This window comes from Flavobacterium erciyesense (assembly GCF_018069925.1).
GTDB classification, from domain to species: domain Bacteria; phylum Bacteroidota; class Bacteroidia; order Flavobacteriales; family Flavobacteriaceae; genus Flavobacterium; species Flavobacterium erciyesense.
On sequence record NZ_JAGPXB010000003.1, the window covers coordinates 57,672 to 115,342 of the forward strand.

47 protein-coding genes and 3 tRNA genes (2 of these 50 cut by a window edge) are annotated in these 57,671 nt (G+C 34.8%); 23 read left to right on the forward strand and 27 right to left on the reverse strand.

The annotated features are described in order from the left end of the window. Together KBJ98_RS04680 and KBJ98_RS04685 are read left to right on the forward strand one after the other, a co-directional pair. Positions 1-1,515, forward strand: the 3' portion of a protein-coding gene (locus tag KBJ98_RS04680) for a KUP/HAK/KT family potassium transporter (protein ID WP_210788492.1). It extends 447 nt beyond the left edge of the window; 1,515 of the gene's 1,962 nt are visible here — the last part of the coding sequence; its start codon lies beyond the left edge, outside the window; its stop codon occupies positions 1,513-1,515. A gap of 139 nt (positions 1,516-1,654) precedes the next feature. After that, positions 1,655-2,869, forward strand: coding sequence for an RsmB/NOP family class I SAM-dependent RNA methyltransferase (locus KBJ98_RS04685; protein WP_210788493.1), 1,215 nt, complete (start codon positions 1,655-1,657; stop codon positions 2,867-2,869). A 90-nt stretch (positions 2,870-2,959) separates the two neighbouring features. On the opposite strand, the gene KBJ98_RS04690 is transcribed toward KBJ98_RS04685, so the two are convergent. Next, positions 2,960-4,240 carry a dicarboxylate/amino acid:cation symporter gene (locus KBJ98_RS04690; protein ID WP_210788494.1) on the reverse strand — a complete coding sequence of 427 codons (1,281 nt, stop codon included), beginning with the start codon at positions 4,238-4,240 and terminating at the stop codon, positions 2,960-2,962. A gap of 98 nt (positions 4,241-4,338) precedes the next feature. Then, positions 4,339-5,397: a chorismate synthase gene (gene aroC / locus KBJ98_RS04695; protein WP_210788495.1), complete on the reverse strand. Its 1,059-nt coding sequence runs from the start codon at positions 5,395-5,397 to the stop codon at positions 4,339-4,341. A 319-nt stretch (positions 5,398-5,716) separates the two neighbouring features. Between aroC and KBJ98_RS04700 the strand changes: the two genes are divergently transcribed. Then, entirely contained in the window at positions 5,717-6,223 is a 507-nt protein-coding gene (locus tag KBJ98_RS04700; protein WP_210788496.1) for a hypothetical protein, read from the forward strand. Positions 6,224-6,277: 54 nt separating this feature from the next. Here KBJ98_RS04700 and KBJ98_RS04705 read toward each other — a convergent pair whose 3' ends face one another. The 9 genes from KBJ98_RS04705 to KBJ98_RS04745 all read right to left on the reverse strand — a co-directional run bounded on the left by KBJ98_RS04705 (position 6,278) and on the right by KBJ98_RS04745 (position 14,850). Beyond that, complete coding sequence (locus KBJ98_RS04705) at positions 6,278-6,706, reverse strand: protease complex subunit PrcB family protein (RefSeq protein WP_210788497.1); 429 nt, start codon at positions 6,704-6,706, stop codon at positions 6,278-6,280. Between the two features lie 16 nt (positions 6,707-6,722). Then, positions 6,723-7,856, reverse strand: a complete 1,134-nt coding sequence (gene bshA, locus KBJ98_RS04710; protein WP_210788498.1) for an N-acetyl-alpha-D-glucosaminyl L-malate synthase BshA — start codon at positions 7,854-7,856, stop codon at positions 6,723-6,725. Between the two features lie 254 nt (positions 7,857-8,110). Then, positions 8,111-8,593 carry an ABC transporter ATPase gene (locus KBJ98_RS04715; protein WP_210788499.1) on the reverse strand — a complete coding sequence of 161 codons (483 nt, stop codon included), beginning with the start codon at positions 8,591-8,593 and terminating at the stop codon, positions 8,111-8,113. Positions 8,594-8,624: 31 nt separating this feature from the next. Continuing rightward, positions 8,625-9,188 carry a hypothetical protein gene (locus tag KBJ98_RS04720; protein ID WP_210788500.1) on the reverse strand — a complete coding sequence of 188 codons (564 nt, stop codon included), beginning with the start codon at positions 9,186-9,188 and terminating at the stop codon, positions 8,625-8,627. Positions 9,189-9,234: 46 nt separating this feature from the next. Then, positions 9,235-10,026, reverse strand: coding sequence for a (Fe-S)-binding protein (locus KBJ98_RS04725; RefSeq protein ID WP_210788501.1), 792 nt, complete (start codon positions 10,024-10,026; stop codon positions 9,235-9,237). 66 nt (positions 10,027-10,092) lie between these two features. Next, on the reverse strand, positions 10,093-11,424 hold the full coding sequence (locus KBJ98_RS04730) for a (Fe-S)-binding protein (protein ID WP_210788502.1): 1,332 nt from the start codon (positions 11,422-11,424) through the stop codon (positions 10,093-10,095). A 1-nt stretch (position 11,425) separates the two neighbouring features. After that, on the reverse strand, positions 11,426-12,397 hold the full coding sequence (locus KBJ98_RS04735) for an MlaD family protein (RefSeq protein ID WP_210788503.1): 972 nt from the start codon (positions 12,395-12,397) through the stop codon (positions 11,426-11,428). 50 nt (positions 12,398-12,447) lie between these two features. Then, a complete protein-coding gene (locus KBJ98_RS04740; RefSeq protein ID WP_210788504.1) occupies positions 12,448-13,590 on the reverse strand; it encodes an N-acetylmuramoyl-L-alanine amidase family protein in 1,143 nt (380 codons plus the stop codon). A gap of 33 nt (positions 13,591-13,623) precedes the next feature. After that, positions 13,624-14,850 (reverse strand): N-acetylmuramoyl-L-alanine amidase family protein, encoded by a 1,227-nt coding sequence (locus KBJ98_RS04745; protein WP_210788505.1) that lies wholly within the window; start codon positions 14,848-14,850, stop codon positions 13,624-13,626. 83 nt (positions 14,851-14,933) lie between these two features. Between KBJ98_RS04745 and KBJ98_RS04750 the strand changes: the two genes are divergently transcribed. Next, entirely contained in the window at positions 14,934-17,684 is a 2,751-nt protein-coding gene (locus tag KBJ98_RS04750; protein WP_210788506.1) for a putative LPS assembly protein LptD, read from the forward strand. Positions 17,685-17,741: 57 nt separating this feature from the next. Continuing rightward, a complete protein-coding gene (locus KBJ98_RS04755) occupies positions 17,742-18,122 on the forward strand; it encodes a RidA family protein (RefSeq protein WP_210788507.1) in 381 nt (126 codons plus the stop codon). 84 nt (positions 18,123-18,206) lie between these two features. Here KBJ98_RS04755 and KBJ98_RS04760 read toward each other — a convergent pair whose 3' ends face one another. The 4 genes from KBJ98_RS04760 to KBJ98_RS04775 all read right to left on the reverse strand — a co-directional run bounded on the left by KBJ98_RS04760 (position 18,207) and on the right by KBJ98_RS04775 (position 26,047). Continuing rightward, positions 18,207-19,058, reverse strand: a complete 852-nt coding sequence (locus KBJ98_RS04760) for an N-acetylglucosamine kinase (protein ID WP_166135333.1) — start codon at positions 19,056-19,058, stop codon at positions 18,207-18,209. Between the two features lie 128 nt (positions 19,059-19,186). Next, on the reverse strand, positions 19,187-20,191 hold the full coding sequence (gene gap, locus KBJ98_RS04765) for a type I glyceraldehyde-3-phosphate dehydrogenase (protein WP_166135330.1): 1,005 nt from the start codon (positions 20,189-20,191) through the stop codon (positions 19,187-19,189). Positions 20,192-20,263: 72 nt separating this feature from the next. After that, on the reverse strand, positions 20,264-21,250 hold the full coding sequence (pfkA, locus tag KBJ98_RS04770) for a 6-phosphofructokinase (protein WP_166135327.1): 987 nt from the start codon (positions 21,248-21,250) through the stop codon (positions 20,264-20,266). Between the two features lie 318 nt (positions 21,251-21,568). Beyond that, positions 21,569-26,047, reverse strand: a complete 4,479-nt coding sequence (locus KBJ98_RS04775) for a translocation/assembly module TamB domain-containing protein (RefSeq protein ID WP_317192476.1) — start codon at positions 26,045-26,047, stop codon at positions 21,569-21,571. Positions 26,048-26,221: 174 nt separating this feature from the next. Here KBJ98_RS04775 and tsaD point away from each other — a divergent pair, with 174 nt between their 5' ends. The 8 genes from tsaD to KBJ98_RS04815 all read left to right on the forward strand — a co-directional run bounded on the left by tsaD (position 26,222) and on the right by KBJ98_RS04815 (position 34,189). Then, positions 26,222-27,244 carry a tRNA (adenosine(37)-N6)-threonylcarbamoyltransferase complex transferase subunit TsaD gene (gene tsaD / locus KBJ98_RS04780; protein ID WP_210788508.1) on the forward strand — a complete coding sequence of 341 codons (1,023 nt, stop codon included), beginning with the start codon at positions 26,222-26,224 and terminating at the stop codon, positions 27,242-27,244. 3 nt (positions 27,245-27,247) lie between these two features. Continuing rightward, positions 27,248-27,955 carry a 16S rRNA (uracil(1498)-N(3))-methyltransferase gene (locus KBJ98_RS04785; RefSeq protein ID WP_210788509.1) on the forward strand — a complete coding sequence of 236 codons (708 nt, stop codon included), beginning with the start codon at positions 27,248-27,250 and terminating at the stop codon, positions 27,953-27,955. 16 nt (positions 27,956-27,971) lie between these two features. Further along, positions 27,972-28,610, forward strand: a complete 639-nt coding sequence (locus KBJ98_RS04790) for a DUF4159 domain-containing protein (protein ID WP_210788510.1) — start codon at positions 27,972-27,974, stop codon at positions 28,608-28,610. Between the two features lie 575 nt (positions 28,611-29,185). Beyond that, the gene (locus KBJ98_RS04795) at positions 29,186-30,133 is read left to right on the forward strand and encodes a zinc metalloprotease (RefSeq protein WP_210788511.1); all 948 of its coding nucleotides are present in this window, start codon (positions 29,186-29,188) and stop codon (positions 30,131-30,133) included. A gap of 186 nt (positions 30,134-30,319) precedes the next feature. Beyond that, on the forward strand, positions 30,320-31,270 hold the full coding sequence (locus KBJ98_RS04800; RefSeq protein WP_210788512.1) for a zinc metalloprotease: 951 nt from the start codon (positions 30,320-30,322) through the stop codon (positions 31,268-31,270). Positions 31,271-31,345: 75 nt separating this feature from the next. Beyond that, positions 31,346-32,437, forward strand: a complete 1,092-nt coding sequence (locus KBJ98_RS04805; protein ID WP_210788513.1) for an AI-2E family transporter — start codon at positions 31,346-31,348, stop codon at positions 32,435-32,437. Between the two features lies 1 nt (position 32,438). Beyond that, on the forward strand, positions 32,439-33,626 hold the full coding sequence (locus tag KBJ98_RS04810) for a THUMP-like domain-containing protein (protein WP_210788514.1): 1,188 nt from the start codon (positions 32,439-32,441) through the stop codon (positions 33,624-33,626). Further along, positions 33,623-34,189, forward strand: a complete 567-nt coding sequence (locus tag KBJ98_RS04815) for a hypothetical protein (RefSeq protein ID WP_210788515.1) — start codon at positions 33,623-33,625, stop codon at positions 34,187-34,189. Before KBJ98_RS04810 ends, KBJ98_RS04815 begins: the two co-directional genes overlap by 4 nt. Before the next feature lies 1 nt (position 34,190). On the opposite strand, the gene KBJ98_RS04820 is transcribed toward KBJ98_RS04815, so the two are convergent. The 4 genes from KBJ98_RS04820 to KBJ98_RS04835 form a co-directional block, all read right to left on the reverse strand. Next, a complete protein-coding gene (locus KBJ98_RS04820) occupies positions 34,191-34,838 on the reverse strand; it encodes a M15 family metallopeptidase (protein WP_210788516.1) in 648 nt (215 codons plus the stop codon). A gap of 101 nt (positions 34,839-34,939) precedes the next feature. Further along, positions 34,940-35,013, reverse strand: a tRNA-Arg gene (locus tag KBJ98_RS04825). 30 nt (positions 35,014-35,043) lie between these two features. After that, a tRNA-Pro gene (locus tag KBJ98_RS04830) sits at positions 35,044-35,118 on the reverse strand. An 18-nt stretch (positions 35,119-35,136) separates the two neighbouring features. Continuing rightward, positions 35,137-35,220 (reverse strand) — tRNA-Ser (locus tag KBJ98_RS04835). 228 nt (positions 35,221-35,448) lie between these two features. Here KBJ98_RS04835 and KBJ98_RS04840 point away from each other — a divergent pair. Continuing rightward, on the forward strand, positions 35,449-36,627 hold the full coding sequence (locus KBJ98_RS04840; protein ID WP_210788517.1) for an acetyl-CoA C-acyltransferase: 1,179 nt from the start codon (positions 35,449-35,451) through the stop codon (positions 36,625-36,627). Between the two features lie 71 nt (positions 36,628-36,698). After that, positions 36,699-37,460 carry a C40 family peptidase gene (locus KBJ98_RS04845; RefSeq protein ID WP_210788518.1) on the forward strand — a complete coding sequence of 254 codons (762 nt, stop codon included), beginning with the start codon at positions 36,699-36,701 and terminating at the stop codon, positions 37,458-37,460. Positions 37,461-37,464: 4 nt separating this feature from the next. On the opposite strand, the gene KBJ98_RS04850 is transcribed toward KBJ98_RS04845, so the two are convergent. From KBJ98_RS04850 to corA, 5 genes are all read right to left on the reverse strand, one after another. After that, the gene (locus KBJ98_RS04850) at positions 37,465-38,847 is read right to left on the reverse strand and encodes a M28 family peptidase (protein WP_210788519.1); all 1,383 of its coding nucleotides are present in this window, start codon (positions 38,845-38,847) and stop codon (positions 37,465-37,467) included. 130 nt (positions 38,848-38,977) lie between these two features. Then, positions 38,978-41,074: a glycoside hydrolase family 97 protein gene (locus tag KBJ98_RS04855; RefSeq protein WP_210788520.1), complete on the reverse strand. Its 2,097-nt coding sequence runs from the start codon at positions 41,072-41,074 to the stop codon at positions 38,978-38,980. A gap of 12 nt (positions 41,075-41,086) precedes the next feature. Continuing rightward, complete coding sequence (locus tag KBJ98_RS04860; RefSeq protein WP_210788521.1) at positions 41,087-42,286, reverse strand: acetate/propionate family kinase; 1,200 nt, start codon at positions 42,284-42,286, stop codon at positions 41,087-41,089. A gap of 75 nt (positions 42,287-42,361) precedes the next feature. Further along, positions 42,362-44,455, reverse strand: coding sequence for a phosphate acetyltransferase (gene pta / locus KBJ98_RS04865; protein WP_210788522.1), 2,094 nt, complete (start codon positions 44,453-44,455; stop codon positions 42,362-42,364). 47 nt (positions 44,456-44,502) lie between these two features. Beyond that, positions 44,503-45,573: a magnesium/cobalt transporter CorA gene (corA, locus tag KBJ98_RS04870; protein ID WP_210788523.1), complete on the reverse strand. Its 1,071-nt coding sequence runs from the start codon at positions 45,571-45,573 to the stop codon at positions 44,503-44,505. A 310-nt stretch (positions 45,574-45,883) separates the two neighbouring features. On the opposite strand from corA, the gene KBJ98_RS04875 reads away from it, so the two are divergent. After that, entirely contained in the window at positions 45,884-48,445 is a 2,562-nt protein-coding gene (locus KBJ98_RS04875; RefSeq protein WP_225899065.1) for a zinc-dependent metalloprotease, read from the forward strand. A gap of 350 nt (positions 48,446-48,795) precedes the next feature. Here KBJ98_RS04875 and KBJ98_RS04880 read toward each other — a convergent pair whose 3' ends face one another. After that, the gene (locus tag KBJ98_RS04880) at positions 48,796-49,521 is read right to left on the reverse strand and encodes a bacteriorhodopsin-like (protein ID WP_210788524.1); all 726 of its coding nucleotides are present in this window, start codon (positions 49,519-49,521) and stop codon (positions 48,796-48,798) included. A 110-nt stretch (positions 49,522-49,631) separates the two neighbouring features. Between KBJ98_RS04880 and KBJ98_RS04885 the strand changes: the two genes are divergently transcribed. Beyond that, complete coding sequence (locus tag KBJ98_RS04885) at positions 49,632-50,537, forward strand: Brp/Blh family beta-carotene 15,15'-dioxygenase (RefSeq protein ID WP_210788525.1); 906 nt, start codon at positions 49,632-49,634, stop codon at positions 50,535-50,537. Positions 50,538-50,621: 84 nt separating this feature from the next. Here KBJ98_RS04885 and dnaK read toward each other — a convergent pair whose 3' ends face one another. Then, positions 50,622-52,508 (reverse strand): molecular chaperone DnaK, encoded by a 1,887-nt coding sequence (gene dnaK / locus KBJ98_RS04890; protein ID WP_166135265.1) that lies wholly within the window; start codon positions 52,506-52,508, stop codon positions 50,622-50,624. A gap of 389 nt (positions 52,509-52,897) precedes the next feature. Here dnaK and KBJ98_RS04895 point away from each other — a divergent pair, with 389 nt between their 5' ends. The 3 genes from KBJ98_RS04895 (at position 52,898) to KBJ98_RS04905 (ending at position 54,388) form a co-directional block, all read left to right on the forward strand. After that, positions 52,898-53,284 (forward strand): hypothetical protein, encoded by a 387-nt coding sequence (locus KBJ98_RS04895; protein ID WP_210788526.1) that lies wholly within the window; start codon positions 52,898-52,900, stop codon positions 53,282-53,284. A gap of 15 nt (positions 53,285-53,299) precedes the next feature. Further along, positions 53,300-53,767 (forward strand): PEGA domain-containing protein, encoded by a 468-nt coding sequence (locus KBJ98_RS04900; protein WP_210788527.1) that lies wholly within the window; start codon positions 53,300-53,302, stop codon positions 53,765-53,767. A 105-nt stretch (positions 53,768-53,872) separates the two neighbouring features. After that, positions 53,873-54,388, forward strand: a complete 516-nt coding sequence (locus tag KBJ98_RS04905) for a GNAT family N-acetyltransferase (RefSeq protein ID WP_210788528.1) — start codon at positions 53,873-53,875, stop codon at positions 54,386-54,388. 101 nt (positions 54,389-54,489) lie between these two features. Here KBJ98_RS04905 and KBJ98_RS04910 read toward each other — a convergent pair whose 3' ends face one another. Further along, positions 54,490-55,035 (reverse strand): DUF4494 domain-containing protein, encoded by a 546-nt coding sequence (locus tag KBJ98_RS04910; RefSeq protein ID WP_210788529.1) that lies wholly within the window; start codon positions 55,033-55,035, stop codon positions 54,490-54,492. A gap of 302 nt (positions 55,036-55,337) precedes the next feature. Between KBJ98_RS04910 and KBJ98_RS04915 the strand changes: the two genes are divergently transcribed. The 3 genes in view from KBJ98_RS04915 to KBJ98_RS04925 are tightly spaced (at most 10 nt apart) and all read left to right on the forward strand, a layout consistent with a single transcriptional unit that may run on beyond the window. Next, positions 55,338-55,964 carry a TetR/AcrR family transcriptional regulator gene (locus KBJ98_RS04915; protein WP_210788530.1) on the forward strand — a complete coding sequence of 209 codons (627 nt, stop codon included), beginning with the start codon at positions 55,338-55,340 and terminating at the stop codon, positions 55,962-55,964. Then, positions 55,954-57,276, forward strand: a complete 1,323-nt coding sequence (locus tag KBJ98_RS04920) for a TolC family protein (protein WP_210788531.1) — start codon at positions 55,954-55,956, stop codon at positions 57,274-57,276. The genes KBJ98_RS04915 and KBJ98_RS04920 overlap by 11 nt, the downstream gene beginning before the upstream one ends. Positions 57,277-57,286: 10 nt before the next feature. Then, positions 57,287-57,671, forward strand: partial view of an HlyD family secretion protein gene (locus KBJ98_RS04925; protein ID WP_210788532.1) — the 5' end (the start) only. It continues 695 nt past the right edge of the window; only the first 385 of its 1,080 coding nucleotides appear in the window; the start codon lies at positions 57,287-57,289; the stop codon falls past the right edge of the window.

Below are 57,671 nucleotides of genomic sequence, written 5' to 3' on the forward strand. Positions count from 1 at the left end.
TTTGCAATCCAACAATTCGGCACTAAGCTTGTGGGCAAATTTTTTGCACCAATGATGTTCGTGTGGTTTGCCATGCTTGCAACCTTAGGAGTATCTCAAATAATGCATAACACTAGTGTTTTAAACGCAATAAATCCGTACTATGCGTACCACTTGCTAAGCATTCACCCAGAAGGATTTTTCGTGCTTGGATTCGTTTTTTTATGTACTACGGGTGCTGAAGCATTGTACTCTGATATGGGGCATTGCGGACGAAAAAATATACGCATCAGTTGGATATTTGTAAAAATTGCTTTAGTACTTAACTATTTCGGACAAGGAGCATATTTAATGCAACATGAAGGGGAAACACTTCAAAGTATTGGTGGAAAAAACGGGAATCCATTTTACCTCATAATGCCAGATTGGTTTCAACCTATTGGAATTGTTGTAGCTACACTTGCGGCGGTAATTGCATCTCAGGCATTAATAAGTGGCTCATTTACATTGATAAATGAAGCTATGAGACTAAATTTCTGGCCAAAAGTAAAAATCAAATACCCAACAGAGTTAAAAGGACAATTGTATATACCATCAATAAACTGGTTGTTATTTATTGGTTGCGTTGGTATCGTATTGCATTTTGAAGAGTCTAGCAACATGGAACATGCCTACGGATTAGCAATCATCTTATGTATGATCATGACTACAATTTTATTAAATTACTACCTGATAATGAAGCGCGTACCGTTATACTTTATCGTACCGCTAATTACTGTGTACTTAATGATCGAATTTAGTTTCCTAGCAGCAAACATCACAAAATTTGCAGAAGGTGGCTACGTAACATTATTAATTGCAATCGCACTAATATCTGTGATGACCATTTGGTATGTGGCTAAAAAAATCAACAAGAGTTATACAAAGATTGTTAAGATTGAAGATTACAAAAAAGTACTTGTTGAGTTGAGTGCTGATCTTTCTATTCCAAAATACGCAACCCATTTAGTATACATGACTAATGCCGGAAGAGTTGATGAAATTGAAGAAAAAGTAATGTACTCTATTTTACAAAAACGTCCAAAAAGAGCTGACATCTATTGGTTTGTACATGTAAATATTTTAACGGAACCCTACAAAACAGAATATAAAGTAACCGAAATTGTCAAAGACGATTTGTATCGCGTAGACTTTAATTTAGGTTTTAGAGAGCCTACAAAAATCAATTTGATGTTTAGAGAAGTGATTCGCGACATGGTAAAAAAAGGAGAAGTAGATATTACTAGTCGTTACGAGTCATTGAATAAAAACAATATTATTGGAGATTTCAAATTTGTATTATCTGAAAAATTCCTATCTAATGACAGCGATTTAAGATGGCACGAAAAAATAGTAATGAACTCATACTTCTTTATAAAAAAGTTAAGTTTGTCAGAAGAAAGAGCATTTGGATTAGATAGTAGTTCTGTTAAAATAGAAAAATTTCCAATGGTGTTACATGCACCTGAAAACATAGGATTAACGCGAGTGAAATAATTTTTTCTCACTTATCTAATAAAAAACATTGTATTTATACGGTGTTTTTTTTTGGAAAAAAATTAAAATACAATAATCAGTATTTAAAAACAATACATTAAAGTCAATAAATAGTACCTTTGCACCTCAATTATTTAAAATGAGATTACACAGAAATTTAGTTTACACTACAATAGACGCCTTAAATGCTATTTTTAACGAAGGCGAATATGCTGATAAAGTAGTAGCCCGATCCCTAAAAAAAGACAAAAGATGGGGCAGTTCAGACAGAAAGTTTGTCGCCGAAACAATATACGAAATCGTTCGTTGGAAACGATTATACTCTGAAATTGCAGAGGTTAAAGAGCCTTTTGACAGAGACAACTTATGGAGAATGTTCTCAGTATGGGCTGTTTTAAGAGGTTACCCTATTCCTGATTGGCGCCAATTAGAAGGAACACCAGAAAGAAAAATTAAAGGTCGTTTTGATGAATTATCAAAAGTTCGTGCAATTAAGGAATCTATTCCAGATTGGATGGACGAATTGGGCGTACAAGAACTTGGTGAAAAAGTTTGGGCTACTGAAATTGCAGCACAAAACCAACCTGCTCGTGTTATTTTACGTGTAAACACACTAAAAACCACTCGTGAAGCATTACGTGCTATTTTGATGGATTTGAACATTGAAACTGAAACCTTAAAAGCACAACCTGACGCCTTAGTTTTAAAAGAAAGAGCAAATGTGTTTTTAACAGATGCTTTCAAACAAGGTTTATTTGAGGTACAAGATGCCAATTCGCAACTTGTAGCAGCATTTTTAGATGTTAAACCAGGTATGCGTGTTGTTGATACTTGTGCGGGTGCAGGCGGAAAAACATTACACATTGCCTCTTTGATGGAAAATAAAGGGCAATTAATTGCTATGGACTTATACGAAAGTAAATTAAAGCAATTGAAAATCAGAGCGAAAAGAGACGGCGCGTTCAATATTGAATACCGCATTATCGACTCGACAAAAGTGATTAAAAAACTTCATGAGAGAGCAGATCGTGTATTAATTGATGCACCTTGTAGTGGTTTAGGCGTTTTAAAAAGAAACCCTGATGCCAAGTGGAAACTAAAACCTGAATTTATTGATAACATTCGTAAAGTACAATCAGAAGTTTTAGAAAGCTATTCAAAAATTGTAAAACCAGGTGGAAAACTTGTTTATGCCACTTGCTCTATTTTACCATCAGAAAATCAAGAGCAAGTAAAACGTTTTTTAACTACCGAAATTGGAAAGCAATTTACCTTTGTGAAAGAACACAAAATTTTAGCCTCTGAATCAGGCTTTGATGGCTTTTACATGGCCTTGATGGAAAGAAAAGCGTAATTAAATTTTTGTCCCCAACAAAAAAAGCTCCGACTAAAATCGGAGCTTTTTTATTGCTTTAAATTGAACGTTATAAAAACTTATATTTTTTTATGCTTCCAACACTTCTTCGACTTCTCCATCGGCTTCCCATTTACCCACCACAGAAGTTGCAAGTGCATTCCCTAAAACATTGGTTGCGCTTCTGAACATATCACAAAAATGATCAATTGGCAAAATCAAAGCTATCCCTTCAATAGGAATATCAAACATCCCACAAGTAGCAGCTACCACCACCAAACTAGCTCTTGGAACCCCTGCAATACCTTTACTGGTAAGCATTAGCACCAATAACATGGTCATTTGTGTACCTAAATCTAAATCGATTCCGTAAGCTTGCGCAATAAAAACACTTGCAAAAGTCATATACATCATACTTCCATCTAGGTTGAATGAATACCCCAATGGCAACATAAAAGATACAATTCTATCCTTAACTCCAAAACGCTCCAATTCCTCAGTTAATTTAGGAAAAACGGCTTCACTACTTGTTGTACCAAAAGCAATAATTAAAGGACTAACAATTCGTTTAAGCAAAACTGGCATTCTACTTTTTAGAAAGATAAAACCAACTGCAATTAAAACTACCCATAGAGAAGAAATCCCGATCAGAAACGACCCAAAAAACTTAAAATAAGTAATCGCCAATTCCTGAAAATCACGTACTGCAAACACACCTGCTATAGCACCAAAAACACCGATTGGAGCAAATTTCATCACATAATTAACCATTTTTAGTACAATATGTGAGGTTTTATCAAGCGCGTTAATTACTGGCTTTACATAATCACCTAATGAAGCTGCAGCTAAACCAAAAAAGATTGAAAAGATCACAATTTGTAAAATTTCATTAGTTGCCATTGCTTCAAAAATACTTTTGGGAACAATATGCTCAATAAAATTTTCAAATGAAATGTTTTGTGTTTTTGCTGTAACCTCTGCAACAGAGCCTAATTCAACATTAGATAAATTTAAACCAACACCAGGCTCAAGAATGTTTACAAAAAACATCCCTAGCAATAAAGATATGAATGAAGCCGTAAAAAACCATCCCATAGCTTTACCACCAATGCGACCAACTGCTTTGATATCGCCCAATTTAGCAATTCCAACAACTAGCGTTGTGAAAACTAATGGCGAGATAATCATTTGCACCAAGCGAATAAAAACAGTCGCTAAAATTTTAATTTTAGTACTAAAAGCTTGAGCTGATTCTGCATCAATGTTATTATGAATAACAATTCCTAAAATAGCCCCAAGTATCATGGCTACCAAAATTTGTCCTGTTAATCCTGAAAAAAAAGATGCTTTTTTTGTGGTAATATTATCCATTAAAAAGTTTTAAAATTTATAAAAATGACATTTTTCTGAGCTCGACTATTTAAAAATCAAGTAAAACAACCTTGCTTAAATTGGATGTAAAAATAGCTTTAATATATTTTATTTATCAAATAAAAATCAGCAATTACTATGGCAGCCATCGCCTCCACAATTGGTACTGCACGAGGTACCACACAAGGGTCATGACGGCCTTTACCTGTCATCTCTGTTATTGCTCCTTTGTTATCCAAAGATTCTTGTTTTTGCATGATAGTTGCTACAGGCTTAAATGCTACATTGAAGTAAATATCCATTCCGTTACTAATTCCGCCCTGAATACCTCCTGAACGATTGGTTTTGGTAGTACCATCAGCGTGATATAAATCGTTGTGCTCACTGCCCTTCATTTTAGCACCTTCAAAACCACTCCCATATTCAAAACCTTTTACGGCATTGATTGATAACATTGCTTTACCTAATTCAGCATGTAGTTTATCAAAAACTGGTTCTCCTAAACCTACTGGAACGTTTTTAATAACACAAGTAACCACACCTCCTACGGTATCACCTTGCTTGCGTATGTCCTTGATGTAAGCTTCCATATCGGCAGCAGTCGACGCATCTGGGCATCGAACCGGATTATCTTCAATCGAATTAAAATCTAATTCTTGATACGGAATATCTAACGTTATTGGTCCAACTGCAGAAACATAAGCGTGGATTTTAATTTCAGGAAGCATTTGTTTTGCAATAGCTCCTGCAACTACTCTACTAGCCGTTTCACGAGCTGAACTTCTGCCTCCACCGCGATAATCACGAAAACCATATTTTTGATCGTAAACATAATCCGCATGACTCGGGCGGTAATTATCCTTAATATGTGAATAATCATCTGATTTTTGATTGGTATTGGGAATAATAAAACCAATTGGTGTACCCGTAGTTTTACCTTCAAAAAGACCAGATAAAAACTGTACATCATCTGGCTCTTTTCGCTGAGTGACAATTGCTGATTGCCCTGGTTTTCTGCGCGCCATTTCAGCTTGAATTGCTTCAAGATCAATGGTAATTCCTGGGGGGCATCCATCGATAATACCTCCTAACGCTTCACCATGAGATTCTCCAAAAGTTGTTAATTTAAATAAGGTTCCGTAGCTATTACCTGCCATTGTAGTTAGTTTTTAACAAAAGTACCATTTTACTTTAAAGTTCAAAAGTTTAGTGTTTAAAGTTTTAGACTAAAGAGGACATTTATTGTTTTAAAAATTCATGAAAAGGGACTGTACAAGATCAAAAAGAGTAATAAGAAGTCCCTAATTATATTGTAACCTGTATCCGACACAAAGAGAAGAATAATAAAAAATAGTTGTCAACTTTAGATCTGAGATTTTATAACGAATACATTAGATTATATAAGAAATGTCAAAAATGATATAAAGCATCCGCTAACTTATGACCTATCTTTGTAAAAACAAAAAGAAACAATTTATGAAAAAGATTATTTTATCAGCGATTATGCTAATGGGGTTAGCATTTACTGCACAAGCACAAGACATATCTAAAAATGCTTTAGGTTTGCGTTTTGGAGGAAGTAACGGATTTGGAACTGAAGTTTCTTACCAAAGAGGTTTATCTGACAACAATCGTTTGGAGTTGGATTTAGGATGGAGAAACAGAAGAGATTACAAAGGGTATGATGATGATGCAGTTAAATTAACAGGTATCTATCAATGGGTATGGAACATTGATGGTGGTTTTAACTGGTACGCAGGTGTTGGTGGAGGTGTTGGAACCTATGATAGAAACGACCCGAACGATGTAAATTATAATGATGGTTTATTTGCATTTGCTGCTGGAAATATCGGAATTGAATACGATTTTGATATTCCTTTGTTAATCTCTCTAGACTTTAGACCAGAGTTTGGTGGTAACGGTGGATACTACAACAATAATTACGGAAGTGATGTTGCTGTATCATTAAGATACCAATTCTAAAACACAATCGCTATATAGTAAAAAGGCCATTCTTAATAAAGAATGGCCTTTTTGTTATTTAAAAATGATAGGTTTTTTTGAATTAATTTTCAAAACACAAAACGGATTTGAGATTGATTGTGTTACCATACTTCCAGACTCAGGTGCTTGCTCCTTTACAGTTACAATGATATTGGTATCTGTCTCAACTACCGTCTCAATTCCTATTGCATATCCTCCACTGGATTTTTCACCCATGTTTAAAATTACAAAATTCGATTTTTGAACATCTTCAGGAGTTATTTTATTTTTTAAGTTTTCATCGTTTTGTAACATAGCAATTTCATTTGGAGCAGATAAAATTTCAAAAAAACGAATTGAAGCACCACCGTTACTTTGTTGTGTTAACACTTTGAAAAGTGCATTAGAGCTTTGATTTTTTGTATTTGTCATACCACAAGAAAAAAGTACTACTGCAATAAATGAGCCTACTAATCTTTTCATAAATCTTGGTTTTGTATTACTTGTATTTTTGAATTGCTTTTTCATAAAGCGCCTCATACAAAGGTAAAATATTCTTAATATCGAACTGTTGTGCCACTTGAAATGCATTCTCCTTAAAACTAGCTAAAGTAGCATCATCTTTAAGAATTTTCAAGGCGTTTTGAGCCATTTCTTCAGTATTACCAACATCACTTAAGAATCCAGAAATACCTTCAAAGTTCACTTCTGGTAATCCTCCAGAATTACTTGAAATAACAGGCACACTACAAGCCATTGCTTCTAAAGCAGCCAATCCAAAACTTTCAGTTTGTGAGGGCAACAAAAACAAATCAGTAAAACAAAGGATTTTATCAATTTCGTTACTATTTCCAAAAAAGATAACCTTATCAGAGATACCTAATTCTTGGCACAATTGCTCAGCTTTTTCTTTTTCAGGCCCATCACCTACCATCATCAATTTGGCAGGGATCTCTTTTTGAATATTATAAAAAACCTGAACTACATCAGGAATTCGTTTTACTTTTCTAAAATTACTAATATGTGTTATGATGCGTTCATTTGTATTTGCCATCACCGATCGCTGACAAGGCAAACTTCCCTCTTTAGCCGTTTTTTCAAGCTCAATAAAGTTAGGAATAACTTCAATTTCATTTTTAATATTAAAGAGTTTCAAAGTATCCTCTTTTAAACTTTGAGAAACAGAAGTAACTACATCTGATTTATTGATGCTAAAAGTAACAGCTGGCTTGTAAAAAGGATGGTTTCCCACCAACGTAATATCTGTACCGTGTAAAGTAGTTACCATCGGAATATTAATACCTTCATCTTTCAGCATTTGCTTGGCCATGTAGCCTGCATAGGCATGAGGAATGGCATAATGCACGTGCAATAGTTCAATATTGTACAATTTTACCATATCTACCAATTTGCTCGAAAGCGCTAATTCGTAAGGCTGGTAATGAAACAAAGGATATTCAGGAACATTTACTTCGTGATAATGCACATTTGGACTTAAAAGCGCCAAACGAACCGGTTGCCTGTATGTAATAAAATGAATTTCATGGCCACGACGTGCCAATTCTAAACCAAGCTCTGTTGCGACAACGCCACTACCTCCAAAAGTAGGATAACAAACAATTGCAATTTTCATGTATGTAATTTAATAGCACGAATGTACTAAAATTTGAAATGGCAATATTCATTTAAAGTCTTAAATAGCTCTTAAAAAAGTAATCTTCACAATTCGATAACGTTTTGAGTTACTCGTAGAAAAAAAAATTTTTTTATTAAAGAAAAAAGCAGCAACTTACATTTTTATAAAAGTAAGTTGCTGCTTGTTACTTAGTCCATCACTTTGGATAAAACCAAGTTTAGCTATTAACAAATAGTTTTTTTATTCGAACATTAAAAAAAACGGCTATGCCAGCTGTCAACTGCTGCAACTTCCCAAGATTCATTGAATTCTTGAACGTTGTTAACCAAATTATTAAACACAATTGTATTTTCGGTAACAGCTTTATCTTTAACCATTTTTTTAAAATCAAGCAATGGTTTGTGAGCAATGTGTTCGCCAAGTTTAAAAGTTACGTTCATTTTGTCTAACAAATCAACTGAATATTTTTTTTCAAGACTTTGAATAAATTCAACTGATGCATCGATAGAACAGCCTGTAGCCATTTGAACGTCTTGATTTACTGCAAGAATGATAAATCTATTGTACTTTAGTTGGTACGAAGCTTCAAGACTTGTACCGTGTGCAGCCCATTCGTTTAAGAAAGACTGAACTGCTGTTTCAATTTCAGCAAATTCCGCATCTGAAAACTTTCTATTGGATTGGTAAATCCAAATTCGAGATTCTTCAGGTAAATTTTCAAAAGGAACGTACATAGTTATTGTTTTATGATAGATACAGAATGATTTACTGTTTTTCTATATTGTTTATAATTTTAAAATAGCGAAATTCATTTGCTTTGACATCTAAAAGTTCTATTTCGCTGTAACCAATTTTTACTTCATTTTTAACTTTTAGTTCATTATCTGTCAACAATGATGCAGTATCAAAATAATCTAGTACTAAAAAGCTATAGCTTCTTCCGTTTTTATCTTTCAGTTGAATCGTCAAAAATTGCTCTTTTGAAATAGCAGTTATTTGACCCTCTACAAAAAGGTTTGATTTCTCAGTAGCCTGTTCTTGATCAGTACGAGTTGAAGCTTTGCCCATCTCTAATATAATTTCAGGACAACTATCTAGCATTTTTAACGCTACTTTTTCTCCCAACCGCTCCATTGCAGCCTCATCGTCTAAGCTTATTTTTTCTCCTTCGCTAAATTCTGAAATGTGTTCAGAATAACTTTGAATCATGCAAAGACCAACTTGCAATTGTAACTCATTTTTGGATATTGTACTGAAATCAATTTTTTTCTTGGTGATACATTCACAAGTTTCTTTTCCCATCGTGTCATAAACATCTTGAGAAAACATAGTAGTTGAGAATATAAAAAAAGCTAAAAGAACTAGTTTCTTCATTTTACAGATCTTGTGCATTAGCAATAAGCTCCGCAATGTCCATGACTTTTACCTCACCTTCTTTTTCTTTATTCTTAATTCCGTCAGTCATCATCGTATTACAAAACGGACAACCTGCAGCAATAATTTCTGGTTGTGTCTCAAGCGCATCTTCAGTACGCTCAATATTGACTTCTTTATTTCCGTTTTCGGCATCTTTGAACATTTGCGCTCCACCTGCACCACAACACAATCCGTTTGCTTTGGAACGTTTCATTTCAACCAATGCAGCATCTAATTTAGAAATTAATTCTCTTGGCGCTTCATAAATATTATTGGCACGACCTAAATAACAAGGATCATGAAAAGTAATACGCTTACCTTTGAACTGACCACCTTCAATAGTCAACCTTCCATCGTCAAGCAATGATTTTAAAAATTCAGTATGATGAATTACTTCATATTGACCACCTAATTCAGGATACTCATTTTTAAGGGTATTAAAACAATGCGGGCAAGCTGTCACAATTTTTTTTGCTTCATAGGCATTCAAAACCTCGATATTCATCATGGCCTGCATTTGAAACAAAAACTCATTACCTGCTCTTTTTGCTGGATCACCAGTACAGCTTTCTTCAGTACCAAGCACAGCAAATTCTACTTTAGCACGATTTAAAATACGTACGAAAGCTTTAGTTATTTTTTTAGCTCTATCATCAAAACTTCCTGCACAACCTACCCAAAACAAAACCTCTGGTTGTTTTCCTTGGGCTAACATTTCGGCCATTGTAGGCACTATTAAATTTTCTGACATACTCTATATATTGATAGGGTTATAGTATAATTTGAACTCAATTCATTTTTGTTTTCGCCAAAAAAACTACTCGTTTTTCCAGTTCAAACGGTCTTGTTGATTGTACTGCCATGGTGCACCATTGTTTTCGATATTGGTCATCATAGCGTTTAAAGGCATCGGTGCAGCACTTTGCTCCATTACTAGGTAACGACGCATATCTAAAATAATAGATAAAGGACTAATATTTACTGGACATTCTTCAACACACGCATTACATGAAGTACATGCCCACAATTCCTCAGGGGTGATGTAATCGTTTAATAATGTTTTGTTATCTGGAATAAAAATTCCTTTGTTTGCATCAATGTTGCGACCTACTTCTTCTAATCGGTCTCTGGTATCCATCATGATTTTACGTGGAGACAATTTCTTTCCAGTAATATTTGCAGGACATGATGACGTACAACGCCCACATTCAGTACACGTGTAAGCATTTAAAAGTTGAACCCAATTTAAGTCTTGAACATCACTTGCTCCAAATTTACTCGGAACCGCATTCTCATCAACTGGTGCAGCTGCAAATGGATCAGCATTTGGATCCATCATTAACTTCACTTCTTTTGTAACCGAAGCTAAATTATCAAACTCGCCTTGCGGATTCAAATTAGCAAAATAGGTATTAGGAAACGCTAGCAAAATGTGTAAATGCTTAGAGTAATACAAGTAATTCATAAAAATCAAAATACCCACAATGTGCAACCACCAGAATAACTCGGAAAGCAACATCACTAACTCGTTCGAAACACCATCAAATAGTGGCGCAATAAACTGACTTATTGGGAATGAACCTGCTTGGATAAAATGAGAGTAGCCACCAGGAACATTTTGCAAATGTAAATCGGTTGCATTCATTAGCAAAAATAGTGTCATCAATACCACCTCAAAATACAAGATGTAATTGGCATCATTTTTTGGCCAACCTTTAAGATCACTGCTAACAAAGCGTTTCAACTTAATCACGTTTCTTCTTGTCCAGAATGCAAAAACCGCAAAAAGAACCAAACCTGCTAAAATTTCAAAAGATGCTATCAAAACATCATAAGTAACTCCAATAAATGCAAATACTCTGTGCGTACCAAAAAGTCCATCAATTATAATTTCGAGTAACTCAATATTGATAACAACAAAACCTACATAAACAATGATATGCAAAATTCCAGCAATAGGACGCTTTACCATTTTTGATTGCCCAAGAGCAATCATGGCCATATTAGTCCATCTTGCTTTTGGATTGTCGGTACGATCAACGTTTGTACCCAGATTGATGTTTCTTCTTAATTTTTTTACGTTATTAAAAAAATAACCAAAACCAACTGCCAATAAAATGGCAAATAAAATGTTGTCTAGATAACTCATATTATTTATTTATTTTGTCTTGCGGGATAGAATCATTTTGCGGACCTGTATAAGGCTTGTTTTTTTTACCAAACAAAGAAATATTTACATATCGTGTAGGATACAAGCGTACGTCTTGCAATAACAATTCTAATTCTTTCGTCGAAGCTTTAATGTTGTTGTAAAAAGCTTCATCTTGCAACAACTTGCCCATTGAGCCTTTACCTTCTTCTAACTTTTTCATTATACCATCTACACGAGCCAAGGTAGCATTTAGATTTTTAGCGGATTTACCTAAATCAGCTTTTACCAAGGAATCCGAAATTTTAGAGAAATTACTAGAAATTTTACCAAAATTTGACACCACTCCGTTTAGCTGTGTTTTGTTGGTGCTTAGTAACTCATTCACACTAACAGAAAGTTTATGGAACTCCGCTACTGTTTGGCTCATTTCAGAAAGGGTGAGCTTTAAATCTTGCTGTCCTTTTTGATCCAATACGTTGTTAAGACCTGAAATAAGTTTATCACTGCTACCAAGCAATTTTTCTAATTTTTCTTGTAATGGAGCCAATTGATCGCCTACTTTGTCTGCTAATCCCATTTTAGTAGTTGCTAACAATCGTTGTCCGTCTTCGGCTAAAGTCTTATCATTAAAATTAGGAACAATGGCAATTTGTTTTCCACCAATAAAACCCGGCTCATAAATCATCGCAGCACTTGATTTAGAAATAGGAAAATCTGTTTGTAATTGCAATTCTACAAGCAAAGCGCCTGTATTTTCATCAATTGCTATTTCATTCACTTTACCAATTACCAGACCGTTAAGTGTAACAGGAGCAGATTTTGCTAAACCTTCAACACTTTTATATTCAACATAAAAGGTTTTATAGTTACCAAAAAGGTCTTTGCCTTTTAAAAAACTATATCCCCAAATAAACAATAATATCGATGCAATTACGAGAACTGCTGCTTTTATTTCTCTAGTTATTTTCAAAATTTCTGTATTTTCTACAAATTTAATATAAAAAAATCGACTTGTAATAATTATTTCAATGCTTCTTTAAGACTAATAGTTTGCCCGTTTTTCACTGCAATTATGTATGCCGAAGTATAGCCTTTCTCTTGTACGACCTTTAAGTTTTGCTTGGCAATTTCATAACTAGTTGTGCTACCGTACCTATAATTAAACAATTTACCGTTAGTTGCTAATACAGATACGTCTTTTAATCCTTTAAAGTTTGATGGAACTAATTTTAATTCTCTTGTTCCCGCAGCAAATTGCACTAAAAACGAAACTTTATCATTTTCATTTGTGCTTTTACTCGAGGGTGTTCCTTTACCATTGCGTTCATTTTTCGTAACTTCTTTATCAGCGCTTTTGTTATCATCATTTGTTACAGACGTACTTCTATCGTCAAAATATTCTCTTTTGTAATCCACAATAGCAGTTGCAATTGCTTCAGCCATTTGACTTTGACCCGCATCTGAATTCAGATACAAACCCTCGTTTTTGTTACTCAAAAAACCCAACTCAATTAAAACACTTGGCATAAATACCGCATCTAAAACCCATAAAGGAGTTTGCTTAATACCTCTTGACTTTCGATTTAATTGCTTAACAAAATTATTCTGGATTTTTGATGCCAAGGCAATACTTCTATTCATGTAATCTTCTTGAAGCATTTGCAAACCTACCATTCCCAGCGGGTTTTTTGGATCAAAACCTTTGTAGGCACTCTTATAATCTTTTTCTAGTAATATTACCGAATTCTCTTGTTTCGCAATTTCTAAATTTCCTTTACTTCGAGATAGTCCCATTACAAAAGTCTCTGTCCCATATGGTTCAGGATTAGTTACCGAATTGCAATGCACGGACACAAACAAATTGGCATGAAGTGAATTAGCTTTACGAGGACGATCCTTAAGTGGGATAAAAACATCACTTTCTCTAGTGTAGACAATTTGAATATCTTTGTGTTTTTTTAAAAATTGCTCTAATTTTAAAGATGTTTTGAGCGCGATTTCTTTCTCTACAAAACCATGGTAAGAGTTCCCAGGGTCTTTTCCACCGTGTCCGGCATCTAAAATTATGACGAACTTATTTTTTGATTGGGCCAGAATTGGCACAGTAACAATGAGAGCTAGAACAACTAAAAAAATACGACAAGGGTGTAATGTAATTTTCAAAATAAAGGTGGGAATAGAAATTGTGTTGCAATATTATTGAATTGCTTCTTGAATGTTTATCTTTTTTCCTTGTTTAAATGCAATTAAAAACGAAGAGCTGTAACCTTTCTCTTTGGCTTGCTTCAAGTCTTTTTTTGCAGCCTCAAAGTTATTTGCATTACCATATAAATATTTGTACACTCGATCTTCGTATAATACAGATACATCAGGCAAGCCGTTGAAGTTTTGTGCGGATAAGTCAATTTTTTTGGAACTCGCCATCAATTGTACTTTGAAAACTACGCCTGGATTGGTAGTTGTTACTGCCACAACAGGTGAAACAGCTGGTTCAACAACTTTTGGAACAGCAGCAACTGGAGTAACAAGAGCCACAGTTTGTGATGCGGCTAATGCATCGTTGTTAACTGGAGTCACTGATTGCATTTCGTTTTTACTATTTTCAATCATTTTTTCAGAAGGAGTCTCAGCAGGTGCTTCAACTTCACCTTCTCCAAAATACTCTTTCTTATAACTTACAATAGCGCCAGCAATTGCTTTTGCAATTTCATCTTGACCTTCTTCAGAGTTTAATCGATTACCTTCAACAGTATTTGATATGAATCCCATTTCAATAAGAACTCTAGGCATGTATGCTTTGTGCAACACCATAAATGGCGCTTGTTTTACTCCTTCGCCACGAATTTTTTTTCCTAAATCACCAAAAGCTTCTTCAACTTTACTGGCCAATGCAATACTATTTTCTAAATATTCTTCTTGCATCAAGGTCATACCAATCATCGTTTCTGGAGAGTTCGGATCAAAACCTTCGTATTTTTGTTTATAATCTTTTTCTAAGGTTACTACCGAGTTTTCCTTTTTTGCAGCTTCTAAATTGGAAGCTACTTTACTCAAACCCATTACGTAAGTTTCTGTACCATCTGCAGCAGTATTTCTATTTGCATTACAATGTATTGAAACAAAAATATTAGCATTGACACGATTGGCTATATTTGCTCTTTCTATCAAATCAATAAAAACATCTGTCTTACGAGTATAATTGACCTGCATTTGCGGCGTAGCTTCTAGAATTTTACCAACCTTGAGAACCACTGCTAAGGCTATATTTTTTTCAATTCGACCTTCGTAAACAGCACCAAAATCATGTGCTCCATGCCCTGCATCAAGCGTGACTTTAAAAGCATTAGTTTGACCATATCCTACCACGGAAAATAAGGCAAGACAAATTGGCAAAAAGAATTTGATTTTACTAGAAATGTGCATAAAGCTATTCGTTAATTTTATTAAAAGACTACGGTTATAAAATTATTTAATTGACTATTTTTGACAAAAAATAATATGTAAGTTTGACATGTCAAAAAACAGGCCATAATTTTACAAAAATAGCATTTATACCGTTGCATACAAACTTATTTAATATCGTTTTATTATCATTATTCCTTTCTCTGGGTTCTGGTAAAGTATATTCACAAGATATCGTCAAAAAGAAAGCTTCTATACCAGCTCCTACTAAAAATAATACAGCAACTAGTCCAAAGTTGCCCGTTCCTACATCAAAACCAATGGTCATAGTAGCTATAGACAGTACTAAAAAAGACAGTGTAAAACCTAAAAAAGCTTTTTTGGACGGAAAAGTGCGCTACAAAGCCGAACAGTACGTTAAAATAGATCAAAAGAAAAAACAAATCACTTTATACGATCAAGCCGAATTGTATTATGAAGACGTTGAGCTAAAGTCCGGAAAAATTATCATGGACTACGAAAAAAACGAAGTCTATGCCGGTAGATTAAAAGATTCGACTGGAGCTTATACGCAATACCCGAATTTTAAACAAGGTGCCAATGTTGTGGAACCCGACTCGATTCGATTCAATTTTAAAACAAAAAAAGCACTGATTTGGAATTCAAGATCAGATCAAGGAGAGTTTAAAATCAAAGCTGCCGTAACCAAAAAAGAAAATGATTCAGTATACTTTTTAAAAGGAGCGCGTTTTACCACATCAAAAGATGTTGATAATCCTGAGTACTACTTTCAAACCAATAAAGTAAAATTTATACCTGGCAAAAAAGTAGTCACAGGCTTAACAAATATGGTTATTGCCAATGTACCCACTCCTATTGCATTGCCATTCGCTTTTTTTCCGATGAGTAAAGAAAATAGCGTTTCGGGTTTGATTTTACCGAGCTATAACGACTCTAATACGAGAGGATTCTCATTACAAAACTTAGGCTATTATTTTGCCTTGAGCGATAATTACGATTTGACCGTTCTAGGTGATTATTACACTAATGGCAGTTACGGTATGCGTTTTGAATCGGCTTACGCCAAAAGATACAGCTACAGAGGAAACATCAATGTTCGTTTTGAAAACTTAATTACGAGCGAAAGAGGTTATCCAGATTACTCAAAACAGAATATATATAACATTCAGTGGTCACATTCTAAAGATACTAAGGCCAGCCCAAATTCTACCTTTTCGGCATCTGTAAACTTAGGAAGTAGTCGCTATTTTCAACAATCGATTAATCAAGTAAATATTGGTTCTAACTTAAATAATACCTTAAGTTCTTCGGTATCTTACTCAAAAACATTCAATACGGTTCCGCAATTGCGCATGTCATTAACAGCTACGCATTCGCAAAACACACAAACGCAAGAAATCAACATGACGCTGCCTACTTTGCAAGTGAGTGTTGATCGTATTTATCCTTTTTCTAGTAAAGATGGACCTCGTAAGGGATTTATTAAAAACATCAATTTACAATACAACTTAAACGGTCGTAACAGTATTGTGACTAATGACTCGCTATTTTTTAAGCCGCAAATGTTCCGCGATGCCAGAGTAGGTTTTCAACACAGTATTCCGTTGAGCACCAACTTTAAATTGTTCAAATATTTTAGTGCAACTAGCTCTGTAAATTATGAAGAAATCTGGACTACAAAAACTATTAAAAGAAGTTTTGATGTTGACCAAAGTCAAGTAGTAGACAAAACGGTTAACGAATTCGATGCGTTTAGGACCTATAATTTTTCAACTAGCATTGGTACTACAATTTACGGAACCTTTAATTTTGGAGAAAATAAAAAAATTAAATCGATACGTCACGTCATGCGTCCTTCTGTATCTTACGGGTATACTCCGAGCTTTGAAAAATACTACGACACTTATGCTACCGATGCCTCAGGAACAATGCGTCAACAATACACTCGTTTTGAGAATGGTCTTTACGGGGCTCCTGGACTGAATAATGCAAACACACTTGGATTTGATTTGAGCAATACATTTGAGGCTAAAGTAACTGATAAAGACAGCACCAAGGTAGAGCCTAAAAAAATCATGTTATTGAATAATTTAAACCTATCAACATCGTACAATTTAGATGCTGATGGAGTGACCTCTCTTGCCTTTGCTCCTATTCGCGTAAGTGGTGGAACTAATTTATTAGACAACAAAATGAACGTCAATTTTGGAGCTACACTAGATCCATATGCAGTCGATAATTCTGGAAACAGAATTAATGTCTTTAACCTTAAGAATGGCGGAAGTTTGTTTAGAATGACTAGTTCAAATATGACCATTAATTATTCCCTATCAAGCCAAGGAAAAGACAAAAAGAAGAAAGACAAGAATTCATTAAGTCAACGTAATGGAGGTCGAGAAGATGACTTGTTTGGTACCAACACCGACTTGGGAGACAGCCGCAGAAGTCAATTTGATGATGAGGAAGAAGACGAAGGCGAAGATAAAATTGCGGAGTTTTTTAATGCAAAATTACCTTGGGATATGACTTTTGCTTACTCCCTTACTTACGGAAATAACAATCGAGAAAATCAAATTATTGGCAATTCCATTATGATTTCTGCTAATGCAGATTTGACACCAAAATGGAAAGCAGGAATATCAACAGGATACGATTTTGTTCAAAAAGGTGTCACTTTTACGCAACTTCGTTTTGAAAGAGATTTGCTAAGCTGGAGAATGGACTTTAATTGGTCTCCGTTTGGAGAAAATGCCAACTGGGGATTTTTTATCGGTATTAAATCAGGAATCCTTAGTGATATTAAATGGGATAAAAGAAGTGTAATAAATCGTTAAGACCTTCTTTTAAATTTTCTTAGCTTTAATTCTATATTCAAAAACAAAACTATTTTTATGAAAAAAGTAATATTTACAACGGCTGCACCGGCTCCTATAGGACCCTATAGTCAAGCTGTATTATCTGGAAACACCTTATATACATCAGGACAAATTGCATTACACCCTGAAACTGGCGAACTAGTAACTGCCAGCATTAAAGAAGAAACAGAGCAAGTTATGCAAAATATGAAAGCAGTTTTAGCTGCTGCAGGAATGACTTTTGATCACGTTGTTAAAACAACCATCTTCATTATGGATATGAATGATTTTGGAGCAATCAATAGCGTTTATGGTGCTTATTTTAACGAAGAAACCGCTCCAGCTAGAGAAACTGTGCAAGTTGCTTGCTTACCCAAAAATGTGAATGTTGAAATTTCGATGATTGCTGTTTTGTAAAACACTAGAGATGCTAAAATAAAAAAACACTATTTGCTCAAATGAGGAAATAGTGTTTTTTTATGCGAATTATTTTGAAAGGGCCTATTTGTTCAGGTTATGATAAGCAATCAAACCATCGATAGGTCTGCGCAATACGTTTCCTAATTGCAATTCGTATTTATCAAAAGTTTCTTGCAATTCCTCTTTTAAGTAAAAAGCAATTGATCCAACAAAATGAACTGGAACTTCTTTATGGTTCTCGTATTGCTTAATGTAGTTCTTTACAAAAGATTTCATTCCTTTAAAAATGATTTTTCTACAAAACTCAGAATCTTTATGTTGAATTAAAAATTTAGCAAAAGTCGCTAAATAAGCATTAGGATTAGGCTCTTTGTACAATTTACTTTTAATTGCATCTGGGTCTAAATCATATTCTTTCTCGAACGCCTCAGCCAATTCTTTTGGCATTTTGTTGAAATAATACTTTCTGATCAATTCTTTCCCAAATACGTTTCCGCTACAATCATCCATAGCAATGTAGCCTAATGATTGTACTTTTTGAAACAACTCTTTGCCATCAAAATAACTACAATTAGATCCTGTTCCCAAAATAGAAACTATAGCTTTTTCGCCAACAGGAGTTGTAGCGTATACAGCAGCATAGGTATCCTCACGAACATCGATAATGGCGTTAACAAAATACTTTTGAAAAACTTGTGAAAGCGTCACTTTCATTTTTTCGGTTCCGCATCCGGCACCGTAAAAAAACAAATGCGTTGCATTTTTCTTGTTATGTAAAATATCAAAACGATCATTTAGACGCTCAATAATTTCATCTTCCTCCAAAACTTCTGGATTTAGACCTAGTGTTTGGGTAGTAAATAATATTTTGCCATTATCATCAATCGCAATCCAATCGGCTTTTGTAGAACCACTGTCAACTATTAATCTCATTTTCTATTGGTTTATTTTGGTTTGGCTACGCTTTGATCAACTAAAACAAAAAGGTTTGAATCTGCAATGCGTTAAAAATAAAATCCCGTTATACATGTACATAACGGGATTTGTAAATATATAAATTATTATTTTAAACCAGCAATGTGTACTGATAAATCAATCAATTTACTTGAATAACCGTACTCATTATCATACCAAGAAACTAGTTTGAAGAAAGTAGAATTCAATCCGATACCAGCAGTAGCATCAATAATAGAAGTTCTTTTGTCAGAAATAAAATCTTGAGATACCACAGCATCTTCAGTATATCCTAAAATGCCTTTCATAGTAGTTTCTGAAGCATTTTTCAATACTGCCATAATCTCTTCGTATGAAGTTTCTTTAGCTACTTTTACGGTTAAGTCTACAGTTGAAACGTCAGCTGTCGGTACACGAAACGCCATACCAGTTAATTTTCCGTTCAGTTCAGGAATAACTTTCCCTACTGCTTTTGCAGCTCCCGTTGAAGAAGGAATAATATTGATTGATGCAGCACGTCCGCCTCTCCAGTCTTTTCTTGAAGGTCCATCAGCAGTCATTTGAGTTGATGTTGTAGCGTGTACTGTAGTCATTAAAGCTTCAACAATTCCGAAGTTATCATGAATTACTTTAGCCAAAGGAGCCAAACAGTTCGTTGTACATGATGCGTTTGACACGATTAAATCTGTAGCTTTTGCAGACTCATGGTTTACACCCATTACAAACATTGGCGCATCAGCTGATGGCGCAGAAATAATTACTTTTTTAGCTCCACCTTTAATGTGCTCGTTTGCAGTTTCAATAGTTGTAAAAATACCTGTACATTCTGCAACTACATCAACATCTACTTCATTCCATTTTAAATCTGCAGGATTTCTTTCGGCAGTAATACGAATATTTCTTCCGTTTACGAATAATTTTCCTTCTTTAACCTCTACATCACCATCAAAACGACCGTGAACAGAATCATATTTTAATAAGTAAGCTAAGTGATCTACATCTAACAAGTCATTGATTGCAACAACTTCTACATTGTCTCTATTGAAAGATTCTCTGAAAACAATTCTTCCAATTCTTCCAAATCCGTTTATTCCTAATTTTACTTTTGACATTTTACTTTAATTTTTGTTTATTTTACTTCGCTCTTCCTAAAGTCTAATTTCCTCACAATAAACTTTAATTATTTATGTAGACATAATGTCTGATACTCTCAATAATTCACGATCAATCATCGTTTTCCCTTTAATAGCTTGCTCTAGTGGCGTAAGTGCTACTTGATCGTTTTGCAATCCTACCATGTAATTTGATTTACCATCTATCAAGGATTCTACTGCTTTTACACCCAATCGGCTTGCAAGCACACGGTCAAAACAAGATGGTGAACCACCACGCTGCATGTGACCCAGCACTGAAACGCGCACATCATATTCTGGTAAATTGGCTTCAACATAATCTTTCAATTCAAATACGTTTTTACCAATTTTATCGCCCTCTGCAATAACCACAATACTTGATGATTTTCCTGATGCTTTACTTTTTTGCAAAGATTCTAGTAAACGATCTAGACCTAAATCTTCCTCTGGAATTAAAATTTCCTCTGCTCCTGCGCCAATACCTGCGTTTAATGCAATATGACCGGCATCGCGTCCCATTACCTCTACAAAGAATAATCTGTTATGAGAACTGGCTGTATCTCTAATTTTATCAATTACATCAACAACAGTATTTAGAGCCGTATCGTACCCTAAAGTATGACTGGTTCCAAAAATATCATTATCTATAGTTCCTGGAATTCCCATTACTGGAAAATTAAATTCAGAATTAAAAAGCAATCCTCCAGTAAAAGTTCCGTCTCCACCAATAACTACTAAAGCATCAATTCCTGCTTTAGTTAAATTTTCGTGGGCTTTTTTTCTGCCTTCTGGAGTTTTAAATTCTAATGAACGGGCAGATTTTAATATGGTACCGCCTTTGTTCACAATATTATTTACACTTCGAGGTCCCATTTCTTTGAAGTCGCCTTCAATCATTCCTTGATAACCTCTATAAATTCCTATACATTCTATGTTGTGATATGCGCACGTTCGTACTACTGATCGAATCGCAGCATTCATTCCAGGGGAATCACCTCCGGAGGTTAAAACCCCAACTTTTTTTATTGTTTTTGGCATTATTTAAGTATTAAAGTGTAAAACTAGCAAACATTAACCACTTATGAGACAGTGTTTTTATTTAATTAAAAACGAAATAGAAATTCAAACGTTTTCGTTGATAAGTTTTTTGTTTCGTGAATAAAGTTGCATTTTATTTAACAAAACTCAAAAAAGCATACATTTAATTTAACAATTAGCAACTTGCTCCTTTTTTTAAGTAATCAAGACCGTGTTTAAAAAAGTGATTTTGTATTACTTTCTGTAAAATTTAAAAGAAAAAGGAATAATTGAGTTTAATTATTTTATTAAAAAACTCATTTTTGAAATAAATAGCGACTAATATTCCTCTGGAAGTGTGCTTTCTTGATTTTTCTTAACAGGAATTGAAGGCTTTTGTGGATTAGAAGACTTTTTATTTTTGCCGCTATTGAAATTTATATACTCTGGTGAAAGGTTAGAATCTTGATCTTCAGCCGCCGGCACAGTGTAGCGTTCGATTTTTAAATTCTTAAATATTTTATTAGCAAACTCTTTAAAGGTATCAAAATCAACTTCGTATGAAACCCCTAAACCTTGAGTATAGCCAATACCTTGACCAACATAATTAATGTCATTTTCCTTATTGAACAAACGTAAATTCAAAGTTCCGTCGTCATTTACTCGATATAATATTTCGACATCACCTACGATTGCTGATTCATTAATTCCGCCAAACGGTACTCCCAATTTACCATTAATAGTTACTCGTTCGTTAATTTTAGATGAAATTGTAGCTACAAATCGACCGTCGGTTTCTTTACCAATTCGTCTGTCAGCGCCAATAAAATTAAGCCCTACTTTAAATTTCTCATCATCAGAGCGAATAATACCACCCAAAATACTCGATGCCGTTTCGAATAAACTTCCTGAAAAGTCAGATTGATTAACACCCTCTGGGCTTAAAAATCCTCCTGATGACAATAAGTACAAAGCTTGTGTTTGTCTCACATCCTTGTCATTCAACTTGTATTGAATCTCTGATTTTAGAACATTACTAACCGTTGGAAATTCGATATTAAAATCAGGCTCTGGACTAGTTAAATCGCCGCGAACACCAATTACTACCTCCACTGGAACCTTAGAGTTGAATGAGGCGTTATCCAACAAAACTGCGGGATTAGCAATGGTTTTATATACAGCCTCAAGATTCAATTGCGCACGCATCGGGTTACCTTCCCACGAGATCGATCCTCCTTTTCGAACTTGAAATTTTTTATCAATTAAACCACCATATTTAAAATTGTAGGTCCCTTCATAAGCTTGAAAATCGCCCCACATATTGAATTTTCCTAAAGTATTGATTTTAAACAACAACGATCCAAATCCTTTACCTTTCATTCCATGACCTGTATTTCGGTCCAAGATCACCTCTACTTCGGCATCTGGCGTAATATCAAAATCAAATTCTAATTCTAATCCGTTATAATTTCTAAGATTCTCTACAATTCCGTTTTTTAGGTTGTATTTTTCTCTTTCGGTTACAAAGTGCATAAACACATTATCACTTACACTCTCAGCATTATTTATCGGAATTTTAATGGCAGTGCCTTTTTCTGATTTAGCATCTACCTTTATAAAAAGGGCGTTTGTAGGTCCTTTTATAGTAGCCATTCCGTCAATAAAAGCGGTTCCGTAATAGGCCGCGTCCTCGGTATCTTTGGTATCTAGCGCCACCAATCGATTAGAACTAATAGCTAGATCAAGCTTCCAATCGCCAAAATTATTGTGCTCGATACTCCCGTTTAAATTACCGTTGGTATCGTATTTTGTGTCGGTAAGACTGTTATTTCTAAACAAAAACTTTTCATCCGTTAAATCAATAATAGAATTATCCTCAAGCGCATAATCCACATTCAAATACGGAACCGTAACTCCTGCTCCATCTAGAAAAAGTCGACCATTAATTGCTGGTTTTTTTAAATTACCTTCGATTGTAGCATTTCCTCCAACGGAACCACGAATGTTAGAAAGTACATCACCACCTAATGCATTAAGTGTTGCTAATTTGAATTTATCGAATTTTAAATTTAAATCAAGAATTGTCTCTTTGTTGACAATCTCGAAACTTCCATCCGCAACAAACGAGTCAATATTTTCATTTTCTAGATTAGAATCTATTGTAAATTTGCGCAAACTTTGATCGCCTTCAATATCAAAATTTAGCGTTCCAAGTGGCGTTTTATTCATAACCAAATTATCGATTACAATCGATGCTGTTGGCTGAAAAACATTTTTATTTTGCTTAAAATCGACCTCACCATTAATATTTCCGAAAAAAGCAAACTTATTGCTAACAGGCGTAATTTGATTCAAATCGACATCTTTAAAACTGAGATTAAGATCTTTAAAATCAGTATTATTAAACGCCCCATCTAATGTAATCGATTGGTTTTCGTGCGACATTATTAAATTATCCAACTTGAAATTATTGAATGATTTATCAAAAACAATTTGATTATCAGCACCTTCTTGCTCATTCAAAAACCAGAGATAATCTTTAAATTTCACCTCCGACTTGCTAATTCCTACCACATTGTTATTGTCCTTATTTATGGTATGATACAAGTTCAGGTTATAATAATCCTCAGCTTTGTTACCACCCTTAAACTCAGACCTAAAAAATAAAGTATCCTTCATGGTAACATTGATCAAACTAAAATCTCGAATTTTATAGTATTTAGTTTTGATGCTATCCAATTCAATAAAAGCATTGTACAACGGATTTTTGTTATCGATTGCTACATTAATATTGTCAAAAACAATATTGGATGCTTTTATTTGAGGCGAATTAAAATTTAATTTAAAATCTTGATTATCTGATGAAATTGCACCTTTAACAATAGTATTAGCGCCAATAGTTACATCGGGATAAAAAATCTCGATAATCTTGTTGTAAATAGAGAAATTGAATTTTAAAAACTGCCCTTTGTTAACTTTGATAGGTTTAAAATTGGTGTACAAACTACCCAACGAGTTTTTAATCAAACTTTGCACTTGATTGAAAGCGTAGCGACCCACTATTTCACCTTGAACAATATCTGGCGAATTTACAGTAATGGTTCGAACTTTTTCTCCATCAAAAACAGAGTTGATAGTAAAATCATCAAAGTTGTAAGTATCTTTTGTATTTTGATAGGAAGTTTTGTTGATATAAATATTTCCTTGAAAGTTTTCAATTGAATTTCCCGAAGCTTTAACAACCACATCACCTTTAAAAATAGAAGTGGCATCTTTCATGAAATTCAAAGTATTCAAATTGGCATACACCACATTTACATGAAAATCATATTGACTGTCTTTTTTACTTAAATCTAGTAAGCCTTCAAAATTAAGTTTAACATTGGGATCATTAATTGCCAGTTGTCCCTCGTAAATTGGGCTTTTCAAAACACCATTTACGTCAATGTTAGTGTATTTGTAATTTTTGAAAACCAATTCACTCACTTCACCTTGTAAAGCCGTGTTTAAGTATTTTTGATTAAAACCCTTACCGTCAACATCCATATTCATGCTCACAAAACCAAAATCTTTTTGATTAAATAAGGTCCCAACATCAAAACGATCCAAAATCACGTTCCCTTTGTAAGCCGCTTTATCAATCACATCAATATTTTGTATTGCTAAAGCTGCCGTTACTTTACCCAAAGCAGTAGTCATCGAGAAATCAGCTGAAACTGCAGTCGTTGAAACGGTTGAAGTACCAACAGCCGAAAATCTACCTAATTTTTGAAGGGAACTCGGCAATTTATTGCCTAAAATATTGGGTAAAATAACAACCAAGTCATCGTAGCTTGAACTCAATTTGTCAAACTTGGCAAACATGGAAAATTTTTGACCTTTTTTTGCAAATAGATTTTTAAAATTTATGAAACCTATAAGAGTAGTTTTTCGTCCGTCAATTAAATTCAATCGACTAAATTCAAGATCATTTAAAGTTCCTTTAATTTTTGATTTGATGTAAAACTGCTGGTTTTTACCTAATTCATCATAATAATAACGAATATCATTCGAAGCAATTTTTGCTTTATCCAGCTGAATATCAAATAAAACTTTATCATTAAAATTGACAAAATCTTCACGTTTGTATTTTAAGATAACCGTACCTGCAAAAGCGGATTCCTTGGTAAGAATGTTTAATTTTTCGAGTTTGATACTTTTTTTAGAATATGAAAAGTTGGATTGCAAGTTCCTTACATACAAGCCTCTAAAATCTAAAAAAGACATTTTATTAATCGATGCAGATACATCAGGACCAAAAATCAAAAAATTGGTTACCGACGCATTTAATTTTGTAAAATCAAGATTTTTTACAATTTCGCGGTTCTCATCTATCAAAACAAACCTACTGTTGTATAATTTTAACTTGTTTGCTTTTAGTAAAAATTTACGCTTAGCTTTTTTTCCAGTATCAAAAGCTTTTACAAAAATGTCTAAGTTGGTGTCCTTATCATTTTTATACGTTTTCAAGTTAAAAAAGAATCCATTGATATCAAGATTATCGAACAAAAGATCACCATCTAATAGCTTTTTGCCATCAAGAACTGTAGTAGAAATTCGTTCTGCGGCCAACAAAGTATCTTTTCGATGGTCTCTTATCACCACATTTTTGAACTTCACCCCTCCAAAAACAGATACGGCTACACCTTCAATAGCGATATTGGTTCCAAAATCTTCATTGATACTTTTCGTAAAATATTGTGCAATTTTAGTTTGAACAAAAGGCATCGTCAGCGCAATTCCTGTCACTAATAAAAGCAAGACAAGACCAATGAGCACACGTAAGATTATTTTTAATACTTTTTTGATACCTATTTACTATTTAATGTTCTAAAATTTGTTTTTGCCTTGTCAAACACACGCACCTTAACTAAAAATTCTCTAATTTTGGCTTTTACAAATTGATTTTTCAAAGTTGTTAGGTCAAATATAAATCAAAATTAATGCCTTTTTATGCAAAATCCCGAGGTTTTTATTCTTGCGATCGAAAGTTCTTGCGATGATACCGCAGCAGCTGTTTTACACAACGATAAAGTACTAGCCAATGTTGTAGCCAATCAACTTATTCACAATCAATATGGAGGCGTAGTACCTGAACTTGCTTCAAGAGCACATCAGCAAAACATTGTTCCTGTGGTTGATGCTGCCTTACGAAAGGCAAATATACAAAAAGAACAACTCTCTGCAATTGCCTTTACACAAGGCCCTGGATTGATGGGTTCTTTATTAGTGGGTGGTTCATTTTCAAAATCCATGTCGGCTGCACTTGAAATACCTCTTATAGCTGTCAATCACATGCATGCGCACGTTTTGGCCCACTTTATAGACGAGGATGGTTTTGACAAACCTTCTTTCCCTTTTTTAGCCTTAACCATCAGTGGCGGACATACCCAAATTATAAGAGTAGATTCGTTTTTTGATATGACAATTATTGGTGAAACTACTGATGATGCCGTTGGGGAAGCTTTTGACAAAAGTGCTAAAATACTAGGACTCCCTTATCCTGGAGGGCCATTAATTGATAAATATGCTAAACTAGGAAATCCAAAAGCATTTGCCTTTACCAAACCGAAAGTTGCTGGATTAGACTTTAGTTTTTCTGGATTGAAAACAGCAATACTTTATTTTATTCAGAAACAAAAGCTACAAAATCCCGATTTTATTACTGAAAACTTAAATGATATTTGCGCTTCAATTCAACATACTATCATCGAGATTTTAATGGATAAAATCAAACTTGCTGTTAAAGAAACGGGTATTAAACAAGTAGCAATTGGAGGCGGCGTATCAGCTAACTCCGGAATTCGTGCTGCATTAAAAGCAACTGAAGCTCGATATGGCTGGAAAACTTTTATACCAAAATTTGAATACACAACTGATAATGCAGCCATGATTGGCATTGTAGGCTATCAAAAATTTTTAAATCAACATTTTGAAACTGCAGCAGTGGTTTCAAAAGCAAGAATACAATTCTAAACTATGCAATTATTTTATAATCCAACAATAAACGAATCAACTGAAGTTTTTTCTTTTGACAAAGAAGAAAGCAAACACATAATTAAAGTTTTACGAAAAAAAGATACTGATATCTTACACGTAACTAACGGTTTAGGATTATTGTTTATCACCGAAATTACTTTGGCTTCAGATAGCAAATGTGCGGTTAAAGTTAATAGTATAACGAAAGCAGAACAATCCAATTACAACTTGCACTTAGCGGTAGCACCAACCAAAATGAATGATCGTTTTGAATGGTTTCTCGAAAAAGCAACCGAAATAGGAATTCACGAAATCACACCAATAATTTGTGACCACTCCGAAAGAAAAACAGTCAATACAGAACGATTTGAAAAAATTATTCTCACCGCTATGAAACAATCTAATGCATTATTTTTACCAAAATTAAATCCTGCAGTTTCATTCAAAGATTTTATAAAACAAGACCAAGATGGGACAAAACTCATAGCACACTGCGAAGAAACAGATAAAAAATCACTTAAATCAGTACTACAAAAAGACACCAATTACACTATTCTAATAGGTCCAGAAGGAGACTTTTCAACCAAAGAAATACAATTGGCATTAGAAAACACTTTTATCCCTGTAACACTTGGTAATACTCGATTGCGTACTGAAACTGCCGCAGTAGTAGCCTGCCATAGCATTGCATTTACTAACGAAGATTAAAATATAAACCGTCACGATGAAAAAAATAACTTACCTCCTACTCCTTTTAACGAGCCCGTTGTGGGCTCAAGAAATTGCATTGGTAAAATATAGTGGCGGTGGTGATTGGTACGCAAACCCAACATCTTTACCTAATTTAATACAATTTTGCAACGCTTCGATTCAAACAAGAATAAAAAATAAACCATCAACAGTAGAAACAGCTAGTCCTGATTTACATTCTTATCCTTACGTGCACCTGACAGGTCATGGCAATGTAGTTTTTAATGATGCTGAAGTCAATAATTTACGAGACTACCTCATGGCCGGCGGTTTTTTACATATTGATGATAATTATGGTTTGGACCAATATATCCGTAAAGAAATAAAAAAGATTTTCCCTAATAATGAATTAATTGAACTTCCTGCCACACACGCAATCTTTCAAAAACCATATTCATTCCCGAACGGTTTGCCTAAAATTCATGAGCATGATGGTAAGCGACCACAAGCTTTTGGGATTTTTATTGCTAATAAACTCGTTTTACTGTACACTTACGAGTGTGATTTAGGCGATGGTTGGGAAGATGCGGAGGTAAACAATGACCCTAAAGATGTACGTGATAAAGCCCTTAAAATGGGTGCAAACATCATTCATTACGTCTTTAATAACTAGCAACACTTTTCTTTATCCTACTACTTCATTTACTGAATAACCTTTGAAAGGCCACGGATTTTATGTTTCCGTACAGCAAAATGAAAACAAAATAATAAATCTTGAATTTGACTTGCAAAAAAAAATTTAAATCAAGAATTTCAAGCATTGATTTTTTAACACTTTTTAACACACAAAAAGCTTTTCCTTTTTTAGAATACGGGTACTAAGTACCTAAATAATTCGTTTTTAAATACCACTATTTCATTCCGCAAAAAGGTAAATAACTACTAAAACGATAAACTAAATTATTACTTATTTCATAAAATATTCTACTTTTTTTAATCAATAGCTCAATAATAATACTAAATACTACATAGTATTGACAAGATAAGAGGCAAAATGAAATCTTATTAAAACCCCATAGGTATCAGAAAAAACTGCGACTTCAAAAAAAATATTTTTACGGAAACCCGTAAAATCAAAGAGTTAAAAAAAAATTAAAAAAAATAATTTCAGAAATTTTTTTTTATCAAATATATGTTATAGAATTGCTAAACAATTAACCAAACTATTGATTTTATAACAAATTTATTATGAAAAAAATTCTTTTATCAGCAGCAGCCCTCTTAATGCTATTTTCTTGTCAAAATGACACAACTGAAATGTCAACTCCTGAGGCTAGTGCATCTTTAAGAAGAGGATGTGCTTCAGAAGAAGTACTAGCGCGTCAATTAAAAGCTGACCCGACTTTGGCCTTAAGAATGAATAAAATTGAAGAGATAACTAACAGAGCAATTGCGACTGGACGTTTAGTAAACGGAAAAATTGAAATCCCAGTTGTTGTAAATGTATTGTACAGAACTGCTGCAGAAAACATCTCATTAGCTCAAATTCAATCTCAAATTGATGTATTAAATAAGGACTTTAATGCATTAAATTCAGACTTCAATTCTGTTCCAGCCGAATTTTCAGGAGTTAAAGCAAACGTGGGTATAACTTTCGTACTTCAAAATGTAGTAAGAAAATCAACTAGAACAACTTCTTTTTCTACAAATGATGCCATGAAAAAAGCATCAACGGGAATTGCCCCAACTACTCCTTCAACTGTTTTAAACATGTGGTCTTGTAACTTAGGTGGTGGAATATTGGGTTATGCTCAATTCCCAGGAGGATCATCTGCTACCGATGGAGTTGTTATGGACAATAATGCATTTGGAACAACTGGAACTGTAACAGCTCCTTTTAATCTTGGAAGAACAGCTACCCACGAAGTAGGACACTGGATGAACTTACGTCACATTTGGGGTGATGCTAACTGTGGATCTGATTTAGTTTCTGATACACCAACTCACGATTCTGCTAACTATGGTGTTCCAGCAGCAGGCCACAGAAGTACATGTACAGGTACTCCATTAGAAATGTTTATGAACTATATGGATTATACTGACGATAGAGGAATGTTTATGTTCTCTAACGGTCAAAAAGCTAGAATGTCAGCCCTTTTCGTTTCTGGAGGAGCAAGAGCTAGTTTCGGTATCTAATTTTAATCACACATACCATAAAAGTGGTGATTAACTAAATCACCACTTTTTTATTGCTTTTAAATAAAAATTATTTCAAGTAGTTATTATTACATTTCCCTAGAAATACCACAATTAAATAAGAAATAGAAGGAAATTGTAAAAAATCCAAAAACAAATACTATTAACTCTTTTATAAAAAACCCCATGAAGAAATTCCTATTATCAGCTGCGGCATTATTAATGCTTTTTTCTTGTCAAAATGACACCACAGAAACCAACACTTTAGAAGCATCTGCAACTGCGCGCCGCGGTTGTGCGTCAGATGAAGTATTAAAAAAACAACTTGCTGCAGATCCTACGCTAGCTTTGAGAATGAATAAAATTGAGGAAATGACCAATGAGGCAATTGCATCAGGACGTTTGGTTAACGGTAAAGTAGTAATTCCGGTAGTAGTAAACGTTTTATATAGAACCACTGCTGAAAATATTTCTTTAGCACAAATTCAATCACAGATTGATATCTTGAATAGAGATTTCAATGCTTTAAATTCTGACTTCAATCAAGTACCAACAGCCTTCTCATCTGTAAAAGCTAATGTTGGAATCTCATTTGAACTAGATGCTGTTTACAGAAAAGCAACCACTAAAACTTCTTGGGGTACAAATAATGCAATGAAATCAACCACACAAGGTGGTATCGCTGCTACTTCACCAACTACAAAAATGAACTTATGGGTTTGTACAATTGGTGGTGGAACACTTGGTTACGCACAGTTTCCTGGTGGTGCTTCATCAACTGATGGTGTAGTAATCGATTCTAAATACGTTGGAAATACTGGAACAGCAACTGCTCCATTCAACTTAGGAAGAACAGGAACGCATGAAGTAGGTCACTGGTTAAACTTACGCCACATTTGGGGTGATGCTACATGTGGATCTGATTTAGTTTCTGATACACCAACTCACGATTCTCCAAACTACGGAGTACCTGCATCAGGACACAGAAGTACTTGCTCAGGAACACCACTAGAAATGTACATGAACTACATGGACTACACTGACGATAGAGGAATGTTTATGTTCTCTAACGGACAGAAGTCTAGAATGAATGCGTTATTTCTTTCAGGTGGAGCTAGAAGAAGCTTCGCGCTTTAATTGAATTACCTCTTATAAAAATGAAAACTCGCTAGTGATAGCGAGTTTTTTTTATCTTTACTCTAAAAAAAAAATATGATTACCTCTAAAATTATTGCCAATGGAATTGTGAGAGCAATATTAATTCTACTTGGACTAAGCCTTGCTGTATTTTTTTTATATCAAATTCAGTCAGTGATTATCTATTTGTTGATTTCATTAGTTTTGACCCTAATTGGTAATCCTATTTTAGATTTTTTAAAAAAAAGACTTAAATTCAATCACCTTTTTGCAACCATAACTACGGTACTTTTTTTCGTGCTTTTGATTGTTGGTTTCATTATGCTCTTTATTCCTTTGGTTGTTTCTCAAGGTCAAAATTTATCATTACTCAATACCGGCGCTATCGAAAAAGACGTATTGCGACTTGTAGATCAATTGACCGTATTTTTAGAAGGACATGGTATAAATGCAGAGCAATTACTCCAAGAGTCCAAAATCACCTCTAAACTAAATTTTAATTTTATACCCAATTTTATTAACGGAATTTTAAACACATTGAGCAGCTTTGGAGTAGCATTAGGTTCCATTTTGTTTATTACCTTTTTCTTTTTAAAAGACCGAGTACAATTTATTGTTGGGACTAAAAAAATACTTCCAAGCAGTCACGAAGAGCAAATATTAAACTCACTAGAAAAAATCAACCAATTATTATCTCGCTATTTTATTGGTTTGCTACTACAATTATTTATTGTTTTTATTTTATATATAATTGTCTTGCTAATATTTGGTGTTCCTAATGCAATAGTAATTGCGTTTTTGTGTGCTGTTTTAAATATCATTCCATACGTGGGCCCATTAATTGCTTCTGTTTTGGCAGCAGTTTTATGCATGCTTAGTAACTTAGGTAGCGATTTTCAAACCATCATTTTACCTACGACGATTTATGTTTTAATTGGCTTTTGGATTGTACAATTAATTGATAATAATTTTTCTCAACCGATTATTTTTTCAAAAAGCGTTAGTTCACATCCTTTAGAAATTTTTCTTGTTATTTTAGCCGCCGGATTTATATTTGGTATTTTAGGAATGGTTATCGCTGTTCCCTTGTACACCATTCTAAAAGTGATTGGTAAAGAATTTTTTCCAGAAAACAAGATTATTAAAATACTCACCAAAGATATTTAACGTGAACAAAGCTTTATTGAATCCGGAGATTCAAGACTATATCGATAACAATATTGGCCAAAATATATCCACATTGGCTTTACAAAAAAATCCATTTCCAGAAATGAATTGGAGCGCTATCTTACAGCAAATTGAAGCTAAAACCAAGGCGAAAGAAAAACTACCTACATGGTTCGCTCAAAAAAACATTGTTTATCCGAGTAAAATTTCAGTAGAACAAACATCATCAGAGAAAACCGCTCAATACAAAGCATCATTGATTAAAGGTGAATCATTAATTGATTTAACAGGAGGTTTTGGAGTAGATGATTTTTATTTTGCTAAAACAATTCATCAAGTAGCGCATTGCGAGATGAATACCGATTTATCAGCAATTGTGCAACATAATTACACCCAACTTAATGTATCCAACATTAAAACTTATGTAGGCGACAGCCTGGGTACTTTGCAACAACTCAACCAAAAATGGGATTGGATCTACATTGATCCTTCTCGCCGAAGCGATGTAAAAGGAAAAGTCTTTCTGCTGAAAGACTGTTTACCTAACGTACCAGAAAATCTAAATAGCTATTTCAATTACTCGAAAAACATTCTCATAAAAACAGCTCCATTATTGGATTTAACTGCAGGATTAGCAGAGCTGAACTTTGTAAAAACCATTCACATTATCGCAGTAGAAAACGAGGTAAAAGAATTGCTTTGGGAAATTGAGCAAAATTACATAAAGGAGCCGCGTATTAAAACTGTGAATTTGAGACAAAATAAAATTGACATTTTTGAATACGATTGGAATGGAGAAACAAGTCCCGTTAGTCTTTCTGCGCCATTACGGTACTTGTACGAGCCCAATAGCGCCATTATGAAATCAGGAGGATTTGATGCAGTAGCGCAGCAATACCAGCTACAAAAATTACAAAAACATTCGCACCTTTACACCTCGGGTGAACTAGTACCATTTCCCGGTAGGATTTTTGAAATTAAAGATAAATTTGAATATTCTAAACCAAACATGAAAAAATACCTGGAAAACCAAAAGATTAACATCACAACTCGTAATTTTCCTGAAACTGTAGCGGACATTCGCAAAAAATGGAAAATAAAAGAGGGCGGCTCTAACTATTGTTTTTTCTCAACCGACTTAAATAATCGTAAAATTGTATTAATTTGCGCCAAAATCGAACATCTATGAAATTTCTTTTTACACTAGCTTTTGTCCTGTCTACAATCCCATTCTACGCACAAAAAAACTGTGAATATAGTGCAAATGTTACTGATTCTATAGGAACCTACAAATCAACTAAAGAATATTTAATAACCGAGAAAAACTTTGGTGGTAACTCTGACTACTTTTTCTTTTCTTTGGCCTTGACCGACAATATTCCAACTTTAACCTTGCAACAGGTTCAAAAAAGTAAAGACTTTTTAAAAGTAAATTGCTTTGACAAAAACTCTAAATTGTATTTGCAATTAGCAAGTGGAAAAATCATTACCTTACATCATATCGATCAAGAAAACTGTGGAACATTGATTCGTGACGAAAAAGGATTTGACAACCGTGTCAATTCAGGCACATTTTTCATTATTAGAAATGATTTTGAAGATTTAAAAAGCTCTCCGGTTACTATGATTCGAATTAAATACTTAACAAGTACCGAAGATTATGTTCTTAAAAAGGAGTTCACTTCCGAACTTACTTCACAAGTTTATTATCCAGAAAGTTATTTCATCAATAACATAAAATGCATCGAATAAATTAGTCACATATCCATTTAGTATTAGAAACTGGATCCTTTAAACCTACTTTTAAGTTGTAATGCCACCACTCTAATTCAAATGCATTAAATCCGTTGCGGGTCATAATTGATTTGAGCAAGTTTCTGTTCTTTTTCACTTGTTTTGAAACCCCTTTGTAGCTGTGCGATGCTTCATTACCAAAATGGTCAAAAGCAGTTCCCATATCTAATTCACTACCATTGGCAGTCACCAACGTAATATCAATAGCACCACCGCGGTTATGAATAGAACCTTTGGCTGGGTTAGCTACATATTTTGAATTTGGAACTATTGCCCACATTTTTTTCTGAATATCTAACGGTCGGTAGCAATCGTATAATTTAATTTTATATCCCTTTTTAATAAACTCCTCATTGGCTTTTATTAGTGACTTTACCGTTTTTAGTCGCAAATAGCACGAGGCACAATCGTACACTTTTTGTTTTAAGAAATTATCCGCGGTAGCATATTTCATATCGTAAACAAAATCATCGCTGTACGCTTTTAAATCAACGAAGATTGAATCACTAACTTCATTATTTTTTATATTGCTTAAAGTAGGTCGCGAAGATTGTGACCAACAAATATTTAGAAACAGGGACATTAAAGTAAGTAAAAACATTTTCATTGCAAATGTGATTATAAAAGGATAAAGAATATTTTAAAAGTAAACTCCCAAAAAATAAGATTGTGTTAAAAACAAAAAACCCACCAAATTGGTGGGTCCTGTGAAGGCAGAAGGATTCGAACCTTCGACCGCCTGCTTAGAAGGCAGGTGCTCTATCCAGCTGAGCTATGCCTCCATTTTAAAAATCTAATTCGACTTTTAAAAGTCGGGGTGGCAGGATTCGAACCTGCGGCCTCCTGCTCCCAAAGCAGGCGCGATAACCGAGCTACGCTACACCCCGAAAAACAAAATTAAAAAGCGGAGGGACAGGGACTCGAACCCTGGCACCGATCACTCGATGACAGTTTAGCAAACTGCTCCATTACCACTCTGGCACCCCTCCAAGCTCAAGAAAACGTGTTCTGTTTTGCGGTTGCAAATTTAAGACATCTTCAGACTTCTCACAACTATTTTGCAACTTTTTTTTATATTTTTTTTATTAGAAGTCAAAAAAGCTTCACAATCAAAGATATAGAATAAAAAATATTTTTAAACTGATAAAGCATTTTCCAAAATATGAAATTATTTAAAAAAGAGTAAATTTGCTTCATAAACTAACATTATGAAAGTCATGAACAAAAGAGTTGTTATCGTTTCTGCCGTTAGAACACCTATCGGAAGTTTTATGGGGGGATTATCTACTGTCACCGCACCACAATTAGGTGCAGCTGCCATTAAAGGGGCTTTAGACAAAATACAATTAAACCCTAATTTAATTGATGAAGTATACATGGGGCAAGTCGTACAGGCTGGAGCAGGACAAGCACCTGCAAGACAAGCGGCATTATTTGCTGGATTGCCTCACCACGTAGCTTGTACCACTGTAAATAAAGTATGTGCCTCTGGTATGAAAGCTGTAATGCTTGGTGCGCAAGCTATTCAATGCGGCGATGCCGAAATTGTAGTAGCTGGTGGAATGGAAAATATGAGTTTGATTCCGCATTACATGAACCTACGTACTGGTACCAAATTTGGTCCTACGACGATGGTTGATGGTATGCAAAAAGACGGATTACAGGATGCTTACGATAACAGTGCGATGGGAGTTTGCGCTGATTTGTGTGCTACTGAATACGGATTTTCACGCGAAGAACAAGACGCATTTGCAATTCAATCCTACGAGCGTAGTGCTGCTGCATGGAACGCAGGTAAATTTGATAATGAAGTAGTTCCTGTTGCTGTTCCTCAACGCAAAGGCGACCCAATAATGGTTACCAAAGACGAAGAATACAGCAATGTAAAACTAGATAAAATTCCAACTTTAAGTGCTGTTTTCACAAAAGGAGGAACGGTTACTGCCGCAAACGCATCAACAATTAATGACGGAGCTGCTGCAGTGATATTAATGAGTGAAGAAAAAGCAATCGAATTAGGCTTAAAACCATTAGCATTCATTAAAGGATATGCTGATGCGGAGCAAGAGCCAAAATGGTTCACCACAACGCCTGCAAAAGCAGTTCCAAAAGCTTTAGCAAAAGCAGGAATCACATTAGACGATGTTGACTTTTTTGAGTTTAACGAAGCTTTTTCTGTGGTAGGTTTGGCTAACTCTAAAATTCTTGGATTAGACGGATCTAAAGTGAACGTAAATGGTGGTGCGGTATCATTAGGTCACCCTCTAGGATGTTCTGGTGTTCGAATCATTGTTACTTTGCTTAATGTATTGGAGCAAAACGATGCCAAAATTGGTACTGCTGCAATTTGTAATGGTGGCGGTGGCGCATCTGCAATTGTTGTAGAAAGAATATAATTTTTTTATCAGTTATGAGTTGTATCAGTTGGTACAGCTCATAACTTTTTTAACAATAAATCAAAACCTTCATGTTCGGAATTTGTAATTTAGCCATGATCCCGCTTCGTGCAGAAGCCAGCGACCGCAGTGAAATTGTATCGCAAGTATTATTTGGAGAGCATTTCGCTGTAGTAGAACAATCCAAACAATGGTACAAAATTAAATTACAATACGACAATTACGAAGGATGGATTGATAGTAAGCAATGCCAACTTATATCCTCTGAAAGTTACAAGCAGCTAAGTAATGAGGCCATCGTTCTCAATGCAGACTTAATTGATTACATTACAGCGCCATCTAATTTTATGTTGCCTATTCCGCTGGGAGCATCGCTTTCCTTTTTGCACCATCCTGAAATTAACAGTACGCAATTTGAATTCGAAGGCACTAAAACTAGTGGTAAAAAAGAAAAATTCAACCTCATCAACACGGCATTACTGTATTTGAACGCTCCTTATTTGTGGGGCGGAAAAACACCTTTTGGTATTGATTGTTCTGGTTTTACACAAATGGTGTATAAATTGAACGGTCATTCGCTTTTACGAGACGCTTCGCAACAAGCGACTCAGGGTGAAGCGCTAAGTTTTATTGAAGAAAGTGAGCCAGGAGATTTGGCATTTTTTGACAATGAAGAAGGTAGTATTATTCATGTCGGTATCATCATGGCTGATAATTACATCATTCACGCTAGCGGTAGAGTGCGTATTGATAGACTCGATCATTTAGGTATTTTTAATGCCGAAACTAACAAACACACTCATAAGCTACGTGTAATAAAAAAAATAATTTAAAACGTTATTGAGTTACAATTCCGTTTTGGTCAACTAAATACAATAGCGAAGCCATCGCAGCGGCTCCTAATTCAAGCTCTCTTTTATTAACAGCATCAAACGTATCATTGGATGCGTGATGATGATCAAAATAACGTTGCGAATCAGGTTGCAGACCCACTTTTACAATTTTCTTGGATTGTAGCGGACCAATATCAACTCCTGAACTTCCTTTTACAAATTTGTGAATCAAATACGGTTCAAATAAAGTACCCCAATTTTTGATTTGGTTAAAATTAGCCTCATCCCCATCAATAGAGAAACCTCTTGGCGAAAAACCTCCTGCATCACTCTCTAGTGCAAAAATATGGTTCTCCCCTTTTTTAGCCGACTGATTTTCATACTCTTTACCTCCACGAACACCATTTTCTTCATTCATAAACAATACTACTCGCAAAGTGTTTTTTGGCTTGTAACCAATATTTTTGAAGATATTTAGAACTTCCATACTTTGCACACAACCGGCTCCATCATCATGTGAACCATCGCCTAAGTCCCAAGAATCAAGGTGACCTCCTACTACCATAATTCGCTCTGGATGCTCGGTCCCTGTCATTTCTGCGACCACATTGTAGGACAAGACATCATCAAAAGTTTGACAAGATTGCTTTAGATAAAAAGTCGCATTGGGATTCGATTTTAAACTTTTGCTCAATAATTCAGCACCATTAGTACTTATTGCAGCTGCTGGAATTCGTTGGTCTTTACTAAAATCACCGTAATTGGTAGCACCCGTATGAGGCAAATCATCCATGCGCAAATTCATTGAGCGCACAATTACTGCCAAAGCACCTAATTTTCCAGCCTCTCTAGCTCCTGATGATCTTTGATCAACACAACCGCTGTAGGCTTTAAAAGTCTCTACAAATTCAGGATTCATAGGTCGGTTAAAAAACACAATTTTCCCTTTTACTTTTGCTTCGCCTAAAGCAGCTAATTCTTCCAGACTTTTTACTTCAATCACGCTAGCATTTAAACCTGATTTTGGAGTCGCAACCGATCCGCCCAAAGCGCAAATTGGGAAAGTAATTTTTTGTTTCCCTAGTTGTAAATAGCCTACTTCTTTTTCGCCTCTCACCCATTTTGGCACCATTACTTCTTGAAGGTACACTTTGTCAACTCCTAAAGTTTCTAACTGTGCTTTGGTGTATAAAACCGCTTTTTCGGCACCTGTAGAGGCTGATAATCGAGAACCTATATTGTTTGATAAATGATCCAACCAAGGATAACATTTGGCCTTGGTTAATGACAATTTGTAAATTTCTTTTAAGGTTTGCTCCGCAGTGGTTTGTGCAAGGAGCGGTAATGTGCCGCAGAAAAGTGCAGCCATAACAATTGATTTTTTCATAGTTTAAAAAAGTTATTGCAAGTGATTTTTGTGTTTTTTATAATAAGCCAGCAATTTCGTCATTCTGTTTGGATTTTTTGCTTTCGCCAAAAAAAAACCTGCAAGCGTTATGCTCTTGCAGGTTTTTAAATTATAGAATTGGCTCAAAACTAACCGCTGTACCACCACCGGCGGCCAAAATTAATTTTAGTTTTGATTTACTAGTGACCGTCATTGTTTTGATTTGGTATGCAATTGGATTGTTTTTCCAGTGTGCGTTGGCCGCATCGGCATATACAGTTGCTTTGTACTTTTTACCTGGAGTAAGAAAATCTAATTTCACCTCTGATGTTCTTGCGTTTTCATCCGTGATGGCTCCTAAAAACCATGTTTCTTTTCCTTTTGTTTTTCGTGCAACTGTTACGTAATCTCCAGGTTCAGCTTCTAAATATTTACTTTCATCCCAATCTGTTTCAACATCTTTGATAAACTGAAATGCATCTGGATATTTCTCGTAATTTTCTAATAAATCAGCTGCCATTTGCAACGGCGAATACATCGTAACATACAAAGCCAATTGTTTAGCAAGAGTAGTATGCACCTGCTCTGTTTTGTTTTTGTCATAATAACTCATTTTTACTTCAAAAATTCCCGGCGTATAATCCATCGGACCACCCAATTGTCTGGTAAATGGCAAAATAGTTTCGTGTGCAGGCGGGTTTCCTACGCTCCAAGCATTGAATTCGTTACCTCGAGCCGCTTCAGCAGCGATATAATTAGGATACGTTCTACCCACACCAGTTGGTCGAGATGATTCGTGAGAGTTGATCATAATTTTATAATCAGCAGCACGTTTTACCACAAAATTAAAATGGTTTACCATCGATTGTCCGTCATGAAATTCGCCACGCGGAATGATTCTGCCCACATAACCCGATTTTACAGCTGGATAATCGTATTTTTTCATCAAATCAAAAGCGCGATCTAGGTGTCTTTCATAATTACTGACAGAACCCGAGGTTTCATGATGCATGATCATTTTGACGTTTTTTTCTTTGGCGTAAGCCGAAAGAGCTGCAATATCAAAATCCGGATAAGGTGTTGTAAAGTCAAAAACTTCCTCTTTCCAGTTGCCATTCCAATCTTCCCAACCTACATTCCAACCTTCAACTAAAACGCCATCAAAACCATTTTTAGCGGCAAAATCAATGTATCGTTTCGTATTTTCGGTAGTTGCACCGTGTTTTCCTGAGGCTTTTGGAGCATCGGCAAAATTTGTGGCATTTTGAGAACCTGCATAATCCCAAGTTGATTTTCCTACATGCATTTCCCACCAAATACCAACGTATTTCATAGGTTTTATCCAAGAAGGATCCTCAATTTTTGAAGGTTCATTGAGGTTCAAAATCATTTTAGAAGCCACAATATCTCGAGCATCATCGCTAATCATGATGGTTCTCCAAGGCGATACGCATGGCGTTTGCAAGTAGGCTTTGTCACCAATAGCATTTGGAACTAATTCGGCTTTTAATTTATAATTTGTCACATCGGCATTCAAATGCATTACCGGATAATTAACTACTGCCGCTTCAAAAATATTCAGATACACACCTGATGGCGCTTTCATCATCAATGGCGTTTGAACGGTATATTTTCCAGGAATCGATTTTACACCAATACCGTTGTTCATATTGATTTTAGAGTTATCAATCTCTGAAAACCTCGTTTCGTTGTACTCGTATTCATTACTATCGAAATCACCTGGAAGCCAAAATACTTTATTATTTTCGGTAAGATTAAATTGAGTAATCTCATCCGAAATGATGAAATAATTCAGCTCTGCTTGTTTCGGAAAATCATATCTAAAAGCGACACCTTCATCAAAAACTCGGAAAATGATATTCATTTTTACCTTCGTTTCCTTGGTAAGGAGCGAAACAGTAAGTTCGTTATAGTGATTTTTAATACTTGACTGTTCTCCTAAAACCGGTTTCCAAGATTCATTGAAACTGGTAGTTTTTGAATCCAGAATATCAAAATTAGCATCCAAAGCTGGTTTATCTTTTAATTTGATTCCTAAAGCGCTTTCTAAAACAGCTGGCTTATTTTTGTAATTCACGGAGTAGCTTGGTTGCCCATTGGCAGCTAGCTTAAAATTTACGGCTATTTTACCCGATGGTGATTGAACACTTTGAGCAACAGCAAGATTAATAAAGACCAGTAGGGAAATAAGGAATACTTTTTTCATTTTTTTGTGATTTTAGTTGTTTAACAATTCAAAAACTTGTTTTGCAATTTCAACTTCTTCATTGGTTGGAATCACTAAAATTTTTGTTTTTGAATCGGCTGTATTGATTTCGCGAATCTCTTTGGATCTTGTTTCATTTTTGGATGCATCTAATTGTAACCCGAAATAATCCATATCGGTACACACTAACTTTCTGATATAAGATGAATTTTCTCCGATTCCTGCAGTAAACACAATAGCTTCTAATCCGTTTAAAACGGCAGCATAAGAACCTATGTATTTCTTGATACGATAGGCATTCATGGCCAAAGCCAATTGACAATCAGTATCGCCACTTTCTGCTCTTGATTCAATATCTCTTAAATCACTGTAACCTGTGAGGCCTAGCATTCCGCTTTGTTTTTGAAGCATGGTATTTACAGCATCGAGCGAATATCCTAATGTATTCACCAAATAAAAAATAACTGATTGATCGACATCACCACTACGAGTACCCATAATCAAGCCATTCATTGGACCAAAACCTAAGGTGTGATCGATACTTTTTCCATCTTTAATAGCAGTCATGCTACAACCATTACCAAGATGAATGGTAATAATTTTTGAACCTAATAACTTTGTATTTTGTTTTAAGTAGTCAATTGCTTTTTGTGAAACATACTTGTGACTGGTACCATGAAAACCATACAATCTAATTTTACTGTCGGTAAAAAGATGTTTGGGAATAGGATATTGATGCGCTACCACTGGAATCGTTTGGTGGAAAGCAGTATCAAAAACAGCAACTTGCTGTGCCGATTTAAAGATTTCTTCAGCAACAGTAATTCCCTGTAAATTAGCGGGATTGTGCAAAGGAGCCAAATCAAAAAGTTGTTTTATTTTTTCTTTGACATCCTCTGTAATTCGCACTGTATTGGTAAAATCGCTTCCGCCATGAACCACACGATGTCCTACGGCTTCAATTTCGTCAGTACTTTTGATTACTCCAATTTTTTCATCCATCAACAAATTGGCAATTTTCTCTAAACCTACTTTATGATTCGGAATTGAAAGTGTTTCCTCTAATTTAGTAGAACTTGTTACGTAAGTTAAATTAGAACCTTCGAGTCCAATTCGATCAATCATCCCAGAACAAATCACTTCGCCAGAAGGCATTTCAAGCAATTGATATTTTATCGATGAACTTCCTGAATTTATAATTACTATTTTCATTTAATTTTTATTTTTTTATGGTTCTAAGGTTCAAAGGCACTAAGGCGCTTAGTTACTTAGAACCTTAGTACCTTTTTACAATCCTTGTGCTTGAATTGCCGTAATCACGACAGTATTAATGATATCGTCAACCGTACAACCGCGACTTAAATCATTAACCGGTTTGTTTAATCCTTGCAACATTGGGCCAATAGCTAGCGCTCCGGTTTCTCTTTGTACAGCCTTATAGGTGTTATTTCCAGTATTTAAGTCCGGAAAAATAAGAACACTTGCTTGACCTGCCACTTCCGAATTGGGTAATTTACTTTGGCCTACAGCCATATCAACGGCGGCATCGTATTGTATAGGACCTTCGATTTTTAAGTCTGGACGTTTTAGGCGAACAATCTCGGTAGCGGTACGTACTTTATCAACCTCATCACCTTTACCGGATGCTCCAGATGAGTAAGATAGCATGGCAATTTTTGGTTCAATACCAAAAGCCAAACTTGAATCGGCAGATGAAATGGCTATTTCAGCCAGTTGTTCTGCTGTAGGATTTGGGTTAATGGCACAGTCTCCAAACACAGAAACTCTATCCTCTAAACACATAAAAAATACTGATGAAACAACCGATGAATTGGGCTTGGTTTTAATAAACTGCAAAGCCGGTAAAATGGTATGCTGCGTGGTATGCGCCGCACCAGACACCATTCCGTCAGCGTGACCTTTGTATACCATCATCGTCCCGAAATACGAAACATCTTCCATTAAATCTTTGGCCATACCAATGGTTACATTCTTCGCTTTGCGTAGTTCGTAATAGGTGTTTACATAATCGTCGTAATGTTTGGATTCGATAGGATTAATGATTTCAACTTTATCAAAATCAAAATACAAACCTAATTCTGCTACCTTACTCTCTATTTGTTTTTTGTTGCCAATAATCGAAATGTCTACTACATCCATTTCGAGCAATCGAGATGCCGCCATCAAAATTCGATCGTCATTCCCTTCAGGCAAAACAATATGTTTGCGATGTTGCTTAGCGCGTTGAACCAAGTTGTATTGAAACATTTTTGGAGTCATTCCTTCAGGTTCAAAGGTGATTAACTTTTCGGAAAGCAAATCTAGTTCGACAAATTTCTCGAAGGTAGAAATCGAAAGCTCAATTTTCTGTTTGTTATTCGCATAAATTTTCGACTTGATACTGCCGATTTTATTGGTGATATAGTACGTTCCTTCCTCCACTGCAATTATCGGTACAATGGTTGAGAGACCTTCAATCAGCTTTAGAATACTGATTTCAGGCAAAATATTTCCGGTTAGAACAATACCAGAAATCGAAGGATAATTAGCCGATTCATTGGCTTGTAGGGCTCCCAAAATAATATCTGCACGATCACCTGGCGTGATTACCAAACTATTGTCTTTTAAATGCAATAAATAATTACGAAGCTGCATGGCTCCAACACTAAAATTACCGGTTTGATTATTCAAATGGGCTTCGCCAAAAAGTACTTTTGCGCCTAACTCTTTTACAATTTCTTGAACGGTCGGATTATTTAAATTGTAAATCAACGGAATAGCATTGACCAAAATACCTTTTGGCAAATTTTTAGTAAGTCCGTTGGTTACTAATTCAATGTTCTCGGGCTGCACTTTATTGGCAATTACCGCGAGCACCTCGACATCTTTCACTTTAAAAGAATCGTAGGCTAAATATAAACTATCAATTAACTCCTCGAGTGTTTTGCCTACACCAGAGCCTACTATCATGGTGGGAATTCCAAGATTCTTGGCAATGAGCACGTTCATATCCAATTCGATAACCGTGCCCTCGCCTGTAAAACTGGTTCCTTCAACTAAAATAAAATCAAAGCGTTGCTCTAGTTTTTTATACTTTTCGATAATCAAATCGAGAACTTCACCAATTTTACCTTTGTTTTTCTTTTTAATCAATTTGCTTTTAGTAATGGCATAAGCATCTGCAAAATCGATATCCAAACCAAAATGACCAATAACCGTTTCGATATGGTTGTCGAAACCACCTTCTTCAATATCTTCGATGATCGGTCTAAAATAACCTACTTTGGCAGTTTTACCGATGAGCATGCTCATTAAACCCAGCGTAATAATTGACTTACCGCTATTTTGCTCGCTTGTTGCTATGTAAATTGCTTTATTCATTTTATAGTTTTTAAGAACGAATTAAAATCTTTTGTCAAGGAAAAATATCAAAACCATCGTCGTTTTTTGAAATATACAATCATACCAATTACCAGCAAAAACATAACTCCCATTACAATTGGGTAGCCGTAGGTACTTTTTAATTCAGGCATGTTTTCAAAGTTCATTCCGTATACACCAACAATAAAAGTTAAAGGAATAAAGATAGAAGACACAATCGTCAACGTTTTCATTACTTCATTCATTTTGTGTGTTTGCGCCGAGAAAAAGAAATTAGAAGCACTCTCAAGTGTATCCATATCAGAGTCAATTTGCTCCAAAAGCTCTAAACTTTTTTGATGCAAACGCGCAAAAAAACTAAAGGTATCGTCTTGAATTTCGTTAAAAACAGTATCGTCTTTTATACTTTTAATTTCATACAAAGAATCACGAAGCGGAATAATAGATCGCTTTAAAAAATTAAAATTATCGCGGTGTTTCTCGATGCGCTCTAAAATAATTGGATCGGGATTTTGCTTGGTCATATCAATCAGCTCCTCTACTTTATCCTCTTCGTTTTCGAGAGTAATGTAAAAATTTTCCATGATTGAATCTAGCAATATATACAAGAGATAATCGGCTCTTCGACTGCGTACCAAACCTGAATGACTGCGAATACGCTCCCTGATATGAATAAAGAAATCGCTTCTTTTTTCTTGAAACGAGAGCAAAACATCTTTTTTTAGTAAAAAACTAATTTGCTCTACCTCAATAGCATCTGAACCTTCTGAAGGCAGTAAAGATTTGATATTAAAGAACAAACAATCGTTAGTTTCTTCTAATTTAGTTCTACGCACTGTATTCAAGATATCAGCCAACATAAAATTATCAATAGAAAAATAATCACCAATTGCTTGCAGCCACTCCACATTATTTAAACCATGAATATTTAGCCAATTTACTTTATCATCAACTAAAAACTTATCTAAATGAATAAGTTTAAAAGCCTCATATTCAGCTAAAGTTTTATCATCATAAACAAAAAGTTGCAGCTCTGAAGCAATATTTTTATGACTACCAGTATATTCTAACACATAAGGTTGTAAACGTTTTCCTTTTTTATATTTAATTTTCCTCATGAAATCAGAACAGTTTAAAATTTATAACAAAAAGTATCTTTTCAGCAGCTAAATTAAGTATGCTTACTACTCATGCTTTTAACAAAAGTACTAAGAATTTTCAAGTGTTTTTTTGATGATTTAAAGTTTAACTACACATTCTCAAATTGCTTTACAATTGTTAATTAATGTTAATGTTTTACAAATGAAATTAGAAAACCTCAAATTGTGAAAATATATCAATAGATTTGAAAATTAATGCTGAATTTATACCATATCCTTAGTATAATTCGGTAAAAAACTAATTATTAACCGTAAGATGTAGAATTACATGATTCAAAAAAAACTAACTCTATTGATGTTATGTCTCTTATCTTTTTCAGCTACTGAGACCTTTGCTCAAAGCAAAAAAAAGAAAAAGAACGACAAAACTGCTGTTGCTGCACCAATGGCCAAGCCAGCTGAAGGCAAAAAAGAACCTAAGCCTTACAAAAAAGTAATTGACTCAACTGCAGTCACACAAAAAGGCTTGATTGACGTTCACAAAACTGATAACAAGTACCTATTTGAAATTCCAGATTCCCTTTTAGGAGGCGAAATCATGACTATCACCCGCTATTCAAAAACACCCGCAGGTGGAGGAATTTTTGGTGGAGAAGAAATCAACCGCCAAGTAATTCGTTTTGAAAAAGGACCAAACAACAACATTTTGATGCGTTCAGTAACGTACGTAATCATGACTCCTGACCAAGACAAACCGTTGGCACAAGCGGTTAAAAATTCCACTGCCGACCCAATTATTGGAAATTTTGATGTTCTTGCCTACAAAAAAGACAATGACGGAAAAATTACTGGTTACGTAATTGATATGACCACTACTTTTGATGCGGATGTTCAAACATTTTCATTAGATCCGATCAAGAAACAATTATTAAACATCCAAACATTTCAAAAAGATCGTTCTTACATTTCAAAAATTAGCAGTTTCCCAATAAACACTGAAATTAGAACTGTAAAAACTTTTACTACAACACCACCTAGGATCAGTACAACACCTACTCCGCAAATCGGTGTCAATCTACCTTCAGCTTTAGATGCAGGAGTTTTGACTGTTGAAATGAACACTTCTATGATTTTGCTACCAAAAACACCAATGCGCAAAAGAGAATTTGATGCACGTGTAGGATATTTTGCTAATGAATATGGCGTTTTTGAAGAAGAATCTCAAAAATCAGATACTAAGACTTTTGCCGTTAGATGGCGTTTAGAGCCTAAATCTCCAGAGGATGCTGCAAAGCAAAAGAAAGGAGAACTTATCGAGCCTTTAAAACCAATTGTGTACTACATTGACCCTGCTACTCCAGACAAGTGGAAAAAATTCATCAAACAAGGTATTGATGATTGGCAAGTAGCTTTTGAAGCTGCTGGATGGAAAAATGCAATTCGCGGAGAATACTGGCCAGAAAATGATCCAACAATGAGTTTGGAAGATGCACGTTTCTCAGTTTTGAGATACTTTGCAGCTGAAATTCAAAATGCTTATGGACCAAATGTTCACGATCCGAGAAGTGGCGAAATTTTAGAAAGCCACATTGGTTGGTACCATAATATCATGAGTTTGTTACGCAATTGGTACTTGATACAAACAGCAGCAGTAGATCCTGCGGCAAGAAAAAAACAATTTGATGACAACTTGATGGGCGAATTGATTCGTTTTGTATCGTCGCATGAAGTTGGACATACTTTAGGATTACGACACAATATGGGAGCTAGTTCAGCAACTCCTGTTGAAAAATTAAGAGATGCCGCTTACCAAGAGAAAAATGGTCATACTTCATCTATCATGGATTATGCTCGTTTTAACTACGTAGCACAACCAGAAGATAATGTAAAACACTTGTTCCCAAGAATTGGTGATTACGACAAATGGGCTATCAAATGGGGTTATTCTTACTTTGAAGATGCTAAAACCGAAGCAGAAGAAAAAGCGGTGTTGAATAACATGACGAAAGAGGCGTACAAAAACAACAGATTGTGGTTTGGTACAGAATCTAGTCCGTACGACCCGAGATATCAAACAGAAGATATTGGAGACAATGCCATGAGAGCTTCTGAATATGGTATTAAAAACTTGAAAAGAATTTTACCAAACCTATTAACTTGGTCTAAAGAAGATGGCGAAAGCTATGCTGAATTAGATGAATTGTATGGAGCGCTTACTGGCCAATTCAGAAGATATATGGGTCATGTAACTAAAAACGTAGGAGGTATCTATGACAACCCTAAAACCTATGACATGACTGGAAATCAGTTCCAAGTAGTTCCAAAAAGTATTCAAAAAGATGCTATTTCGTTCTTAAACACACAATTATTCAATACACCAAAGTGGTTGTTAGATCAAAATGTACTTTCTAAAATTAATCCAGATAGTGGCGTTGAAGCAATCAAATCGATGCAAGATGCAACTTTGTCAAGTTTAATGGCAGGAGATCGTATGGTTCGTTTAATGGAAACATCTGTGGCAAGCAAAGACAATTATAGCGCAGATGAAATGGTAACAGACTTGAAAAAAGGAATTTTCTCAGAGCTGAAATCAAATGGTGCGATTGACATGTACCGTAGAAATATTCAAAAAATCTATGTTGACAAATTGATTGAGTTACTAAAACCAGGAACTACTATCGTTCGCTCTAATGTAGTTGGTGCTACTTATGGCTTCAATACACGTAGAGTGAATTTAGCTCAAACTGATTTACCTTCTATAGCAAGAGGGCAATTAGTTGCTTTGAAAAACGAATTAAAAATCGCATCTGGTCAAATGACAGATCGTTTGAGTAAATACCATGCTCAAGATTTAATTTCTAGAATTAGCGAAGCATTGGATCCGAAATAGTCCAATTATAATTGTAAAAGAGAAAGGGGAAATGAATTGATCATTTCCCCTTTTTTATGTCTCATAAGCAACAAATAATCTTTCCAATTCATAAAACAGAACAATAAGTATTTCATAAATTAGATCATTGACTTTGATAAGAGTTCGAAGTAAACTTATAAAAAGGTACTACTGAAAAAGATACGAATAAAAATTAAATAACACCTCGGTGACAATCTATTGCAAAATGAATAATAAGTATAAAATAGCCAGAATGATAAACACCCAACCGATTATTCTATTTTGATAACATAAAAAAACCGAGCTATTTCTAGCTCGGTTCATTACTACAGTATAATAAAAAAAGAAAATTAATCTTTAGAGGACTTAACAGCAAGACTATAGATTACTAAACCAAATCCAATTTTGTTGATTGCATCTGCAATGTTGTAAGCCACATCAATGTTACCTTCCGGAATAATACCATTGTACCATCCTGTAGTTCCCATCATGTATCCTAACGGATAAATTGCCCATCCAACAAGGACAAACCAACATAAAATTTTGTGTGCTTTTTGTACTTCACCACCAGCTGCTGCTGCCAGTTTGGCGGCTTCGCCTAACCAAATTTCGTATACAATCAAGAAGTACGCAGCTCCTGATATTGCACCCCAAAGTGCAGCACTATCTGGCGCAACTACTTCTCCAAAGTAGCCCGTAACAAGCATGATTACTGAGTAAAGAACCATTTTCCACAATAATGACTGTTTTGCTCCTGCTACTTTTAAAATTAAATAAAACTCCAAACACATCAATGGAACCGTCAATACCCAGTCTACATAACGAAAGAACGTTGGCGACTCTCCAAATGAAGCCCAGTAATCTCTCATGTAAAAATAGTGAACCGCTGCAATGAATGTAATTAAACCTGAAACTAAAACTGATGTGCGCCATTTTTTATCAAACTGACTCAATGATAAAAAGAAAAATGCTGATGCAGCCATCATTGCCATACAACCTACAAAAAAGGTAAATCCTACATAGTCTGTTGGAGATAATTTACCCACTAATCCTGAAATGAACATAAAATTTGTCATAATTAATAGTTTTTAAATGGTTTTGTTTATGTAAATATAAAAAACATTAAACAAATAAAATAATTTTTGTTTAAAAATTTTTACGTATTTTTAAACAAAAATTATTTTCTATGCGCAAATATTCGAATATCGCAATGGTAGCAAGCTTTTTTGGATTATGGCTAGATTCTTATCTATCAGATTCAAAACAAATTTATTTAGGTTTTTTCTTAATTTTTACTTTTGGAATCTTGCATGGAGCGAATGATTTGATGTTGATTAAAACGATTAAAAATGATGAACAAAAAAAATCTTGGCTAAAAGTACTATCGTATTACGTAGTCGTGGTGCTTTCCGGAATTGCACTTTTTTATTTAATACCACAATTTGCACTTCTATTATTCATACTCGTAAGTGCATACCATTTTGGAGAGCAAGAATGGCAACAAACCCTATTGCAACATGGTAAATGGTTTACTTTTACTTTTCAAAGTATTTATGGTCTACTCATTTTATCGTTGTTATTTATTTTCCATAAACAACAAGTGCAAGAAATCATTTTAAACATTTGCCAATTTCAAGTACCAACCGCATACTTTAGTGTATTATTCGGAATTGTATTGGGACTCTTTTTAAGCTTGTGCTCTGTAGTTTATTTGCAAAACAAAAATCAGATCCAAAATATACTACAAGAATGTTTTTACATCCTTTTGTATGCTATCATTTTTAGATCCTCAAGTTTGATATGGGGTTTTGCTATTTACTTTGTTATTTGGCACAGCATACCATCAATAATGGATCAAATTCGTTTTTTGGATGGAACATATACCACTACAAATTTTATCAATTATTGTAAAAATGCAGCTTTGTATTGGTTTATTTCTATAATGGGTATCGTATTTATCTATTACTTTTTTTCAGGGCAAGAGCAGCTTTTTAATGCATTGTTTTTCTCTTTTTTAGCAGCTATTACATTTCCACATGCGGCAGTTATCAGTACCATGTTTCATCACTCAGCAGTAGTTCCTAAAAAATAAGACAAAAAAAAACCGTTTGCCTATGGCAAACGGTTTTTAAATCAACAGTAAGGACGGACGGAAGTCCGTCACTACTAGGAATTATTATTTTACTTCTTCGAATTCAACGTCTTCAACGTTATCTCCTTGAGTAGCTTCACCTTGTGGTTGAGCAGCACCTTGACCTTGTTCTCCTTGAGCATACATAGCCTCAGTAGCTGTTTTCCAAGCTGCATTTACATTGTCTAAACCTTTTTGAATTGCATCAAGATCTTGAGATTGGTGAGCCATTCTCAATTCAGTTAAAGCATATTCAATTGCAGTTTTGTTTTCGTCAGAGATTTTATCTCCTAACTCTTTCAATTGAGATTCAGTTTGGAAGATTGTAGAATCTGCTTCGTTCAATTTTTCTGCTCTTGCTCTAGCAATTTTATCAGACTCAGCGTTAGCTTCTGCATCTTGTTTCATTTTCTCGATTTCTTCAGAAGTTAATCCAGAAGAAGCCTCGATACGAATATCGTGAGATTTACCAGTTCCTTTATCAGTAGCAGTTACTTTGATGATACCATTAGCATCAATATCAAAAGAAACTTCGATTTGTGGAACTCCTCTTGGTGCTGGTGGGATACCATCTAAATGGAAACGACCAATAGTTTTGTTATCAGCAGCCATTGCTCTTGCACCTTGTAATACGTGTAATTCAACAGATGGTTGAGAATCAGCAGCAGTTGAGAAAACTTGTGATTTTTTAGTTGGGATAGTTGTGTTCGCTTCGATCAAAACAGTCATAACACCACCCATAGTTTCGATACCTAAAGATAAAGGTGTAACGTCAAGTAACAATACATCTTTTACATCTCCAGAAAGAACTCCACCTTGAATAGCTGCTCCAATTGCAACAACCTCATCAGGGTTTACTCCTTTAGATGCTTTTTTACCGAAGAATTTTTCAACTTCCTCTGCAATTCTTGGCATACGAGTAGAACCTCCTACAAGGATAACTTCGTCAATATCAGAAACTGTTAAACCAGCATCTTTCAAAGCTCTAGCAACTGGCTCCATAGAACGTTTTACTAAAGTATCTGATAATTGCTCGAATTTAGAGCGAGATAATTTTTTAACTAAGTGTTTTGGTCCTGAAGCCGTAGCTGTAACGTAAGGCAAGTTGATTTCAGTTTCTGCAGAAGCCGATAATTCAATTTTAGCTTTCTCAGCAGCTTCTTTAATTCTTTGTAAAGACATTGGGTCTAAACGCAAATCAATACCTTCTTCAGATTTGAATTCGTCAGCCAACCAGTCAATAATCACTTGGTCAAAATCGTCTCCTCCTAAGTGAGTATCACCATTTGTAGACAATACTTCGAAAACTCCGTCACCTAATTCAAGAACAGAGATATCAAATGTACCTCCACCTAAATCGTAAACAGCAATTTTTTGATCAGTACCTTTTTTATCTAATCCGTAAGCTAATGCAGCAGCAGTTGGCTCGTTGATGATACGCATTACTTTAAGACCTGCAATTTCTCCAGCTTCTTTAGTAGCTTGACGTTGCGCATCATTAAAATATGCTGGTACAGTAATAACCGCTTCAGTTACAGTTTGACCTAAGTAGTCTTCAGCAGTTTTTTTCATTTTTTGAAGAGTCATTGCTGACAATTCTTGTGCAGTATACAAACGACCGTCAATATCAACACGCGGTGTATTGTTATCTCCTTTTACGATGCTGTAAGGAACTCTTTTTGCCTCAGTAGAAACTTCACCAAAACCTTGTCCCATAAAACGTTTGATAGAAGCAATAGTCTTAGTTGGATTAGTTACTGCTTGTCTCTTTGCAGGATCACCTACTTTAATTTCTCCACCTTCTACAAAAGCGATGATAGATGGTGTTGTTCTTTTTCCTTCTGCGTTAGGGATAACAACTGCTTCGTTACCTTCCATTACAGAAACACAAGAGTTGGTCGTACCTAAATCAATTCCGATTATTTTACCCATTTTTAATATATTTAATTTTATTGTATATTCAGTTATATTACTTGCTGTCCTTAAGTCAATCTTTGTGCCAATACAAAACAGCTCTGCAAATTGTCAGTTTGTGTTAAAAATGACATAAAATAATATGACAAGATGACATTTGTAAGTGCCAAGTTGAAAGCGACAATCTTCAAAAAAGAATTTAGACTGCAAGCACGAAGTCTTACTTATCCATAATTTACTGATAATAAACAATAGGATAATCTACAATACTGGTTGCGCAAAGTCAAGCACAAATGGACTAGACAACAAATTATAATAGAAAATGAGAATTAACATTTTTTTAATAGATTGTACTTTTGAGTGTACGACAAATCCACTACTTTTAACCAAAATTTGACATCCATAACATGCGAAAAATTATTCTTAGTAGCCTATTTCTAACTTTAGTAAGTTGTGGAGCTAGTATTACATCAAATTTTACTACTAGATTGCAACCCATAAGCATGGAGCAAAAAGTAGTGATATTAGATATTAAACATATCGTTCCTTTAACTGCAAAAAAAATTGGGTACGCCTCCTTTGGCGATACTGGTTTTTCAACCAACTGCGATTACAACAGCAACCTAGCTTCTGCTCGCGAAATTGCTAGCAAAAACGGAGCTAACCTAGTTAAGGTTACCGAAAAAAAAGAGCCCTCTTTTTTCGGTTCTACTTGTTACCGAATCAAAGTTGATTTTTATTCGTACGAGGGCGATGTGAACCAATTAAACCAATATCAAATTCAAATTAACTAATCATAAATTTACAAAATGAAAAAATCATTTATTTCTGCCTCTTTGGCTTTTGTTTTACTTTGCTCTAGCTGCGCAACTATTGTTTCAGGTTCAAAACAAAAGGTAAAATTCGAAAGTAATCCGAGCCAAGCGACTATCATTGTGGATGAAATTGAAGTTGGAAAAACTCCATTCGAAATGAAACTTGCTCGCAAAAGCGAGCACAACGTAGTTATTAAATTAGAAGGTTATAAAAATTATGAAACTAAATTAACCAAAAAATTTAATGCTTGGTATTTAGGTAATATTTTAATTGGAGGTATAATCGGTTTAATCGTTGACCCAGCAACAGGAGCTATTTACAACTTAACACCAAAACAAGTAAATGCCGAAATGGCAAAAGGAACTGCTTTTAATTATAAAAAAGGAGACGTTTATGTTGCAGTAGCTTTAGAGATTGATCCAAGCTGGAACAAAGTAGGTCAATTGAGTAGCGCACAATAAAACCATATCTTTTTAAAGAATCATAATTCTTGATTGCGGATTTTGTTACTCAAACAAAATTCGCAATCTTTGTTTTAAGATAAATCCAAATCAAAACTTAGAAGCATGACTTCAACCAATTATCAATTTAAAAAAGCCACAATAGCTGATCATGCTTATATCTGGAAAATATTAAAAGATGCAATCGAACGTCGAAAAACAGATGGAAGCGCACAATGGCAAGACGGTTACCCTAACCCTACTGTGCTTGAAAACGATATTAATGAAGGTTATGGATTTGTACTTCTAGAAAACAACAACATAGTAGGTTATTGTGCTTTGATCCTTAATCACGAACCTGCTTACGAAGCTATTGAAGGCAAATGGCTATCAGATCAAGATTTTGTGGTCATTCACCGCGTAGCAATTGCGCAGGACCAACTCGGAAAAGGATTGGCAAAGAAAATAATGACTGAAATAGAAAACTATGCTTTGCAACAAAATATATTCAGCATCAAAGCCGATACAAACTTTGATAACTTTCCCATGCTACATTTGTTTGAAAAATTAGGATATAGTTATTGTGGCGAAGTTTATTTTAGAGGAAGCGCTAGAAAGGCATTTGAAAAAGTATTAAAGTAACACCTCTCATTATAATATGAAGCTTAAATAAAAATGCAATCAAAAATTGTACGTTTTGACGATTTTTGATTGCATTTCACCTTTATTATTATCTTCTAAATTTACTCAACTTCTTCAGATACAAATTCCATGTGATCAATCACTTCAGCTTCAACTTCAGGCTTTGATGCTTTTATTGCATTGAACTTTTCAATTTTTTCTAAGTCTTCTTCTTCTCCACTAAAATAAGGAAAAACGTCTAATATAGGTGACTCAGCAATAGCTGGAATCGTATAATCGCCCATAGTACCTTTCATTACGGTAACCGTATTATCGTACGCTTCTTTTACATCATTAGCTTGAACCAAAAGATACATGTTGGTTTTTCGTTCTTTACCGCTTTCTTCATCGTAAGCAAGTAAAGAAACTTTAGATCTAAACCAACGATCCGCATTTTCAAAAGGATGAATTTCGGCGTAATTAGCAACCTTAATTGTTGTTATTTTAAACTCTTCACTGATGTATGCCGACATTTCCTCGTTTATTCTGCTCTCTGCCTCTGTGTACGACAAAGCATCAACTAAATAAGGCTCATTTGCCATTTTCTGAACACCACTTTCATCTGTTTTTCTATATTTTACTTTGCATTCGTACCAAATTGTGCTCATCTTTTTCTCTATTTTTTTTTTAAGGTCGTCAAAGATAAATCTTCGAATTATTAAAAATGCAAAACCAAAAAATAGATATTCACAATTTGAAACAACGAGCTGGAAACAAATAAACAGATACCAATAACATTCTTGAATTCAACTATTTATGATCTACATCATTTTTACAATTCAAAATTCATTTTCCTGCTCGCACAAATTATTTTCTTGCTAAAAAAGCGTTAAATGCATGTTAAAAAAAATTAAACAAGTGTTTAAATTAAACAACTGTTTAAATTTGTACAAGGAAAAGAAGAAAACGCGTGACATCCAATTTCAACGACAAGCAAATTCAAATTTTACAAGTTGCCGAAACCCTTTTTGCTGAAAAAGGTTTTGATGGCACTTCGATACGTGCTATTGCCAAATTAGCGCAGATAAATATCGCCATGGTCTCGTATTATTTTGGTTCAAAGGAGCGCTTACTTGAAGCTCTTTTAATCTACCGAACGACCGACCTCAAAAAACAACTCGAAAATTTATTACAAGAAGATTTACAGCCTCTAGAAAAAATCAATAAATTAATCGAACTGTACATTAGTAGAATTAGTTCTAATAAAGGGATTTATCGCATTTTACATTTTGAATTTTCATCAAAAAAAAGAGAGCAAAACCTCGAAGTTTTTACCGAATTACGCAAAGGAAACTTAAAGGCGCTGGAATCTATCATTAAAGAAGGCCAACAAAAAGGAATTTTCAGGAAAGATGTTATTATACCTTTAATTACACCAACCATTTTGGGCACTTTTTTTCATTTCCATATGAATAAATCTTTCTTCCAAAACTTGCTGCAATTGCATACCGAGGATTTGTACAATAATTACATCAAAACGAATTTGACCCAGCACATTCAACAAACAATAAAAGCACTTCTTATCTATGAAAGTTAATCAAATCATGCTCTATGGAATGTTCTTTATTGGACTATACTCTGTAAAGGCACAAGAAAAAACAAGTTTAAGCTTAAGTGAAGCCATAAACAAAGCTTGGGACAAAAGCAACGAAGTATCACTTGCCAATACAAAGGTACAGTCTAAAAAACTTGAATTACAAGCCGCTAAAAACAATCAATACCCCGACTTAAAAGCGTCTGGCCAATACCAACGATTGACTAATGCTTCAGTAAATTTTAAATTAAATCAAGACAATAATAGTCCAGCACCTGCCGTGAACCAATTAATGGTGGGGCAAATAACGACTGCTATACCTGTTTTTTCGGGCTTTAAAATTCAAAACGGAATTAAAGTGCAAGACCAATTGTACCAAGCAGAAATGGCTACATCATTGCAAACAAAAGAAGATGTTGCATTGCGTGTTATTGAATATTACGCTAGCCTATACAAAGCACAAAAAACAATTGAACTTTTAAAGGAAAATCAAAAAAGTGCCAAGCAGCGTGTAAAAGATTTTATTGAATTGGAAAAAAATGAAATCATTCCTCGCAATGATTTATTGAAAGCCAAGTTACAGGTTTCTAAAATTCAGTTGTCATTAGATGAAGCTTCTAATAACTTAAAAACGATCAATTTTTACTTAACCACACTTTTAAAATTAAGTCCGGATACGCAACTTGAAATTCGAGAAGGCGATTTTGCTGATTTTCAAATGAACAATGTCCCTGACAATGACCTTCCAGCACTCGAAAATCGTAAGGACTTACAATCTATTCGACTAAAGAGCAAAGCTAGCGAAACAAATATCAAAATTGCCAAAAGTGCCTACTACCCTACTTTAGCAATAGTTGGTGGTTACACGGCATTAGACCTAAGCAATGTAATTACGGTTCAAAATGCCATGAATATTGGCATAGGAATATCATACGATTTGAGTGCACTAATTAAAAATGCGACCATGGTAAAACTAGCCGAAAGCAGATTATCCGAGGTTCAAAATAATGAAGCGCTACTTGTAGATTACATCAAAGTTCAAGTTCATAAAGCTATCGAAGATTATGAACTTGCAATAAAGCAAAGTTTAGTTTACAATGAAGCTCAAGAGCAAGCCAGCGAAAACTACCGCATTGTAAAGGACAAATACGACAACGGCTTATCAGACACCAACGATTTGTTAGAAGCTGATGTTGAGCAACTCAATGCAACCATCAACAAAGCTTTGGCTCGCGCTAATACCATCCAAAAATATTACGAGTTACTTGCAGTAACGGGACAGTTATCACAATCATTCACATTAGCTCAAAAATAATTATACTACCATGGAAAAGAAAAAAACAAACAAAAAATTCATCATTATCCTTGTAGCTCTGGTAGTTTTGGGTGGGACGTATGGTACATACAAATACATACATTCACAAGCTCATGAGGAAACTGATGATGCTCAAATTGAAAAAAATATGAACCCAATCATACCACGGGTTTCCGGCTACGTAGATAAAGTATACATCAAAGACAATGATTTTGTAAAAAAAGGCGACACCTTGTTTACCATTGACAAAAGAGATTATTTACTTAAAATTGACGAAGCTACCGCCGCATTAATTGGCGCCGAAGGGAATCTTGAAGTCTCAAAAGCTGACATTGGTAGTGCCTTGGCTAGCATCTCGGTTTCTGATGCCAACGTACTTTCTGCTGGTGGCAATA

Coding starts and splice junctions, on each gene's coding strand:
- KBJ98_RS04805 (WP_210788513.1), top strand. CDS start 31,346: ATGATTACCTCTAAAATTATTGCCAATGGAATTGTGAGAGCAATATTA.
- dnaK (WP_166135265.1), bottom strand. CDS start 52,508: ATGGGTAAAATAATCGGAATTGATTTAGGTACGACCAACTCTTGTGTT.
- KBJ98_RS04795 (WP_210788511.1), top strand. CDS start 29,186: ATGAAAAAAATTCTTTTATCAGCAGCAGCCCTCTTAATGCTATTTTCT.
- KBJ98_RS04790 (WP_210788510.1), top strand. CDS start 27,972: ATGAAAAAAATAACTTACCTCCTACTCCTTTTAACGAGCCCGTTGTGG.
- KBJ98_RS04860 (WP_210788521.1), bottom strand. CDS start 42,286: ATGAAAATAGTAATTATAAATTCAGGAAGTTCATCGATAAAATATCAA.
- KBJ98_RS04880 (WP_210788524.1), bottom strand. CDS start 49,521: ATGACAAATTTTATGTTCATTTCAGGATTAGTGGGTAAATTATCTCCA.
- KBJ98_RS04815 (WP_210788515.1), top strand. CDS start 33,623: ATGAAATTTCTTTTTACACTAGCTTTTGTCCTGTCTACAATCCCATTC.
- KBJ98_RS04875 (WP_225899065.1), top strand. CDS start 45,884: ATGATTCAAAAAAAACTAACTCTATTGATGTTATGTCTCTTATCTTTT.
- KBJ98_RS04705 (WP_210788497.1), bottom strand. CDS start 6,706: ATGAAAAGATTAGTAGGCTCATTTATTGCAGTAGTACTTTTTTCTTGT.
- KBJ98_RS04900 (WP_210788527.1), top strand. CDS start 53,300: ATGAAAAAATCATTTATTTCTGCCTCTTTGGCTTTTGTTTTACTTTGC.
- KBJ98_RS04755 (WP_210788507.1), top strand. CDS start 17,742: ATGAAAAAAGTAATATTTACAACGGCTGCACCGGCTCCTATAGGACCC.
- KBJ98_RS04715 (WP_210788499.1), bottom strand. CDS start 8,593: ATGTACGTTCCTTTTGAAAATTTACCTGAAGAATCTCGAATTTGGATT.
- aroC (WP_210788495.1), bottom strand. CDS start 5,397: ATGGCAGGTAATAGCTACGGAACCTTATTTAAATTAACAACTTTTGGA.
- pta (WP_210788522.1), bottom strand. CDS start 44,455: ATGAATAAAGCAATTTACATAGCAACAAGCGAGCAAAATAGCGGTAAG.
- KBJ98_RS04820 (WP_210788516.1), bottom strand. CDS start 34,838: ATGAAAATGTTTTTACTTACTTTAATGTCCCTGTTTCTAAATATTTGT.
- pfkA (WP_166135327.1), bottom strand. CDS start 21,250: ATGCCAAAAACAATAAAAAAAGTTGGGGTTTTAACCTCCGGAGGTGAT.
- KBJ98_RS04690 (WP_210788494.1), bottom strand. CDS start 4,240: ATGGATAATATTACCACAAAAAAAGCATCTTTTTTTTCAGGATTAACA.
- KBJ98_RS04760 (WP_166135333.1), bottom strand. CDS start 19,058: ATGAGATTAATAGTTGACAGTGGTTCTACAAAAGCCGATTGGATTGCG.
- KBJ98_RS04785 (WP_210788509.1), top strand. CDS start 27,248: ATGCAATTATTTTATAATCCAACAATAAACGAATCAACTGAAGTTTTT.
- KBJ98_RS04910 (WP_210788529.1), bottom strand. CDS start 55,035: ATGAGCACAATTTGGTACGAATGCAAAGTAAAATATAGAAAAACAGAT.
- KBJ98_RS04845 (WP_210788518.1), top strand. CDS start 36,699: ATGTTCGGAATTTGTAATTTAGCCATGATCCCGCTTCGTGCAGAAGCC.
- KBJ98_RS04905 (WP_210788528.1), top strand. CDS start 53,873: ATGACTTCAACCAATTATCAATTTAAAAAAGCCACAATAGCTGATCAT.
- gap (WP_166135330.1), bottom strand. CDS start 20,191: ATGTCAAAAGTAAAATTAGGAATAAACGGATTTGGAAGAATTGGAAGA.
- KBJ98_RS04885 (WP_210788525.1), top strand. CDS start 49,632: ATGCGCAAATATTCGAATATCGCAATGGTAGCAAGCTTTTTTGGATTA.
- KBJ98_RS04855 (WP_210788520.1), bottom strand. CDS start 41,074: ATGAAAAAAGTATTCCTTATTTCCCTACTGGTCTTTATTAATCTTGCT.
- KBJ98_RS04850 (WP_210788519.1), bottom strand. CDS start 38,847: ATGAAAAAATCAATTGTTATGGCTGCACTTTTCTGCGGCACATTACCG.
- KBJ98_RS04920 (WP_210788531.1), top strand. CDS start 55,954: ATGAAAGTTAATCAAATCATGCTCTATGGAATGTTCTTTATTGGACTA.
- corA (WP_210788523.1), bottom strand. CDS start 45,573: ATGAGGAAAATTAAATATAAAAAAGGAAAACGTTTACAACCTTATGTG.
- KBJ98_RS04895 (WP_210788526.1), top strand. CDS start 52,898: ATGCGAAAAATTATTCTTAGTAGCCTATTTCTAACTTTAGTAAGTTGT.
- bshA (WP_210788498.1), bottom strand. CDS start 7,856: ATGAAAATTGCAATTGTTTGTTATCCTACTTTTGGAGGTAGTGGCGTT.
- KBJ98_RS04725 (WP_210788501.1), bottom strand. CDS start 10,026: ATGTCAGAAAATTTAATAGTGCCTACAATGGCCGAAATGTTAGCCCAA.
- KBJ98_RS04700 (WP_210788496.1), top strand. CDS start 5,717: ATGAAAAAGATTATTTTATCAGCGATTATGCTAATGGGGTTAGCATTT.
- KBJ98_RS04730 (WP_210788502.1), bottom strand. CDS start 11,424: ATGAGTTATCTAGACAACATTTTATTTGCCATTTTATTGGCAGTTGGT.
- KBJ98_RS04800 (WP_210788512.1), top strand. CDS start 30,320: ATGAAGAAATTCCTATTATCAGCTGCGGCATTATTAATGCTTTTTTCT.
- KBJ98_RS04685 (WP_210788493.1), top strand. CDS start 1,655: ATGAGATTACACAGAAATTTAGTTTACACTACAATAGACGCCTTAAAT.
- KBJ98_RS04840 (WP_210788517.1), top strand. CDS start 35,449: ATGAACAAAAGAGTTGTTATCGTTTCTGCCGTTAGAACACCTATCGGA.
- tsaD (WP_210788508.1), top strand. CDS start 26,222: ATGCAAAATCCCGAGGTTTTTATTCTTGCGATCGAAAGTTCTTGCGAT.
- KBJ98_RS04745 (WP_210788505.1), bottom strand. CDS start 14,850: ATGCACATTTCTAGTAAAATCAAATTCTTTTTGCCAATTTGTCTTGCC.
- KBJ98_RS04720 (WP_210788500.1), bottom strand. CDS start 9,188: ATGTTTTCTCAAGATGTTTATGACACGATGGGAAAAGAAACTTGTGAA.